Source organism: Mycobacterium attenuatum (assembly GCF_900566085.1).
In the GTDB taxonomy this organism is placed as follows: Bacteria; Actinomycetota; Actinomycetes; order Mycobacteriales; family Mycobacteriaceae; genus Mycobacterium; species Mycobacterium attenuatum.
On record NZ_UPHT01000046.1, the window covers coordinates 57672 to 115342 of the forward strand.

General features: G+C 65.0%; 46 protein-coding genes, 1 other RNA gene and 3 pseudogenes (2 of these 50 cut by a window edge). 32 read left to right on the plus strand and 18 right to left on the minus strand.

The features are described from left to right. The 4 genes from EET13_RS07550 to hisN all read right to left on the minus strand — a co-directional run. Positions 1–1179: the 5' portion of an acyl-CoA dehydrogenase family protein gene (locus EET13_RS07550; RefSeq protein ID WP_122441692.1), read on the minus strand. It extends 30 nt beyond the left edge of the window; only the first 1179 of its 1209 coding nucleotides appear in the window; its start codon is at positions 1177–1179; its stop codon lies off the left edge, out of view. A 32-nt stretch (positions 1180–1211) separates the two neighbouring features. After that, positions 1212–2633: an acyl-CoA dehydrogenase family protein gene (locus EET13_RS07555; RefSeq protein WP_122441693.1), complete on the minus strand. Its 1422-nt coding sequence runs from the start codon at positions 2631–2633 to the stop codon at positions 1212–1214. 79 nt (positions 2634–2712) lie between these two features. Further along, the gene (gene amrS / locus EET13_RS07560) at positions 2713–3813 is read right to left on the minus strand and encodes an AmmeMemoRadiSam system radical SAM enzyme (RefSeq protein WP_122441694.1); all 1101 of its coding nucleotides are present in this window, start codon (positions 3811–3813) and stop codon (positions 2713–2715) included. A 14-nt stretch (positions 3814–3827) separates the two neighbouring features. Next, entirely contained in the window at positions 3828–4610 is a 783-nt protein-coding gene (gene hisN / locus EET13_RS07565) for a histidinol-phosphatase (RefSeq protein WP_122441695.1), read from the minus strand. 23 nt (positions 4611–4633) lie between these two features. Here hisN and EET13_RS07570 point away from each other — a divergent pair, with 23 nt between their 5' ends. Then, entirely contained in the window at positions 4634–4963 is a 330-nt protein-coding gene (locus EET13_RS07570) for a hypothetical protein (RefSeq protein WP_122441696.1), read from the plus strand. Positions 4964–4980: 17 nt separating this feature from the next. Here the strand turns inward: EET13_RS07570 and EET13_RS07575 are convergent, their stop codons facing one another. From EET13_RS07575 to EET13_RS07590, 4 genes are all read right to left on the minus strand, one after another. Then, positions 4981–6114 carry a PPE family protein gene (locus EET13_RS07575; RefSeq protein WP_122441697.1) on the minus strand — a complete coding sequence of 378 codons (1134 nt, stop codon included), beginning with the start codon at positions 6112–6114 and terminating at the stop codon, positions 4981–4983. 595 nt (positions 6115–6709) lie between these two features. Continuing rightward, entirely contained in the window at positions 6710–7450 is a 741-nt protein-coding gene (locus EET13_RS07580; RefSeq protein WP_425293647.1) for a slipin family protein, read from the minus strand. A gap of 65 nt (positions 7451–7515) precedes the next feature. Further along, positions 7516–8142, minus strand: a complete 627-nt coding sequence (locus EET13_RS07585; protein ID WP_122441699.1) for a hypothetical protein — start codon at positions 8140–8142, stop codon at positions 7516–7518. A 3-nt stretch (positions 8143–8145) separates the two neighbouring features. Continuing rightward, a complete protein-coding gene (locus EET13_RS07590) occupies positions 8146–10488 on the minus strand; it encodes a nitric-oxide reductase large subunit (protein ID WP_122441700.1) in 2343 nt (780 codons plus the stop codon). A gap of 286 nt (positions 10489–10774) precedes the next feature. Between EET13_RS07590 and EET13_RS07595 the strand changes: the two genes are divergently transcribed. From EET13_RS07595 to EET13_RS07605, 3 genes are read left to right on the plus strand one after another with little or no spacing between them, the layout of a single operon-like run. Beyond that, positions 10775–11575, plus strand: a complete 801-nt coding sequence (locus EET13_RS07595; protein ID WP_122441701.1) for a universal stress protein — start codon at positions 10775–10777, stop codon at positions 11573–11575. Between the two features lie 35 nt (positions 11576–11610). Then, on the plus strand, positions 11611–12258 hold the full coding sequence (gene dosR / locus EET13_RS07600) for a hypoxia response regulator transcription factor DosR/DevR (RefSeq protein WP_122441702.1): 648 nt from the start codon (positions 11611–11613) through the stop codon (positions 12256–12258). Positions 12259–12267: 9 nt separating this feature from the next. After that, entirely contained in the window at positions 12268–14001 is a 1734-nt protein-coding gene (locus EET13_RS07605; protein ID WP_122441703.1) for a GAF domain-containing sensor histidine kinase, read from the plus strand. Here the strand turns inward: EET13_RS07605 and EET13_RS07610 are convergent. Further along, positions 13981–14979 (minus strand): Acg family FMN-binding oxidoreductase, encoded by a 999-nt coding sequence (locus tag EET13_RS07610; RefSeq protein ID WP_122441704.1) that lies wholly within the window; start codon positions 14977–14979, stop codon positions 13981–13983. The genes EET13_RS07605 and EET13_RS07610 overlap by 21 nt on opposite strands. A gap of 183 nt (positions 14980–15162) precedes the next feature. Between EET13_RS07610 and EET13_RS07615 the strand changes: the two genes are divergently transcribed. Next, entirely contained in the window at positions 15163–16554 is a 1392-nt protein-coding gene (locus EET13_RS07615) for a WS/DGAT/MGAT family O-acyltransferase (protein ID WP_122441705.1), read from the plus strand. 7 nt (positions 16555–16561) lie between these two features. Here EET13_RS07615 and EET13_RS07620 read toward each other — a convergent pair whose 3' ends face one another. The 3 genes from EET13_RS07620 to EET13_RS07630 all read right to left on the minus strand — a co-directional run bounded on the left by EET13_RS07620 (position 16562) and on the right by EET13_RS07630 (position 20442). Further along, positions 16562–16990 (minus strand): pyridoxamine 5'-phosphate oxidase family protein, encoded by a 429-nt coding sequence (locus EET13_RS07620; RefSeq protein WP_122441706.1) that lies wholly within the window; start codon positions 16988–16990, stop codon positions 16562–16564. A 4-nt stretch (positions 16991–16994) separates the two neighbouring features. Beyond that, positions 16995–17978 (minus strand): Acg family FMN-binding oxidoreductase, encoded by a 984-nt coding sequence (locus EET13_RS07625; RefSeq protein ID WP_122441749.1) that lies wholly within the window; start codon positions 17976–17978, stop codon positions 16995–16997. A gap of 196 nt (positions 17979–18174) precedes the next feature. Beyond that, positions 18175–20442: an MMPL family transporter gene (locus tag EET13_RS07630; protein ID WP_122441707.1), complete on the minus strand. Its 2268-nt coding sequence runs from the start codon at positions 20440–20442 to the stop codon at positions 18175–18177. A gap of 43 nt (positions 20443–20485) precedes the next feature. On the opposite strand from EET13_RS07630, the gene EET13_RS30240 reads away from it, so the two are divergent. The 10 genes from EET13_RS30240 (at position 20486) to EET13_RS07675 (ending at position 36385) form a co-directional block, all read left to right on the plus strand. Next, complete coding sequence (locus EET13_RS30240) at positions 20486–20650, plus strand: hypothetical protein (RefSeq protein ID WP_168990713.1); 165 nt, start codon at positions 20486–20488, stop codon at positions 20648–20650. Between the two features lie 12 nt (positions 20651–20662). Beyond that, positions 20663–22132, plus strand: coding sequence for a flavin-containing monooxygenase (locus EET13_RS07635; RefSeq protein WP_122441708.1), 1470 nt, complete (start codon positions 20663–20665; stop codon positions 22130–22132). Positions 22133–22821: 689 nt separating this feature from the next. Continuing rightward, positions 22822–29148 carry a type I polyketide synthase gene (locus tag EET13_RS07640; RefSeq protein WP_122441709.1) on the plus strand — a complete coding sequence of 2109 codons (6327 nt, stop codon included), beginning with the start codon at positions 22822–22824 and terminating at the stop codon, positions 29146–29148. Continuing rightward, positions 29145–30509: an aminotransferase class I/II-fold pyridoxal phosphate-dependent enzyme gene (locus EET13_RS07645; protein WP_122441710.1), complete on the plus strand. Its 1365-nt coding sequence runs from the start codon at positions 29145–29147 to the stop codon at positions 30507–30509. Before EET13_RS07640 ends, EET13_RS07645 begins: the two co-directional genes overlap by 4 nt. A gap of 63 nt (positions 30510–30572) precedes the next feature. Further along, positions 30573–31598: a zinc-binding dehydrogenase gene (locus tag EET13_RS07650; protein ID WP_122441711.1), complete on the plus strand. Its 1026-nt coding sequence runs from the start codon at positions 30573–30575 to the stop codon at positions 31596–31598. A gap of 731 nt (positions 31599–32329) precedes the next feature. Next, positions 32330–32773: a group II intron maturase-specific domain-containing protein gene (locus EET13_RS32720; protein WP_211189034.1), complete on the plus strand. Its 444-nt coding sequence runs from the start codon at positions 32330–32332 to the stop codon at positions 32771–32773. A 41-nt stretch (positions 32774–32814) separates the two neighbouring features. Then, on the plus strand, positions 32815–33018 hold the full coding sequence (locus EET13_RS30245; protein WP_023371965.1) for a hypothetical protein: 204 nt from the start codon (positions 32815–32817) through the stop codon (positions 33016–33018). A gap of 9 nt (positions 33019–33027) precedes the next feature. Further along, on the plus strand, positions 33028–34611 hold the full coding sequence (locus EET13_RS07665) for an FAD-binding oxidoreductase (protein ID WP_122441713.1): 1584 nt from the start codon (positions 33028–33030) through the stop codon (positions 34609–34611). A gap of 290 nt (positions 34612–34901) precedes the next feature. Then, positions 34902–35120: a hypothetical protein gene (locus EET13_RS07670; RefSeq protein ID WP_122441714.1), complete on the plus strand. Its 219-nt coding sequence runs from the start codon at positions 34902–34904 to the stop codon at positions 35118–35120. Beyond that, positions 35117–36385, plus strand: a complete 1269-nt coding sequence (locus EET13_RS07675) for a PPE family protein (protein WP_122441715.1) — start codon at positions 35117–35119, stop codon at positions 36383–36385. Before EET13_RS07670 ends, EET13_RS07675 begins: the two co-directional genes overlap by 4 nt. Before the next feature lie 173 nt (positions 36386–36558). Here the strand turns inward: EET13_RS07675 and EET13_RS07680 are convergent, their stop codons facing one another. Continuing rightward, entirely contained in the window at positions 36559–37932 is a 1374-nt protein-coding gene (locus EET13_RS07680) for an FAD-dependent oxidoreductase (RefSeq protein WP_122441716.1), read from the minus strand. A gap of 119 nt (positions 37933–38051) precedes the next feature. Between EET13_RS07680 and prfB the strand changes: the two genes are divergently transcribed. The 12 genes and pseudogenes from prfB to lipY (EET13_RS07735) all read left to right on the plus strand — a co-directional run bounded on the left by prfB (position 38052) and on the right by lipY (EET13_RS07735) (position 48056). Further along, on the plus strand, positions 38052–39182 hold the full coding sequence (gene prfB / locus EET13_RS07685; protein ID WP_122441717.1) for a peptide chain release factor 2: 1131 nt from the start codon (positions 38052–38054) through the stop codon (positions 39180–39182). Beyond that, on the plus strand, positions 39169–40155 hold the full coding sequence (locus tag EET13_RS07690; RefSeq protein WP_122441718.1) for a mechanosensitive ion channel family protein: 987 nt from the start codon (positions 39169–39171) through the stop codon (positions 40153–40155). The genes prfB and EET13_RS07690 overlap by 14 nt, the downstream gene beginning before the upstream one ends. 2 nt (positions 40156–40157) lie before the next feature. Next, on the plus strand, positions 40158–40613 hold the full coding sequence (locus EET13_RS30250; RefSeq protein WP_168990714.1) for an Rv3103c family proline-rich protein: 456 nt from the start codon (positions 40158–40160) through the stop codon (positions 40611–40613). A gap of 44 nt (positions 40614–40657) precedes the next feature. Continuing rightward, complete coding sequence (ftsE, locus tag EET13_RS07695; protein ID WP_036404372.1) at positions 40658–41347, plus strand: cell division ATP-binding protein FtsE; 690 nt, start codon at positions 40658–40660, stop codon at positions 41345–41347. Further along, the gene (ftsX, locus tag EET13_RS07700) at positions 41348–42241 is read left to right on the plus strand and encodes a permease-like cell division protein FtsX (protein ID WP_122441719.1); all 894 of its coding nucleotides are present in this window, start codon (positions 41348–41350) and stop codon (positions 42239–42241) included. It abuts the gene before it with no gap. 2 nt (positions 42242–42243) lie between these two features. Next, the gene (smpB, locus tag EET13_RS07705; RefSeq protein WP_122441720.1) at positions 42244–42750 is read left to right on the plus strand and encodes an SsrA-binding protein SmpB; all 507 of its coding nucleotides are present in this window, start codon (positions 42244–42246) and stop codon (positions 42748–42750) included. Positions 42751–42792: 42 nt separating this feature from the next. After that, on the plus strand, positions 42793–44022 hold the full coding sequence (locus EET13_RS07710; protein ID WP_168991247.1) for an ATP-binding protein: 1230 nt from the start codon (positions 42793–42795) through the stop codon (positions 44020–44022). Next, entirely contained in the window at positions 44022–45056 is a 1035-nt protein-coding gene (locus tag EET13_RS07715) for a tetratricopeptide repeat protein (protein ID WP_122441722.1), read from the plus strand. The genes EET13_RS07710 and EET13_RS07715 overlap by 1 nt, the downstream gene beginning before the upstream one ends. An 18-nt stretch (positions 45057–45074) precedes the next feature. Further along, a complete protein-coding gene (locus EET13_RS07720) occupies positions 45075–45920 on the plus strand; it encodes a maleylpyruvate isomerase family mycothiol-dependent enzyme (RefSeq protein WP_122441723.1) in 846 nt (281 codons plus the stop codon). Between the two features lie 86 nt (positions 45921–46006). Beyond that, positions 46007–46374: a transfer-messenger RNA gene (gene ssrA / locus EET13_RS07725) on the plus strand. Positions 46375–46450: 76 nt separating this feature from the next. Continuing rightward, positions 46451–46639 (plus strand): annotated as a pseudogene (locus tag EET13_RS31265) (hypothetical protein); the annotation flags it as partial. A gap of 262 nt (positions 46640–46901) precedes the next feature. Then, the gene (gene lipY / locus EET13_RS07735) at positions 46902–48056 is read left to right on the plus strand and encodes a triacylglycerol lipase LipY (protein WP_244603815.1); all 1155 of its coding nucleotides are present in this window, start codon (positions 46902–46904) and stop codon (positions 48054–48056) included. 140 nt (positions 48057–48196) lie between these two features. Here the strand turns inward: lipY (EET13_RS07735) and EET13_RS07740 are convergent, their stop codons facing one another. From EET13_RS07740 to EET13_RS07750, 3 genes are all read right to left on the minus strand, one after another. Beyond that, the gene (locus EET13_RS07740) at positions 48197–48421 is read right to left on the minus strand and encodes a hypothetical protein (protein WP_244603812.1); all 225 of its coding nucleotides are present in this window, start codon (positions 48419–48421) and stop codon (positions 48197–48199) included. A 206-nt stretch (positions 48422–48627) separates the two neighbouring features. After that, positions 48628–50403, minus strand: coding sequence for a serine/threonine-protein kinase (locus EET13_RS07745; protein WP_122441725.1), 1776 nt, complete (start codon positions 50401–50403; stop codon positions 48628–48630). Positions 50404–50505: 102 nt separating this feature from the next. Then, positions 50506–51267, minus strand: a complete 762-nt coding sequence (locus EET13_RS07750) for an alpha/beta fold hydrolase (RefSeq protein WP_122441726.1) — start codon at positions 51265–51267, stop codon at positions 50506–50508. A gap of 17 nt (positions 51268–51284) precedes the next feature. Here EET13_RS07750 and EET13_RS07755 point away from each other — a divergent pair, with 17 nt between their 5' ends. The 5 genes and pseudogenes from EET13_RS07755 to EET13_RS31270 form a co-directional block, all read left to right on the plus strand. After that, positions 51285–51470: a hypothetical protein gene (locus EET13_RS07755; protein ID WP_122441727.1), complete on the plus strand. Its 186-nt coding sequence runs from the start codon at positions 51285–51287 to the stop codon at positions 51468–51470. Positions 51471–52081: 611 nt separating this feature from the next. After that, positions 52082–52780 (plus strand): MspA family porin, encoded by a 699-nt coding sequence (locus EET13_RS07765; protein ID WP_122441729.1) that lies wholly within the window; start codon positions 52082–52084, stop codon positions 52778–52780. A 187-nt stretch (positions 52781–52967) separates the two neighbouring features. Beyond that, on the plus strand, positions 52968–54602 hold the full coding sequence (gene lipY, locus EET13_RS07770; protein ID WP_122441751.1) for a triacylglycerol lipase LipY: 1635 nt from the start codon (positions 52968–52970) through the stop codon (positions 54600–54602). A 119-nt stretch (positions 54603–54721) separates the two neighbouring features. Then, positions 54722–55308, plus strand: a pseudogene (locus tag EET13_RS07775) (spirocyclase AveC family protein). A 111-nt stretch (positions 55309–55419) separates the two neighbouring features. Further along, a pseudogene (locus EET13_RS31270) lies at positions 55420–56580 on the plus strand (cytochrome P450); the annotation flags it as partial. A gap of 51 nt (positions 56581–56631) precedes the next feature. Here the strand turns inward: EET13_RS31270 and EET13_RS31275 are convergent. After that, a complete protein-coding gene (locus EET13_RS31275) occupies positions 56632–57036 on the minus strand; it encodes a hypothetical protein (RefSeq protein ID WP_244603816.1) in 405 nt (134 codons plus the stop codon). A 115-nt stretch (positions 57037–57151) separates the two neighbouring features. Continuing rightward, positions 57152–57671: the 3' portion of a glycoside hydrolase 5 family protein gene (locus EET13_RS07785; RefSeq protein WP_122441752.1), read on the minus strand. The gene runs 617 nt beyond the window's last position; the window shows 520 of its 1137 coding nt (coding positions 618–1137); the start codon falls outside the window, past its right edge — the gene reads right to left on this strand; it ends in the stop codon at positions 57152–57154.

The window sequence follows — 57671 nt, forward strand, 5'->3', positions numbered from 1 at the left end:
CAGCCGACGGGCAACCACCAGCTGCTGGATCTGCTGGGTGCCCTCGAAAATGTCCAGGATCTTGGAGTCGCGAGCCCACTTCTCCAGCAGCGTCTGTTCGGAATAGCCGGTGGTGCCGGCCAATTCGACACTCTTCAGCGTCACGTCGCTGGCCATCCGGCCGGCCTTGGCCTTGCTCATCGACGCTTCTTTGGAGTTGGGAATGTTGTTGTCGGCCTGCCAGGCCGCCCGCAACGCCAACAGATAGCTGGCCTCCCACTCGGCCTCCATCCGCAGGAACTCGGCCGCGGCGGCACTCTGGACATACGCGGGTCGGTCGTAGTCGATCTGGACTCCGGCGTTGGTGAGGATCTTGCGGATCTCCTCCAGCGCCGCGCGGCCGACCCCGATGGCCATGGCAGCAACGATGGGGCGGGTGTTGTCGAAGGTCTCCATCACCCCCGAAAAACCTTTGCCCTCTTGGATTTCGGGGTTGCCCAGCAGGTTGTCCTTAGGAATGCGCGCGTTGTCAAAGCGGATCACGGCGGTGTCGGACGCCTTGATGCCGAGCTTGTGCTCGAGCCGTTCGACCGTGACACCGGGGTGCTCGCGCGGCACGATGAACGACTTGATTGCCGCGCGGCCCTTGGACTTGTCCAGGCTGGCCCACACCACGATATGGGTGGCACGCGATCCGGCGGTGACAAAGATCTTTTCGCCGTTGATCACATACTCGTCGCCGTCGAGGGTGGCCGTCGTCGACACCGCTGCCGAGTCCGATCCGAATCCCGGCTCGGTGATGGCCATCGCCGCCCACACCTTGCCCAGCCGCTCGAGTTGCTCATCGGTGGCGACCGCGGAAATGGCCGCGTTGCCCAGCCCCTGGTATGGGACGGTCAACATCAGCGCGACGTCACCCCAGCAGGCCTCCAGCGTCTGCAGCAGCGCGGCCATGTTGGCGCCGTTGTGGTTGTCGGTGGTGGACTCGGTGTCGCCGAGCGCGTCCGCCCCGGCGAAGGCGACCGATTTGGCGTCCGCGACACCCTCGAACAGACTCATCATGGTGTCGAGTTCGACCGGGTAGGTGTGCTCTTTCAGATCGTATTTGCGCGAGACCGGCCGCATGATTTCGGCGGCGCCCTGATGCGTCATGGTCATCACGGCTTGCAGTTTGCGTGGTAGTTCCAGATTGATTGCCATCACTAGACTTTCGACTCGGATCAGATAACGACTCAGATAATGACGACACCCTCGGCGACGCCGATCGCCCGCAGGTCGCGGTACCAGCGTTCGACCGGGTGCTCCTTGGTGAAGCCGTGGCCGCCCAACAGCTGGACGCCGTCCAGGCCGATTTGCATCCCCTTGTCGGCGCCGAGCCGCTTGGCCAGCGCGGCCTCGCGGGCGAAGGACAGGCCCTGCTCGGCGCGCGCCGCGCCGCGCCAGGTGATCAGCCGCAGTCCGTCCAGCTCGATGGCGATGTTGGCGCACATGAACGCTACGGCCTGCCGGTGCGCGATCGGCTCGCCGAAGGCCTGGCGCTCTTTGACGTAGGGGACGACGTAGTCGAGAACCGCATGTGAGGTGCCGACCGCTAGCGCGGCCCAGCCCAGCCGGGCCAGCGCGATCGCTTCGGAGTAGTCGCCGTCGCTCGCCTCATCCTCACCCAGGCGCGCGCTCAGCGGGACGGTGACTCCGTTCAGCTCGACCTGACCCAGGGCGGCGGCGCGGACGCCCATACCCGGGTCCGGCTTGACACTCAGGCCCGTAGCCGACGACTCGACGATGAACAAAGCCGGTTTGCCGCCCAACTGAGCGCCGATGATGAACAGTTCGGCGGCGGCAGCGGCCGGGACCAACGACTTGACGCCGTCGAGCCGGTACCCGGACGGGGTGCGGGTGGCCGTGGTCTTGAGCCGGGTGGGGTCGAACAGCGGCTGTGGTTCGGCGATGGCCACACACGCCTGCGGAACGTTCTCGCCGGCGAACTCCGTGAGGTAGGTGGCCTGCTGGTCGGCGCTGCCCCAGTGGGTCAGCGCGGCCGCCACACCGCCGGGGGCCAGAATCGGCAACGCCAGCCCCATGTCGCCATACGCCAGTGCCTCGGCCACCAGCACATTGGTCACGCTGGAGCGGTGTTCGGCGATGCCGTCGAAGTCCTCGGGGATGTTGATCGCGGTGATGCCCAGCTCGGCGGCCTTGGCGATGAGGTCGGGCGGGTAGGTCGCCGCGTCGTCGGCGTCGTGCGCGGCGGGTCGCAGGATTTCTGCGGCGAATTCGTCCACGGTCTCGACGATCATCGTCTGGTCGTCGTCGGGGGTGAGGTCGAAGTAGTCCTTGCCGCTGGCCTTGAGCCGGGTCGCGCCGCCACGGAGGCTCTGCACCCGCCGGAACTGCCGGGTCGCGGCGCCGGAGGTGGAGAAGATGGTCTTGGCTCCGTAGCGCAACGTTCGGTTCAGCGGGTCGCGCAGGTGGTATTTGTCCAGAAATTCCTGGCCGACCAGGGGTGTCAGGAGGGCCAGCGCCACGTCGATTCCGCTTCGTTTGTGCGGCTGCGTCCCGATTGCGGTCTGGCGGCCGTGTCGGGACAGGCGGTTGCGGGTGCGCTGACCCTGCGGGCTGGAAGCAGTTTTGGCAGCGGGAAGTGTGTTGGTCATGTCAGCTTGCCTCTGTCGTTGGGGCGGTGCGATGACCATATCTTACTCTCGAGTAAGATAACTAGGGGCGTTAGCTACTTCACACCGTTGACAGGCTGGCGGGCAGCGGAAGCCGACGCCGACCCCAACCGCCCGGGGGGCCGTCGTACACACCGGCCAACTCACAGCCGCAGCCACGGCAGCGTCCGTCGTCGGTCAGGGCGTAATGCCGCATCGCATACCAGTCGCGAACCACCACCGCGGCCCCGCATCCCGGGCAGCATGTGGTGCCGCCCTCGGAGTCGTCGACGTTTCCGGTGTAGACGAACCGCAAGCCTTCGTCGATGCCGATCCGCCGGGCCCGCCGCAGCGTGGCCGGCGGTGTCGGCGGCGTGTCGGTCATCTTGTAGTCGGGATGGAATGCGGTGAAATGCACCGGCACGTCGACGCCCAGGTTTTCGCGGATCCATGCGCATTCGGCGGCAAGCTCTGCGTCGCTGTCGTTGCGGCCCGGGATCAGCAGGGTGGTGATTTCCAGCCATATGTTGGCCTCGTGCCGTAGGTAGACGAGGGTGTCGAGAACATCGTGCAGGTGCCCGACGCAGACCTTGCGGTAGAAGTCCTCGGTGAACGCCTTCACGTCGACGTTGGCGGCGTCGATATGCCGGTAGAACTCCGCGCGCGGGGCCGGGCACATGTACCCGGCCGTCACTGCGATCGCTTTGACGCCCCGCCGGTGGCAGGCGTCGGCGACATCGGCGGCGTATTCCCAGAATATCGTCGGATCGTTATACGTAAACGCCACACTGCGACAACCCAATTCGTCGGCAGCACGAGCGATGTCGCCGGGACCGGCGCGGCTGGCGAGGGTGTCGGTTTCCCGCGACTTGGAGATGTCCCAGTTCTGACAGAACTTGCACGCCAGGTTGCATCCCGCGGTGCCGAACGACAGCACGGCCGACCCGGGCAAGAAATGGTTGAGCGGCTTCTTCTCGATCGGGTCGACGCAGAACCCGCTGGAGCGTCCGTAGCTGGTCAGCACGATCTGGTCGGCGCGCCGGCCGCGAACGAAGCACAGCCCACGCTGACCCTCGTGGAGCTTGCAGGCACGCGGACAGACGTCGGACTGGAGCCGGCCGTCGTCGAGGCGGTGCCAGTGTGTGGTCGAGACGGTGAACGGGTCGTCTGCTGCTGAGCTCATTCTCGGACGCCAGGCTACTCCCCGCCGAGCCTGGCCAGAACCTCGTTGTGCAGCAGGGCGTTGGTCGCCACGGCGCTGCCGCCGTGCGGCCCGGGCGCGCCGTCCAAGCTGGTGAGCCGCCCCCCCGCCTCGCGTACCAGGATGTCCAGTGCGGCCAGATCCCACACCGATACCTCTGGTTCGGCGGCGATGTCGACGGCTCCCTCTGCCACCAGACAGTACGACAGGAAATCCCCGTAGGCGCGCACCCGCCACACCGCGTCGGTCAGCTCGATGAACCGGTTTCGCAAGCCGAGCTGTGCCCAGCCCGACAGACTCGAGAACGACAAACTCGCCGAATCCAGTTCTGCCACAGAGGAAACCGACAGCCGGCAGGGCCGCGCACCGTCAACTGAGGCAAACGCACCCTGGCCGTGCGCGGCCCACCACCGCCGCTGCAACGCGGGTGCGCTCACCACGCCCACCGCGGGAACGCCGTCCTCGAGCAAGGCGATCAAACTGGCCCACACCGGCACTCCGCGCACGAAGTTCTTGGTTCCGTCGATCGGGTCGACGATCCACTGCCGCCCGCTCAAGATGGGGGTTCCGCCGAATTCTTCACCCAGGATGTTGTCGTCGGGACGCTCCCGGCCAAGCGCGGCCCGGATCTCGGTTTCGACCGCGCGATCGGCGTCGGTTACCGGGGTCAGGTCGGGCTTGGTGTCGACGTGCAGGTCGAGCGCGCCGAACCGGGCGCGCGTCACCGCGTCCGCACCGTCGGCGAGCGCTAGCGCAAGGAGTAGATCCTGCTGACTCACGCCAGCAGTCCTACCATGGCGGCATGGGATGGGAATTGGGCGTGTTGCTCATTTTGGTCGCGGTACTGGTGGTGTTCCTTGCGCCGCGGTTCTTTCCGCCCGGCCCGCGCGGTGCCCTGGCGGGCGGCACACTGCTGGTGACCGGCGTCAGTCCCCGGCCTGACGAGACGGGCGAACAGTTTGTCACCATCTCCGGCGTCCTCAACGGCCCAACCATCAACGAGCACAGCGTGTATCGGCGAATGGTGGTCGAAGTCAGCCAGTGGCCGGCCATCGGGCAGGTACTTCCGGTCGTGTATTCGCCGAAGAACCCAGACAATTGGAACTTCGCACCGGCCGAGCCGCCACCCTAGCCGCCCGACTAACCGAGTCACCCGGCCGCCGGTGGGTGCGCCATGACCGTGAGCCGCACCCCGTAGCGGGGCAACACGCCGGAGGCTCGCGATTGCGCCGGCACGGCCATACCCGGAACACCAGGCGCACCTGCGCCCGTCTCCTCGGTGCCCGGGATCGTCGTCAAGCCCGCGGGCGACAATGCCGCGACCGTCCGGGTGGCCGGAGCGGCCCAGCTCGCCGGAACGGACAGTTGCCCGATCGAACCCGCCTTGCCCACGTTCGCAAGCACCGCGTTCGTAGCTGTTCCCAATCCGGCACCGGTTGGCTGTTGCGCCGCCGCAAGCACCGAACCGGCTTCAGCCGGAATCGCCTCTGCCACGCTGGCCAGCGCCGGCGCCAAGGCGGCCTCGTCTCCGATAACGCCGTTGACGACCGACTCGACGTTGGACATCGCGCTGAACACCGCGAACACCGCGAATATCCCGTCGAGGATGACGAAGTCTTCGGGAACAAGGGTGGCCTGCAACGCCTGAAGTTCTCCCAGTGATTGGGACACCGCGGCGACCAGCTGCGAAATCGGGTCGGTGGCGGCGCTGGCGTTGGCCTGGGCGACGGCGGCGCTTTGGGCACTGAGCCCCGCCGGATCGGTGGTCTGCGCCGGCGCAGCGAACGGCATCAGTCGCGCCGCCGCCGTCGAGCTGGTGGCGTAGCCGTACATCGCCGCCGCGTCCTGTGCCCACATCTCGGTGTACTGCGCCTCGGTGGCCGCGATCGCTGCGGTGTTCTGGCCGAAGAAGTTGGTGGCGATCAACGCCATCAGCTGGATGCGGTTGGCGGCGATCGCCGGCGGTGGCACGGTCATCGCAAACGCTTGGTCGAAGGCCGCCGCCGCGGCCCGGGCTTGCATGGCCGTCTGCTTTGTCTGGGTGGCCGTCGCATAGAGCCAACCCACATAAGGGGCGACCTTGGCGGCCATCGACTCCGCTGCGGGGCCATACCAATCCAACGTGGTCAGGCCCGAAACCACCGATTCGTAGGTCTGGGCAGTGGTATCCAGCTCGGCAGCCAGTGCGTCCCAGCTGCCCGCCGCCGCGAGCAGCGAGCCGGGACCCGGGCCCGTGTAGATCCGGGCTGAGTTGACTTCGGGCGGCAATAACGCGAAATCCATTGTTTCACAGCTCCTTAGGTTCCTTGCGTCGTCTTTCACCGGTTCGGCTCGATGCCGTGATCGCTCGGTGCCTTCTCGGCGTGTCGTGAAATGTGGGACTTTTCGGGCCTGTGTCGGCGAGCCGAAGCCAAAAGCGCACTGGGTCACTGAGTTTGTGAAGCTGGCTGGTTGCGGCTGCTTTCACACAGCGGGGGTTAGGTCGCTGGCGGGCCATTCGCACAGGGCATTTTGGGTGACCTTCGATTCGGAGTGCCCGCAAACTGGCAAGCCGCAGCCGACCGCGTGCGCCGGTTGGTGTGATACTAGGCGACCGTCGAGCCGGTCCGCAGCGAATTTCGGCGATAGATAGCAAAGTCTGCCGACGCTGCTCCGGGGTGTCGACCCGCCATGTCCGGGCGGTGTTCGGCTGACGACACCGCAGCCGTGCGCACGTCACTGACGGAGTGCGCCCGTGGTCCGCCAGGCAACGCTGGGCGTGAGGTCAGCGCCGGCGGCCGGATGCCAACGTTGGCGGTCGATTGGGTCGCGCCCCTGCGCATCCCGGGCAGAACGGCAAGCCGTGATTCGGCTATAGCAGTGGTTGCTGAGCGTTCGCCTAGCTACGGTGGTTGAAATCTTCTTTCCCGAACCCGGAAATGCCTTGCAACAAGTCCGGTTGCCGCAAAAAAGGCGTGATGATGTCGACCGGTAGCGGGAACACAACCGTCGAATTCTGGTCCGCGCCCAACTCCAAAAGTGTTTGCAAATAGCGCAATTGCAATGAGGCGGGGCTCTTCGACAAAGTCTCGGCGGCTTCCCGCAATTCCTCTGATGCCTGCAGCTCACCGCGGGCATTGATGACCTTCGCGCGGCGCTCCCGCTCGGCTTCGGCTTCGCGGGCCATCGCCCTTTGCATCGACTCGGGGATCTCGACGTCCTTGATCTCCACCACCCGCACCTGCACACCCCACGGCTCGGTCATCTTTTCGATGATGGTGCGCAGATCGCTGTTGAGGTCCTCGCGGTGTGCGAGCAGGGTGTCCAGGTCCGCGCGGCCCAGCAGGGAACGCAGCGTCGTCTGCGCTATCTGTGACGTCGCCACCGCGTAGTTCTCCACCGCCAGAATCGCTTTCATGGGTTCGGTCACCTGGAACATGACCACGGCATTGACGCGGGCCGGCACGTTGTCGCGGGTGATCACCTCCTGCGGCGGAATGGTCAGCGTGACGAGCCGCTGGTCGACCCGGATCATTTTGTCCGCCAATGGAATCAGAAACCGAAGTCCCGGTTGGTAGAGCGGGCGTGCATGTCCCATCCGGAAAACCACCCCGCGCTCGTACTCGCGCAGCACCGCCATCGACAGCACGGCGAGCGCAACCAGCACGACGATGCCGATAAAGATGACGCCGATCAGCACACCGGTCACGATGTCCGGTCCTCCTTGCCTTGCCAGCCGCCCCAGCGAGTCGAATAGCGGTCGATCGCGGCAGCCACCTGGTCCTCGATCGCGGTGCGATGCGGCAGATGGTCCGGCGCGTTGGACGGCGTGGTCCACAGGTGGCGGGCGAGCGGCATGCCCAGCAGCACCACGACCAGGATGGTGCCGGCCAGCACCACCACGTCGGCCGGCGAGTGGTTGGCAATCATCGTCGCCAGCGGCAGCACGATGCCCAAAGCGGCTACGCAGCAAGCGATCCCGCGGTGGAAGCGTCCGGCGTCCGAGTGCGGCCACGGGTCCACCTCGCGGCTGATCTCGCGGCCGTGTTCCGACGTCGTGCAGCTGCCTTTGACCGGACAGCTGTTGCACACCACCGGCAGCGCCCGATACCGCATGACCCGGTGCCGGGGATCGAACGAACTCGGCCACAGCCACTGGTCCTGTGGACACACCCAGGCGTCGTGGTCAGGGTGATAGGTGAACTGACCGGTGCGCCAGCGCGCCGCACGCGCTGACGCCCGTCGCGCCATCGAGTCGAAACTCCATCCGATGGCCAGCAACGCCAGCGAATACCCGGCGATCAGCGCGACCGAGGCAGCCGGCGGCGCCACCGCTCAGTCCTTCATTGCCGCTGCGGAGCCGGACGTCGGCTCGGCGGCGATCTCGGTGTAGAGCGGATGCTCGGGCAATTCGTCGACCGTCGAACCGGAGCGGAAATTGCGCAACGCGGTCCAGGCGATCCAGACGAACGGCAGGACACCGCCGACGATGAGGATCAGATCACCGGGCATGCGCAGCCATTCGATCACCGCGTTGCCGGGCTTGGTGATGTAGCCCAGCGAGCGCGCCTCGAAGTAGCCGTCGTTGACCGAGTGGTACAGCTGCAGAATGCCCAGTGGCAGCAGCGTGGCGAACACCATCCATGCCAGGCCGATGTTCATGCCCCAGAACGAGATTCGCGCCAGCTTCTCCGGCCACTTGTCGGCCGGGATCACGTATCGGAAGGCGAACATCGCCAAGCCGACGGCCAGCATGCCATAAACCCCCATCATGGCCGCGTGCCCGTGGTTTGCCGTCAGCGCGGTGCCGATCTCGAAGTAGGACACCACCGGCAGGTTGATCAGGAAGCCGAAGATGCCCGCTCCCACGAAGTTCCAGAACCCGACCGCCACGAGGAACATCACCGCCCAGCGGTGCGGGAACGGGTTGGCGTCCCCGGACTGCTGACGCGCGCCCAGTTGCAGGAAAGCCCACGCCTCGACCGTCAGGAACGTCAGCGGAATGACTTCGGCAGCCGAGAAGAACGCGCCCAAGGCCATGTGTTCCACCGGCGTTCCGGAGAAGTACAGGTGGTGCATGGTGCCGATGACGCCGCCGGCCGAGTACAGGATGACGTCGAGGAAGATCACTCCCAGCGCGATGCGTTCGCGCACCACACCCAGCAGCACGAACATGTAGGCCACCATCACCGTGGTGAACAGCTCGAGGAAGTCCTCGACCCACAGGTGCACCACCCAGAAACGCCAAAAGTCAGCGACGGTGTAGTGGGTGCCGCTGCTGGCCAGCAGCCCGACGGTGTAGAAGGTGGGGATCGCCAGGCCGGAGAAGAAGAACAACCACGGCATGTTCATCTTCGACTCGCCCTTGAGCCGGGCGCGCATGCCCCGCCAGATGATCGCGATCCACACGAACATGCCGACGATCAGCAGGATCTGCCACAGCCGCGGCAGGTCGAGGTACTCCCACTGCTGCGAAAGCAGGCCGCCCTGCGGGATCACGCCGTAGATGGACAGCGCTTCACAGATCAGCGAGCCGAACACCACCACGGCAACAGCGCCCAGCAGCACGTAGGCCAGTAGCCCCTGGCGCTTGGGCTCCCGTCGGCTGATGAACGGCACCAGGAAGATGCCGCCCGCCAGAAACGCTGCCGCGGTCCAGAACAGTGCGAGCTGCAGATGCCAGGTGCGGGCCAGGTTGTACGGCAACACCCGGGCCAGGTCTAGGCCGAAGAAGTTCGACAGGTCGGCGCGGTAGTGCTCGGCGGCGGCACCCAGCAGTGTTTGCGCCAGGAACAGCACCGACACGGTGGCGAAGAACCAGATGGTGGCCCGCTGTGCTGGTGTCAGGCTCACCTCGCCGGGCTGTCGGAAGGAAAGGGTGGACGCCTCGGCGCTGTGCCAGCCGACCTTCTGGCTCCAGCGTCCGTAGATCGCGAACATGATGCCGATGCCGCCCAGCAACGCGATCAGCGACAGCGCCGACCACAGGATCACCGCCGCGGTCGGGCCGTTGTCGACGCGCGACTCGGCGGGCCAGTTGTTGGTGTAGCTGTATTTGTGGCCGGGCCGCTCGGCCGCGGCTGCCCATGCCGTCCACGCGAAGAACGCGGTCAGGTCACGGATTTGGGCCTTGTCGGTGATCAGCCGCGGCAGCAGCCCGTACTTGGTCGAGTTCTCACCGAAGTAGGCCGCGTAGTGGCTTTGGATGTGTTCGAACGCCGCGGCTTGGCGGTCGGTGAACACCAGCGTCTTGGTGCCGGGGTTGTAGCGGTTGGTCCGAAACTCGGTGACCACCCGATCGCGCGGGTCCGCCGCGCCCTGTGCACGTAGCTGATCGGCGACGTCGTCGGTGGCCATGCGCAGGTAGTCGGCGGTGTAGTCGGGGCCCAGGTAGGCGCCGTGGCCCAGCACCGAACCGTATTGCATGAGGCCACGCGCCTGGTACAGCTCTTGGCCGCGGGTGATGTCGTCGCCGGTGAACAACACCTGGCCGGACTCGGTGACAACCTTCTCCGGTAGCGGCATCGCTGCGGTATAGGTGCGGTAGACCAGGATTCCCATCACCAGGAAGCCGAAGATCATCACCAGGGCCACACCCTGAATCCAGCCCTTGCCGATCAGCGGACGCGCCGATTGCCGGCTGGGGATTGGCGATGACGATGTCTGTTGAGCAGCCATTCCGAGATCTCCTGTTCCGGTGGAGGGCTGTATCGCCGCGGGTCCGACTCGTGTTCACATGCAACGACGGCTCGTAAACATCCAATTCGTCTATCGCCGCCGTGGCAATAGCGGGTTTGTGAGAGCCGGCTTGTGAGGGCTGGTTTGCGAGGGCTGCTTCGGTTGGCCGTTTTGGCTGGCGGCTCGAAGGACCAATGGCACTGATATCGGGACCAACGCCTCTGGGTGAGCCGGGTCCGGCATCGATAACGTGCGATTAGCCAACGGCTCAGCAGAGGAGAGCACGATGAGCAACCCGTCAGCCCCGGCGGTGGTCGTCGGTATCGACGGATCGAAGGCGGCAGCCCAGGCGGCGCTGTGGGCAATCGACGAGGCGGTCAGCCGGGACATACCGCTGCGCCTGGTGTACGTGATCGATCCGCTGGAACCTTCGGGCGGCGGCGGTCGTGATGGTCGGCAAGGCACGGCGCACGCGGCGCTGTTCGACGTATGCCGGGCCGTCGAGGCGACCGGACCTCCGGTCAAGGTGGAAACCGAGATCCTGTGGGGCAGGCCCCTCACCAAGCTGATGGAGGAGTCCAGGTCGGCGGTGATGGTCTGTGTCGGGTCGATCGGACTCAACCATGCGCGCCGAGGCGAGGGCTCGGTCGCGGCGACCCTGGCCGGGTCGGCGCTGTGCCCCGTGGCGGTGATTCAGGTACCGCCCGGCGGAGCGCCGGCACCCAAGGTCGCCACGGTGGTGGTGGAGGTGAACAACGGTTCGGTGCTGCGACATGCGTTCGAGGAGGCAAGGTTGCGGGGAGTTGCGCTGCGGGCTCTGTCGGCACGCGTGGCCGAACTCTCGGGCGACGCCGGTGACGGAAACCGTTTGGCACAAGCACAATTGAGCCGCAGGCTGGCCCGGTGGACGCGGCTGTACCCCGACGTCCAGATCGAGTCGACCATCATCCGCGGACATGCCTGCCGTTACGTCACCGCCAACGCCAAGGCGGACCAGCTGTATGTCACCGACTCGCACGCCGCGCAGGCGTGCAACGTCTACAGTGCGGGATGCTCGGTGCTGACCGTGCGCAGCGGCAACCTGTAACACTCGGATCCCACGACTACTTCAGGAGTTCTGCCTTGGTAACAGTCTTCTTAGTCGATGACCACGAGGTGGTGCGGCGTGGCCTGATCGATCTGCTCGACGCGGACCCGCATCTCGAGGTGGTCGGCGAGGCGGGTTCGGTGAGCGAAGCGATGGCCAGAATCCCCGCGGCCCACCCCGACGTGGCGGTGCTCGACGTCCGGTTGCCCGACGGCAACGGCATCGAACTGTGTCGTGATCTGTTGTCGCGCATGCCGGAGCTGCGCTGCCTGATCCTGACGTCCTACACCTCCGACGAGGCGATGCTGGATGCGATCCTGGCCGGTGCCAGTGGATATGTCGTCAAGGACATCAAGGGAATGGAATTGGCTCGTGCCGTCAAAGAGGTGGGCGCGGGACGGTCGCTGCTCGACAACCGGGCCGCGGCCGCGTTGATGTCCAGGCTGCGCGGCGCCGCCGAGAAGCCGGACCCGTTGTCCGGCCTGACCGACCAGGAGCGGACACTGCTCGGTCTGTTGAGCGAGGGTCTTACCAACAAGCAGATCGCCGACCGGATGTTCTTGGCCGAAAAGACGGTGAAGAACTACGTGTCGCGACTGTTGGCCAAATTGGGAATGGAACGCCGAACCCAGGCCGCGGTATTCGCGATGCAGTTGCAGCGCGCGCGCCCGGGTGCCGGGTGATTCGCGCCCATGGTTGACAACAAGCCTCCCGTCGACGGCGGCACCACCCTCGACGCCGGTCTGCGTCCGCTGCGCCAAACGCTTTCGCAACTGCGGCTGCGGGAGCTGCTGGTCGAGGTGCAGGAGCGGGTCGAACAGATCGTGGAGGGCCGCGACCGCCTCGACGGGCTGGTGGAGGCGATGCTGGTCGTCACGTCGGGCCTGGACCTGGACACCACTTTGCGCACGATCGTGCACTCGGCGACCAATCTTGTCGATGCCCGCTACGGTGCCCTCGAGGTGCACGATCGCGACAAGCGGGTGCTGCAGTTCGTTCACGAGGGCTTCGACGAAGCGACGGTCCGGCGCATCGGCCACCTGCCCCAAGGTCTCGGCATCATCGGTCTGCTCATCGACGAGCCCAAACCGCTACGGCTGGACGACCTTTCACTGCATCCGGCGTCAGTGGGCTTTCCGGCCAACCACCCGCCCATGCGCACCTTCCTCGGGGTACCGGTTCGGGTGCGCGACATGTCGCTGGGCACTTTGTATCTGACCGACAAGACCAACGGTCAGCCGTTCAGCGACGACGACGAGTTGCTGGTCCAGGCGCTGGCCGCGGCCGCGGGTATCGCCATTGCGAACGCGAGACTGTACCAACAGGCCACGGCGCGCCAGTCGTGGATCGAGGCCACCCGCGACATTGCCACCGAGCTGCTCTCCGGCGCCGAGCCCGCGACGGTGTTCCGGCTTGTCGCCGAGGAGGCACTGAAGTTGACGGCCGCCGACGCGGCTTTGGTGGCGATACCGCTCGACGAGAATATGCCGGCCGCCGAGGTAACCGAGGTGCTGGTGATCGAGACGGTCGGTAGCACCGTGGCTTCCGTTATGGGGCAAGTCATTTCGTTGGCAGACACCGTGCTCGCGGACGTATGCGCCGACGCCTGCCCCAAACAGGTCGAGAAGTTTGCGTTGGACGGTGTCGACGTCGCGGGTCCGGCGCTGCTGTTGCCGTTGCGGGCCACCGATACCTGCGCCGGCGTCGTCGTGCTGCTGCGCCACAGCAATTCGGGACCAGTCACCGAGGAACAACTCGAGATGATGGCCGCCTTCTCCGACCAGGCCGCGCTGGCATTGCAGCTGGCCGGTTCGCAGCGCCGGATGCGGGAGCTCGACGTTGTGACCGAACGCGACCGCATCGCACGCGACCTGCACGACCACGTGATCCAGCGGCTGTTTGCCGTCGGTCTGGCGCTGCAGGCTGCCGTACCGCGGGCTCGGGTACCCGAAGTGCAGCAACGGCTTTCCGAAGCCGTCGACGACCTGCAAGGGGTCATCCAGGAGATCCGCACCACCATCTTCGATCTGCACGGCGCCTCGGCGGGCATCACCCGTCTTCGGCAGCGAATCGATGCCGCTGTCGGCCAATTCGCCGGCTCCGGATTGCGCACCTCAGTGCAATTCGTCGGGCCGCTGTCGGTGGTCGACAACGTGCTGGCCGATCACGCCGAGGCGGTGGTCCGCGAGGCGGTGAGCAACGCCGTGCGCCACGCGCGGGCCACGACCTTGATGGTCCGGGTCAAAGTCGCCGACGACCTGTGCATCGAGGTGAGCGACAACGGATGCGGCATGCCCGAGCACTTCACCGGGAGCGGCCTGACGAATCTGCGCCGTCGTGCTGAAGAGGCCGGTGGTGAAATGGCCATCGAAAGCACACCCGATGGCGGAACCTCGGTGCAATGGTCAGCCCCGCTCCTCCAGTAGCTCCCGAGGCCAGTCGACGACCTGGGCAAGGCTACGCCGCGGCGTGGCCGGTAAGGGATCGGCGTTGATCGGCGCCCAGCCGACGCGCAGCAGCATTTGCGGGTAGCCGCTGTCGCCGAACACGTCCGTGCGAACGGCGTCACGCGTGCTCTGGATCTCCAATGGTTCGGTGATCGGGCAGGATGCCAATCCCATGGCGGTTGCGGTCAACAGGACGGCGCTGGTGGCCTCCCCGGCCCGCAGCCGGGACACCCGGTCGTCGTTGTCGGTGCCCAGGGCCAGAATCACTCCGCCGTCGTCGGCGGGTGCGACCCCGGCGGGCTGGGCCAATGCGGGCGCGGCGAACAGCCGGCCGGGGATCGGGGCGCTGCGATCCGACGGCGGCGTGTTGCGGGCCGGAACCCCGGCCATGCCGCCGTACCGCCCGCTCCAGGTGGTGAGCTCGCGGATGTATCCGTCGTCGCTCGCGTGGGTCCACACGGCTTGGGTGACAATTGATCTCATTTTGTCCAGGGCATCGACCTGGCGCAGCATGACCCCGCAGCGAGCCGCCCGTGCGGCCATCTGGGCCACGTCACCTCCGGGCACCGGCCAGGAGCTGTAGACGCGACGGTCGGTTCGTCGTCGCGGGATGGCCGCGGCAAGCGCGATGTCGGCCTGGTCGGGAACCTGCGTCTGGACCTTGATGGTCGCCAGGTGGCGAGCGTCGTCCGGAGCGGGAAAGCGACTTACCCTGGCGTGCCAGCCCATCGACGCCAGGGCGACGGCGCAGTGATGCAACACGACACCGCAGCTGATGATCAGATCCCGGCCATCCGGGTCGGTGCTGTGCAGCTGCCTGTCGGGCGCGGAGAACAGGTCCACGCTCGCCGTGCCCACCCGCCAGCGCCACGGTTGAGTGTTGTGGACCGACGGCGCCCGGGTGGCCAGCGTGAGGACCGCTCGCAGGGTGCTCGCATCCGGAAATTGGGCGTCCATGGCTGCCTTTCGGTCAGACCAGCCGTCCCGCTGCTGTCATGCATCAAGGATCGGCGCGGGATATCCGATCCTGGCAGAGCACGAAGCCCTCGGCAAGCAGGGACCTTTGGCCCTGCCACAATGCCCCGACGCACGGCATAGTGTTACTGAGAGTTGCAGACAAACCGGGAAACGACGCCGATAATGAATCACTTGACCACGCTGGACGCAGGGTTTCTCAAGGCCGAAGATGTCGATCCACGGGTGAGCCTGGCCATCGGTGGCCTCGCGGTTGTCGAAGGGCCCGCCCCCGACCAGGGTGTGCTGGTGGCGACATTTGCCGAACGCATCCGCGCCTGCCCGCGATTCGGGCAGCGGTTGCGGCTGCACCCATTGGGCCTCGGCGCACCAGAATGGGTGGCGGACCCGGATTTTGACATCGACCGGCATGTGCGGCGGGTTGCGGTGCCGTACCCGGGAGACGACCGTGAGTTGTACCGCGTGGTCGCCGACGCGATGGCGCGGCGTTTGGACCGTGATCGCCCGTTGTGGGAGCTCTGGATCATCGAGGGCCTCACCGGCGACAGGTGGGCAATGCTGACCAAGGTCCACCATTGCATGGCAGACGGAATCGCGGCGTCGCACATTCTTGCCGGGTTGTGTGATCCCAGCGGCCATGTCGCCCGGGACAGTTTCGCCCACCAGATTCACGGCGCGCAGAAACCAGAGCTGGGCGCATTGAATCCGGTGAGCCTGCTGAGCGGCCTGCTGACTGCCCCGGGCGCGATGGCCTCGGGTATCGTCCGCGTCTTCCAGGGCGCCGGCGAACTGCTGGCCGGCCTGTTGACCCCCGCCGAGTCGACGCTGAACGGGCCGCTCAGCGACCTGCGCCGGTTCGGCGGGGCGCGGGTCTCGCTGGCCGACCTCGACCTGGTATGTCAGACGTTCGGTGTCACCATCAACGACGTTGCGCTGGCAGCGATTACCGAGAGCTACCGCAACGTCCTAGTTGCGCGGGGGCAGCGCTCCCGGCCGGGTTCGTTGCGCACGTTGGTGCCCGTTTCGGTCCGTACTACGGGCGCCTTCGGCGAGATCGACAACCGCGTATCGGCGATGCTTCCGAATCTGCCTGTGGAGGAGGAAGATCCGGTTCAGCGGCTGCGCAGGGTGCATGACCGGTTGACCCGCGCCAAGTCCAGCGGGCAATCCCAGGCCGGAAACATGCTCATGTCCGTTGCCAATCGCATCCCGTTCGCGATCACGGCGCGAACGGTCGGCCTGCTGATGCGGTTGCCTCAGCATGGGATCGTGACGGTGGCGACGAATGTTCCCGGACCGCGTCACCCGCTGAAGGTCCTGGGCAAACGAGTGGTGGCGCTATTTCCCGTTCCGTCGCTGGCGATGCACCTGCGAACCGGCGTCGCGATGCTCAGCTACGCCGACGACCTGAGCTTCGGAATTCTCGCCGACTATGACGCGGTGGCCGACGTCGATCAACTGGCGCGGGGAATCGAAGCCGCGGTAGCCCGTCTGGTGGCAATCAGCAAGCGGCGCAAGGCCCGTCGCGCCAAGGGGCCGTTATCCCTCGTTGTGTGAACCGCCGTCACGCGAACGTCTCGGCGCGGTCCGGCTCCGGTCCGAACATGAAGTGGCGGCCGGTGATCTCGGTCGGGATGATCCGCACGTAGTGCAGCTTCAACGTCGCGATCCAGGGTCGCAGGCCGGCCTGTTCGGCCTTCTGGACGTCGGCGTCGGTTCGCAGGACCTGGGCGCGGCCTTTGACGATCACACTCCAGCCTTCCGCGGCGTCGTGGTCGTCGGCCTCGAACGCAACCGGGCTGTTCGTCACGGCGAGAAACAGTTTCGTGCCCTCGGCCGTGCGGAACAGCACGGTGCGATCCTGCACGACGTAGTTGACCGGGAAGATTTCGGGCTCGCCGGCAATGCAGGTCACCAGCCGGCCCAGCGCCACGCCGCTCAGCAGCTTCCAGCTTTCGTCGTCGGACAGGAAGGTAACCGGGTCGTCGGACATCGACTCAACCTTTCTCGGGCTCATGGCGAATTTCAAGGACGTTGTCCAGGGGCCGCCGCGGTGTCGGCGGGGGAAGATCGTCGATCGGCGGGGTGATTCCCACCCGGACCAGGACTTGCGGCTCGCCGCGATGGCCGATCAGTTCGCGGACGATGTCGCGGCTTTCGGGCGATTCGATGAGGTGGGATAACGTGCACGTCGCCATGCCGACCATGGTGCATTCGAGGAGGACCGCCGACAGCATTTCTCCGCATCTCAAGACATCGATTCGGCTGTCGTTAGGTGTCGACAGCACAAGGATTTTCGACCAGTCGGCGTCGATGTGCGCACGGCGCTCCTGGTGGCTGCGGATCGGAAATTCGCGGCCGACATCAACCCGCAGGCGTTCGGTATCGGAGGCCAGCGCACTCGGTGGCACACCCTCAGCCAGAGCGAACGGAGAAGTCCACCAGTCAAGTTCGGCGTGATAAGACGAATCGTCGCGTCGCAGCGCTTCACTGAGCTGCGACGCTTGCACCAGCCGTGGGCGTTGATCGTCGGTGAGCACATCCAGCAGCGCTACGTTGTCGTCGACGGTGTTGCGTAGTGTCGGCTCGAAAAGGTCCCAGTAACTGGGACGGTCGAACGGGAGGCGGTCGGTTCGGCGCTGCAGAATCGCCTCGGCGCGCTGTCGCTGGTCGGTTGTGACGTGTTCGGCGCGGCTGAATTCTATTGTGGCCAAGTGGTCGGAGCGGTTCGGGTCGGGGAAACGAGTGGTGCTGGCCTGCCAGTGCGCGGCCGACATGGCGACCCGCAGGTGATCGAGTGCCGCGCCGCAGCTGATCAGTGCTTCCCGTCCGGAATGATCGGTGGCGCGCACGGTTCGGTGGCGATCGACGAACAAGTGGACCCGGCCGGTGTTGCTGCCTGCTTCGGCAACCCACCGCCACGGTTGGCTGTTGTGCACTGACGGTGCTCGGCAGGCCAGCAGGACCGCGTTCGCGAGCACGTCGATGTCCACGACGTCGACGCTACGGGCCATCGGCCGCGGCTTGCTAGGGTCATTCGTCATTTCGGCAAATGCCGAGTGTCACCGTGGTTTCACGGTAATCGGTGCATGTTCGGTAACGCTGGCATCCGGGTGTCCGCTGGTGTCCACGAGAATGGTGACTTGGGGGTGCGCAGGCTTCGGAGCTGATCGAAGATCAAGGCAGGCTTGCGGATTCGTCGATGCCGATGCGCTGGTGCAGGCGCGCCAACGGAGCCGGCGCCCACCAATTCCACTGGCCCATGAGGTACATGAACGCCGGAACCAGGATCATCCGCACCACGGTCGCGTCGACCAGCACCGCTATCGTGAGCCCGAGACCGAACATCCGCATGAACGAGACGTCGGCAGAAGTCAGCGCCGCGAAGCTGATCGCCATGATCAACGCCGCGGCGGTGATCACCCGGCCGGTGTGGGCCAGGCCGCGGGTGATGCTGTCGTCATTGGCGGCCCGTTGTGCGGCGAGCGGGGTCATGGCGGACGCATCCTGCATCAGCACGCTCCAATACTCGCGGATTCGGGCGATCAGGAATACCTCGTAGTCCATCGACAAACCGAAGGCGATGCAGAACAGCAACACGGCCAGGTTGGCGACCAATGTTCCGGTGGAGGTGGTACCCAGGCCAGCGAGGTTGCCGTCTTGGAAGACCCAGACCAGCGCGCCGAAGACGGCCGTCAGCGACATCAAGTTGAGGATCACTGCCTTGGCCGGTAGCACGACGCTGCCGGTCAGCAAGAACAACAGGGTCAAGGTCACCGCGGCAATGAATCCCAGCACCCACGGTATTCGGGCTCGGATGGCATCCACACTGTCGCGGTTGGTCTGGGCCAAACCGCCGAATTCGACCGCGCGCGCCTCGGGCGGCGGGACCGCGTGCAACGCGTCGAGCTGGACATCTGAAATGTGAGAGTACAAGGGAGCTTTACTGTTCACGGTGAGAAAGGCGCTGCCACCGGCAACGCCCGTGGGCGCGTCTGGAGGCCCGACGGCTCTGCCGTCGGTATAGGTGCCCTGCGGCGCCGAGACGTCCAGGACACCATCGACTTTCGACAGCGCGGCGGCGTATTGGCGGAGTTGGTCGGCACTCAGGCCGGCGGCCTCGGGGATGACGACCTGAATGGATTTCGCGTTGTCGTCGGTGAAGTCGCTGCGCAACATGTCGCCGACCTGGCGTGAGGACGCCGACGGTGGCAGCACGCGGTCGTCCGGGTAACCCCAGCGGGCGTGCAGGAAGGGCGCGCCGAGAAGCAGCAGCAGCGCCACGGCGGCCAGTCCGATGGGTATGCGGTAACGCAAGACGATCTTGCTCGACCGGTACCAGAACAACTGCTCGAGCGGGCGCTGTTCGGGCTTGGGCCGCCGCAACACTCGGTGCAGGAAGCGGCGAAAATCCAGCGCATCCAAGCGGTCGCCGAGCAGGGCAATCGTCGCAGGTGCAACGATGATCGCGCTTGCCGCCGCGAACGCCACCGTGGCGATCCCAGCGTAGGCGAACGACCTCAGGTAATACATGGGAAACAGCGCCAGCGCCGCCATTGACAGGGCGACCGTCATCGACGAGAACAGCACCGTGCGGCCCGCTGTCGACACGGTGCACACAATCGCCTCGTCCCTGGCGATGCCTGCGGTGACTTCCTCGCGGTAGCGGCTGATGATCAGCAGTGTGTAGTCGATGGCCAACGCCAAGCCCATGGCCATGGTCAGGTTGAGCGCGTAGATGGACACGTCGGCGGCGTAGGTGATCAACCGCAGCACCGACAGTGAACCCAGGATCGCCATTACACCGACGGTGACCGGAAGCAGCGCCGCCAGCAACCCGCCGAAAGCCCAGACCAGTACGACAAAGCTGAGCGGTATCGCGATCAGCTCCATCCGCAACAGATCACGTACCGTCTGGTCGTTGACTTGGGCGTAAATCATGGCCCCGCCGCCGACGCGAACCACCACCCCGCTGTGGCGGGCGGTCACTCCATCGCTGAGTTCGTCGGCGTATTTCTGGGCGTATTTCTGGGCGGTGTCCTCCCCGCCCGCGAGGTTGGCGACGATCAGACCGGTCTTGCCGTCTTTGCTCACCAGTCCCGATGCCGCGGTCGCCGGCTCGGTCCACATCGAGGTGACGCTGAGGACATCCGGTGACGCGCGCAGCTTTGCGACGATGCGCAGTGCTGCCGTGCGGGCCGAAGAGCTGGTGGCCCCCTGCGCCGTCGTCACGGTGACAAGCAGTTGCTGGTCGCTTTGGTGGAATGTGTCGGCCAGCAGTTCACTGGCTCGCGCCGACTCCGAATTCGGGTCTTCGAATCCGCCGGCGGATAGATGGCCGATGACCGGGAGGCCGAACACGGCCGCGCCGATCATCACCAGGGTGGCGGTCGCGAGAATGCGCCGCGGCGCGGCGGTGGTCAGCATCACGAGTCGGTGCAGCATCAAAGGTCTTCCCGTCAGGTTCAGCGGAGGAACTACGCCACAAATGCTTCGCCGGGCAATTGCGGCGGTCAAAGGTGAAGAGGATTTAAGTATTTTGCCGGTCAGTTTGACACCAAATTACGTCACACGACAAACGCTGCTTGCGGTCGAGGGATTTGCACAGGAATTATTCAGCTCTTTGGAAGCTGTCAGCCGCTGTCATGATTGATAGCATGCGGCCATGACCGAGCACCTCGACGTAATAGTGGTGGGTGCCGGCATTTCGGGTGTCAGCGCGGCGTGGCACTTACAAAACAGTTGCCCCGGGAAGAGCTACGCCATCCTGGAGAAGCGCGCCCGGATGGGCGGCACGTGGGATCTTTTTCGATATCCGGGTATTCGCGCCGACACCGATATGTACACGCTGGGCTTTCGCTTCCGGCCATGGACCGGGCAGGCCATCGCCAACGGCAAGTCCATCCTCGACTATCTCGAGAGCACGGCGGCGATGTGCGGCATCGACGAGCACATCCGCTACAACCACAAGGTCATCAAGGCGGACTGGAAAAGCGCGGAGAACCGCTGGATCGTGCGCGTCGAGCAGGTCAACGCGGGCAGCCCCATCGCGTCCTCGGTCACGATCTCCTGCTCGTTCCTGCTGCTGTGTAGCGGCTATTACTACTATGAGCAGGGCTACTCGCCTTACTTCGCGGGCTCGGAAACCTTTACCGGGCCGATCATCCACCCGCAGTACTGGCCCGAGGGTCTCGACTACGCCGGCAAGCAGGTGGTCGTGATCGGCAGCGGCTCCACCGCTGTCACATTGGTTCCGGCCCTGGCTGATTCGGGCGCAAAGCAGGTCACCATGCTGCAACGCTCACCGACCTACGTCGTGGCCGAACCGGACCGGGACGCCATGGCCGACAGGCTGAATCGCTGGCTGCCCGAAGACAAGGCCTACGCCGCGGTGCGCTGGAAAAACATCCTGCAGAAGACGGCCTTCTACTGGACTTGCCGGAGATGGCCGCAGCGCATGCGAGCCCGGCTGATCGAGCTGGCCCGACGTCAGCTTCCCGAGGGTTACGACGTGAACAAACACTTTGGCCCCCAATACAATCCATGGGAACAGCGGTTGTGCATAGTCCCCAACGGCGATCTGTTTCGCACCATCCGTCAGGGGCGGACCGAGGTGGTCACCGACACCATCAAACGGTTGACCGCAACCGGCGTCTTGCTCGAATCGGGTCGTGAGCTGCCCGCGGACATCATTGTGACCGCAACGGGATTGAACCTCCAGCTCTTCGGCGGTGCCTCGGTGAGCATCGACGGCCGGCCCGTGGACCTCGCCCGAACCATGACCTACAAAGGAATGATGCTCTCCGGTGTGCCCAATATGGCCTTCACGTTCGGATACACCAACGCATCGTGGACATTGAAGGCCGACTTGGTTTCTGAGTTCGCCTGCCGGCTGCTGAAATACATGGACGCCAACGGCTTTGGAATGGTAGTGGCCGAACGCCCGGGCTCAGGGGTCGCGGAGCGACCGTTCGTCGAGGACTTCACGCCAGGCTATGTGCTGCGCGTGCTGGAGTGGATGCCCAGGCAAGGTTCGCGTAATCCGTGGCGGGTCAACCACAACTACCTGCGCGACCTCTGGCTGATCCGGCATCGCAAGATCACCGACGAGGGTCTACGGTTCGCGACGAACTAACTCGTTCTTTCGGTACCGGCGCGTCCAACCTTGGGATCTGAGTCAAGGGGTTTTGGCGACAACGGCTTTCGTTGGTGCCAGGACCAGCCGCCGGCGGTTGCGACATCGGCAGATCTGGCAGCGCGGCCGCTTGTTCCCGTGCGCTCGTCGACGCGCGGCGCCCCGGCCGGCACGCTGCCTGGGCGCCGCCAATCCGATACTGTCAATCGGGGTTGACAGGGCGTTGACGCTGAGCTAACTTGACATCGAGGACAGTTGCAAAAGGCAAGGTTTGGTCCTGGTCACGACTCGTGCGCGAGGCTCGTCAGTAGCTGAGATCGGCGCCCGTGGCCTGGGCACGCCGGTATGGGGTGCTGCGGTACGCACAGCTCGTTATTCCCACGTTTATGACATATCTGCAAAGGAAGATCTGTATGGAGGAGGAGACGCACCATAATAGCTCTGCGGCCCCGACCCGCCTCCCTGCCGGGTAATCCCTCTGCGGGATTCCCGGTTGCATCCTCTGGTTGCCCAGATCGGTTCACTCTGATTGCTGGACTGCCATATATGGCATAAGCGAGCCGTCGTTGTCTCATGTCTTAATGAGCAACCACACGGTTTGCTTAACCATTTTACCGGCGATGCGCCACCTGGCGAAGATGTATCGCCTTATCGGAATTTCGTCACCTTTTCAGCATAGGAGTTACGCGGTGAGCCCAATTGCGATCGTCGGAATCGGATGCCGGTATGCCGGTGGTATCGACTCTCCGCAGTCTTTCTGGGACTTTGTGGTCAACAAGAACGACGGCGCCATTGGCGACATACCCGCCGATCGCTGGGACTACCGGCGCTTCTACGACCCGGACAAGGGCGCTGCCGGAAAGATGTACACCAAGCGGGGCGCTTTTCTGCACTGCGATCCGTGGCAGTTCGACCCGGAGTTTTTCGGTATATCGCCGCGCGAGGCCACGAGCATGGATCCCCAGCAGCGCCTGATCATGGAGGTCGCCTGGGAGGCGGCCGACGATGCCGGTGTGGCCGGTCGGCTCTCGGGCAGCGCGGTAGGCGTCTATGTCGGCGCCTTCAATGTCGACTTCTCGGTCACCACCATGGCGGCATCGGCGGTGGCCCACATCGACATGAACACGTCGACGGCGGCCTCGTTCACGATGCTGTCCAACCGGCTGGCCTATGCGCTGAACCTGATGGGGCCCGCCCTGACCGTCGATACGGCATGTTCTTCGTCGCTGGTCGCCTTCCATCTGGCCTGCCAAGGCATCGCCAACGGTGACTGCGATATGGCTCTGGCGGGTGGCGTCAACCTCATGTTGCAGCCGGAGACATTCGTGTCGATGTGCAAGGGCGGCTTCCTGGCGGCAGACGGGCGCAGCAAGCCGTTTTCCGCCCGCGCCGACGGCTATGGCCGCGGGGAGGGGGCCGGGATGGTGGTGCTGCGCAGGCTCGAGGACGCCCTGCGCGACGGAGATCGCATCTACGCGGTCGTGGAGGCAACCGGGACCAACCAGGATGGCCGTACCAGCGCCATCACCGTCCCAAATGGCAACGCGCAGGAGGCGCTGGCGCGTTCGGTGTGCGCACGTTCCGGCATCGCCGCGCACCAGGTGACCTATGTCGAGGCGCACGGCACCGGAACTCCGGTCGGTGATCCGATCGAGCTGGGTGCGCTCGGTCGCGCGTATGGATGTGTTGAGGGCCGCACCAAGTCGCTTTCGGTTGGCTCATTGAAAGCGACGCTGGGACACACCGAAGCGGCTTCGGGCATCGCGAGCGTGATCAAGGGCGCTTTGGCGATCTATCACCGGACCCTGCCGCCGCAAGGCTGGTTTGACGATCCCAGTCCCGACATTGCCTTCGACGACCTGCGGTTGTCGATCCAGCTCGAACCGGAGGCTGTTGACGCCGCCGTCGATCGGATGTCCGTGGCCATCAACGGTTTCGGTTACGGCGGCACCAACGCGCACGCGATCCTCGCCGAACCAGTGGCACCCGTGGCGCCGACGACGCCCGCGGCTCCCTCGACTTGCCGCACTGCCGGGGTATTTCCGCTGTCGGCCCGCAGCGAGGCCGCGACGCGGGAACTGGCGGGCACATACGCCGATCTGGTGAAAGCCGGTACCGGCCTCGGCGAGTTGGTCGAGGCGGCCTGGAGTCGCCGTGCGCACCACCGCTATCGAGCCGGGGTGGCGTTCACCGATTCGACGGACCTCACCGAGCGCCTGCAGCAGATCTCATCTGGCACCGCCCCGGTTGGTTCGGTGGTGGACAATTCCGCGGGCTTGGTCTTGGTGTTCTCCGGGATGGGAACGCAATGGTGGGCGATGGGCCGCGACCTGCTCAACGCCGGAGGCGTTTTCGCCGCCGAAGCCGCCCGGATCGACGCCGCATTCCAGGAAATTGCCGACTGGTCCATCGTGGCCGAGCTGTTGCGCTCGCAGGAGGATTCCCGAGTTACGTCGACGGCTATCGCGCAGCCCGCTACTTTCCTTCTCCAAGTGGCGCTTACCCGCGAGCTGGCTCAGTTCGGGATCGCGCCAAGCGCTTTCGTCGGGCATAGCATGGGCGAAGTGCCGGCTGCCTACCTGGCGGGGGCGCTGTCACTGCAGGATGCGCTGCTGGTCACCTACCATCGGGCGCGACTGCAGGCGACTACGGCCGGAACCGGCGGCATGCTCGCCGTCGGGTTGCCCTTCAGCGAGCTGGAACCGCTGCTCGGAGACGACATGCGCATCGATGTCGCGGCTATCAACGGTCCGTCGGCGGTGACGGTAGCCGGCGTCGTGAGCGAATTGGAAACTTTGGCTCAAACCCTCACCGACCAAGGCGTTTTCAATCGCCTGCTGCGCGTGGAAGTGCCCTACCACAGTCACCGGATGGATCCGATACTCGGCGAATTGCGCTCCGAGCTAGCCGCTCTCGCGCCGCAACAGCCTAAGGTCCCGCTCTATTCCACGGTTACCGCCGACGCGGTGACGGGTGCCCTGGACGCCGATTACTGGTGCGCCAACGTGCGGCAGCCGGTGCGCTTCGCCGACGCCATCAAGGCGCTCCTGAGCGCGGGTCACCGCGCCTTCTTGGAAATAGGCCCGCACCCGGCACTCTCGGCCAACATCCGCGAGCTGCTGCTGAAAAGCCATGAACCGGGAGCGGCAATTCCCACCCTGCACCGCAGCCAACCCGATGCCGAGAGTATCCGCACGACGATCGCCGATTTGTACACCGCCGGTGCGCTTGACGCCAGTGATCTGTGCACCAGGGTCACTCCGTATTTCGAGCTTCCCCGCTATCCCTGGCAGCGCCAGCGACTGCGCGACGAACTACCCGAATTCGTGCAGATGAAGTACGGGACCCGCGACAGCTACTCGATGCTGGGTGACCCCGACCTGGACCACCCGTCCGCGTGGGAACTCCACGTCAGCGGGCAGGCGCTCCCTTGGCTCGCCGATCATGTGGTCGACGACGCGTGTCTGCTCCCTGGCATGGCGTACGTGGATGCCGCGTTGAGCGTGGCAGCCGAACGCAGCGGGCTCACTTCGGCCATAGCCGAAGACATCCGTTTTGCCGCGCCGCTGTTTTTCAATCCCGCCGACGGCGCCATAGTGCGCACCGAGTTCGATGCGGCAAGTCGCCGCTTCACCATCCGATCGCGCAGTGCCACCGGCAGGACATGGACAACCCACGCGACCGGCCGGCTAGTTGACGCAAAGTGTTTACCCACCAAACATCACGTCCCCGACGCCAGCGGCATGGCCGAGATAGACCCCGCCGACTTGTATGCGGCCCTGGCCAGCAACGGCATGACCTACGGTCCCGGCTTCCGGCGGGTCACATCGCTACGGGCGAACCCCAGACAGGCGGTGGCCAGCGTGGACGCACGATCACTCGATGACACAAGGCATTTCGTGCATCCTGGCGTCATCGACGCCGCGCTGCATACGATCTCGCCGCTGATCGAACAGTCCGTTGGCCGTGCGCTGGGAACCATCGTCCCCATCGGGGTCGACGCGGTGCGCGTGTTCGCACCCCTGCCCGAACGGGTCGAGGTGCTCACCACCGTGCACCCCACGGATCCGCTGCGCGCCGACATCGTGATACTCGACCCGCGACACCTGGTCTGCGTGCAGCTTTCGGGCGTGCGATTCGGTTCCATCACACCCGGGCAGGAGCCGATCGACCGTCTCGATCCACTGTTCTACGAAGAGGTATGGGAGCTGTGCGACGATCTGGACGTCACGGCGCTGCCATCGGCCGAGCAGACGGCGACCTTGGTGCTGATGTTGGGTGATCGTCTCGAGCCACGTGCCCAACAACTTTCCGACGCTCTGCCACACACCACCTTGTATCACTGCACCAACGCGGCCGACCTCGACGCCGAGCTCACGCGCATGCTTCGCGAGGCGTCGGAGAAGTTCGCACGGCTGCATGTGTGTACCGTTGCCGGACGTTGCGCCGACGACAGCGCCGCACTATGGCTGTTGAAGCAGATCGCCGTCACCACCGAACGGTTCGTCCGGGAGACGAGGGGCGACCAACCCGAAGAACTCGAGGCGCTCGGCGATGATTCGTTTTGCGTCAGCATCATCACCGAACAGGCCTTTGCCCACCCAAGCGACGTTGGCGCACCCGACGTGAGCCACGCCGGGCTGGCCGGGGCCCGGCGCTCCCTGGTCGCCGAGCAGCCGCGGTTGCGGTGGCGGCTGATCGACGTGGGGCCCGATACCGAACTCTCCCAGCTCTTCTCGGAGCTGGCGGTTCCGGGTGCGTTCTCCCCTGATCACACCGACGAAGTCATCCTGCGCAACGGTTCCCGGTGGGCACTTGTCGTCGGGAGGACGCTGCCGCAGCGCCTGGAAACGATGGCCCAGGCACACCAGCTCACCGACCCGGAAGCCAACTTCACCATCGACATCCCCAAGTCGCGAATCCTCTCGGATCTTGGCTGGCGCCGTTGCCTCCGAAGGGAACCGGGAGCCGGCGAAGTCGAGCTGCGCATGCAGGTCGTCGGCCTGAACTACAAGGACGCCATCAAAGTAGTCGGGCTGCTCGGCAACAAGGAGCTCGAGGCAACCCATTTCGGCACCGAGCTGGGTATGGAGGGCGTCGGAATAGTTACCCGAATCGGCCCGGGGGTGGATGGCTTTCACATCGGTGACGTGGTCACCACCGCGACCCAGGGCATGCTCGTTCGCTACCAGATCGCCGATGCGGCGTTGTGCATCAAAGTGCCTTCGTCCTCTGACAGCCGCTTCCGCCCCGAATTCTGCACCAGCATGACCGCTTTCATCACCGCCGAATACGCCCTGCTGGAGTTGGCCCGTGTGAAGCCGGGTGAGACAGTGCTGATTCACGGCGCGGCCGGGGGTGTCGGCCAGGCTGCCATCCAGATCGCAAAGTTGTGCGGGGCAGAGGTGATCGGCACGGCCAGCACGAACGAGCGGCGTTCGTTCGCGCTGGCCTGCGGCGCTGACTACATGATCGACTCACGCTCCCTGAATTTCGTCGACGACGTTCGGGAACTTACCCACGGCCGCGGTGTGGACGTGATCATCAGCAGCGCGCCGGGGGAGATCTTGCGGCACAACTTCGAAGCCGTTGTCGAGTTCGGCCGCATTGTCGAAGTCGGCAAAGCCGACATCTACGGAAATAGCACCCTGGATATGGCGGTGCTGGACAAGAACCTCAGCTACTTCCAGATCGACATGGATCGATTCATGGCCTGGGACCCGGACGCCTGCCTGAGGTTGGAAGCTGAGATCTACCACAAGTTCGCCGGCGGCATCTACCAGCCGTTGCCCGTCAAGGTTTTCGATGCAGCCGACATCGGCCCGGCCCTCGAAGAAGTGTTCCGCTCCAGCCGTACCAGCCGCGTAGCGCTTCGTCTCGTTGACAACCCGCCACCGGTGAAGCCCGGTTGGCGCGACGTCATCACCGATCCCCAAGCCGCCTATCTGATCACCGGCGGCCACGGAGGCTTCGGCCTGGCAACCGGACGGTGGCTGGTCAGACGCGGCGCCCGGCATCTGGTGCTGGCCAGCAGGAGCGGTGCGGCAACAGAATTGGCGCGAAAGCAGATTGCGCGGTGGCGCACCGCCGGAGTCGAAGTGACCGAGGAGTCGGTCGACATGACGGACGCCGCCGCGGTGGCGGCCCTGGTCCGTCGCTGCGATGGCGGCGACCACCCGCTGCGCGCAATCTTCCATGCCGCCGGAGCCATCGCCGATCAGCGCATCGCCGACATGGACCTCACCGACCTCAAGCGGGTATACGAAGTCAAGGTCAACGGCGGGCGCGCGCTGTGCTCGGCTGTCAGCTCCGCCGGAATCAGCCTCGACCAATTCGTGTTCTATTCCTCATCCGGCGCGATGTTGGGCCTGCTCGGGCAATTCAGTTACGCCGCGGCCAACTTCGCCGTTCAGGCGCTCACCGAGTCGATTGCGCGGCAAGGTCAACCCGCAATCTGCATCGGCTGGGGCCACATGTCTGGAACGGGCGGCGGCATGGCCACCGACGAAATCCTGGCCCGGCACATGATCGCCTGCGGCGTAGACCCCATCGAAATGGACGACGGTCCACTGTATCTGGAAGAAGCGCTCCGGCTGGGCGTCCGGCAGGCGTCGATCATCTCCATCAATTGGGCTCAGCTGGACACGGTTTTCGGCCACTTCCGGCATCTGCTACGCACCTCAGCGGTGATCTCCACGGCCGCCGAGTCGAATTCCGCCCAAGACCGGTTGCGCGCCAACCTGCTTGCCCTCGACGAAGCCGAGCGCGGCGCGGTGGTCGGTTACATGCTCGCCGAGCAGCTCGCCACCGTGATGGGTGTGTCGACCGAGTCCATCGACATCGACATACCCGTCATGGAGCTCGGGCTGAACTCCCTGATGGCTGTCGAATTCAGCGCCCGCACCGGCGAGACGATCGGCGTGTCGCTGAACACACTGATGCTGGGACCCAGCTACAACCTGCGCAAGGCCGGCGCCGCGCTCGCCGAGACGATCGTGGCAGGAGCCAAGAAATGATTGACGCCGAGCATGGCGAAGCCGCGATGCGCGACATGGCCAGCCGCTTGCTCGCCCAGCGCGATTCGGGTGACGTGCGGCCCGCCGTTGGACGCGCGGTTGCACCGCCCGTCTCGCAGCGGGGTCAACGACACAAGTTCGCCGACCATCCCCTGGTGGCCGCGGCCTGCGAACTGAACGCGCGCAGGCGCGCAATCTGGGAGCTGACCGGAATGCCGAGTCCGCTGTTTCTCGAGCGCAAGGGCTATAACAGCGCCGTCCTGCAAGCGCAGGGCCAGGAGCTGACCAACTTCGCCGGCTACAACTATCTGGGTCTGGCGCATCACCCGAAAGTGGTTCGCGCCGTTCAGGACGCGGTGGCCCAATTCGGTGCCTCGGCGTCGAACAGCCGCATCACCTCAGGCGAGATCGAGCTTTATCCGCGCCTCGAACAGCGGCTGGCCCGAATCTATGACGTCGAGGCGGCCATCATCGCAACCAGCGGATTCCTTACCAATGCCGGAGTCCTTGGATACCTGTTGGGCGAGGGTGATGCCGCCATCTGCGACTCGCTCATTCATGCCAGCGTCGTTGCCGGTGCCCGGTGGGCCGGCGCGCGTGTCATGACCTTCCGCCACAACGACCCGGAGTCCCTCCGCGGCATCCTGCGAGCGTCCCGGGACCGCTTCTACCGGGTACTCGTTGTCATCGAAGGCCTCTACAGCATGGACGGAGACATCGGCCTGCTGCCCGAAATCGCAGCAGTGGCACGGGAATTCGATTGTGGGGTAATGGTCGACGAGGCACACTCGATCGGTGTGCTCGGTGCCCACGGGCACGGCGTGCGCGAGCACTTCGGGTTGCCGGGCGATGCCGTGGATATCTGGATGGGCAGCCTGTCGAAGGCGCTCGGCAGCTGCGGCGGGTTCATTGCGGGTAACGCGAATCTAATCGAAGCACTCAACACCGCTCCCGCAATGCTTCTCACCGTAGGGTTTCCACCGACCGCCGCGGCCGCTGCGCTGACCGCTCTGGAAGTGCTGGAGAGCGAGCCCGAGCGGGTTCGGCGGCTGTGGCAGAACACAGAGCTGTTCACCTCGGCGCTGCGGGACCGCGATCTTGACCTCGGAATGTCCCAGAACACGCCGATCTGCCCGGTGTTGATTCCCAGTGTGGCCAGAGTCGTATTCGCCTCTTCGCTGCTTCTGCAGCGCGGCGTCTACGTCGGACCAGTGACCGCTCCGGCGGTTGCGCCGGGGCAGGAACGGCTGCGGTTCTTCATCACCAGCGAACACTCCGAAGGCCAGTTGACAGCCGCAGCCGAGCTGGTGGCCGAGGTGGTCGAGATCGCCAGCAAGCTCGACCCCACCATCCCGGTGTGAACTGCGATAGCGACATCCTGCACACGTAATACGTTATGGAACAAGGAAAGGGAGCACACCAGGGTGCGAACGGTAGTCATCGACGGGCCACGCAGCGTTCGGCTCGAGACTCGTCCCGATCCGGCTTTGCCCGGACCCGACGGAGCGATCGTCGCGGTGACCGCTGCGGGTATTTGCGGATCCGATCTGCACTTCTACGAAGGCGAAATCCCGATGCCCGGGCCGGTGGCCCTCGGCCATGAAGCGGTCGGCACCGTCGTCGACGCCGGACCGCACGTACGCACCGTCCAGGTTGGCGAACAGGTCATGGTGTCTTCGGTGGCCGGCTGCGGTGCCTGCCCGGGCTGTGCCACCCGCGACCCGGTCACCTGCTCGGCCGGACTGCAGATCTTCGGCTCCGGCGTGCTCGGCGGCGCGCAAGCCGATCTGCTCGCCGTGCCCGCCGCCGACTTCCAACTCCTCAAGATCCCCGACCAAATATCCACCGAGCAGGCCCTGCTCCTCACCGACAACCTCGCTACGGGGTGGGCTGCGGCTCGGCGAGCCGACATTCCATTCGGCGGCACGGTCGCGGTGATAGGCCTGGGAGCCGTCGGATTGTGCGCGTTGCGCAGCGCGTTGGCCCAAGGCGCGGCAACGGTTTTCGCTGTCGACCGGGTCGGGGGGCGGTTGGAGCGTGCGGCCGCGTGGGGCGCGACGCCGGTCATGGCGCCGGCAGCCGAGGCCATCATCGCCGCGACGGGCGGTCGCGGCGCGGATTCGGTGATCGACGCCGTCGGCACGGACGCATCGCTGATTGACGCGATCAACGCGGTGCGGCCCGTCGGTACCGTCTCCGTTGTTGGACTACATGATCTGCAGCCGTTTCCGCTGCCGGTCCTGCCCTGCCTGTTGCGCAGCATCACACTGCGGATGACCACTGCGCCGGTGCAGCGCACCTGGGCGGAATTGATTCCGTTGCTGGCATCGGGTCGGTTCGACGTTGACGGCATCTTCACCGCCAGAATGCCGTTGGCCGAAGCGGTCACGGGCTATGCGATTGCCGGGGCGCGGTCCGGTGAGCAGGTAAAGGTCTTGCTCACGCCGTGACGGCGATGCGCGCGGCGCGGTGACAGCCGGTAGGACGCGCAGACCAGACGCAGATGACGGAACTGCCAAGCGTGTCGTGCGTCCAATTCCTCTGTCCGGCTGTGGCGATACCGGCTGGGCCACCCGCAAAAATGCCACGGGGAGACACCGAATGGGTCCCTCCGAGTGTGCCACGAACGAGGAACGGAGGTCTCAATGTAGGTCTCACTGTAGGTAGGTGAGACTCTGGAAATCGATGCTCTGCAGGAGATGAAGGTTCGGCCTTCGGAGTCGCCGGTCGGGCGGAGACTTCAAACCGCCACATGTTGGGTTGGCTGAAGACCGTCGTGGTGAGCGATGTGAAGAAGGCACCCGCGAGTTGTCGGGTGGGGACCAGGAAGACCTCGAACCGCCGTTGACGTGTCGTCAGATCTAAGAGTGACATCGAAACCGGGCCCGGTGGGTGGGTCGCGGGAGCAGGGCCTAGCGGATGTCCCGATTCCTGGCTAGGCGGTGTCAGGCGTGCATTGTTCAACCGAGCAGCAAGCTCGCCAGGTGCGGGCAGCGATCGCAGACAGGATGGAATCTGTTGGGCTGCAGTTGCATCCCGACAAGACCCGGATCGTGTACTGCCAAGACGCCAATCGGCGTGGCTCTGCTGAGCATACGTCGTTGACGTTCCTGGGCTACACGATTCGCGCACGCGGAGCGCGAAACAAGAACGGGACGTCACGTGGTGGGCCGGGTGGCGATTGCATCGGTGTGTCACTGTCACCTTTGCCGACCTCGCCCGGAGGATCAACCCGGTCGTTCGGGGCTGGATGAACTACTGCAGGGCCTATTACCCGACAGCGTTCATCAGCTTCCCCAAACGCATCAATACCTACCTGGCGCGGTGGATCCGCAGGAATACAACGATTCAGTGGCATCCGGCAAGGGCTACGAGCATGGAAACGCGCCGTCGCATGCTACCCGGGTCTCTTCACTCACTGGCTATGACCACCCATGCGCTGTCGATCAAGATGGCAAGAGCCGGTGACGGGAGACTGTCACGCCCGGTTCTGAGGGAGCCCGGAGGTGCGATCCCTCCGGGGCACCCGACCCCGCCTAGACTCGTCTGGTTCAACGGGCCAACCCCGCACCAACACGTTCCACCGCGCGGAAAAACTCCTACGCGACGCAGACGGGGAAGGTGAAGAAGGGGTTGGCCGGGCCGGGGTCATGGCATGCTGAACGCATGGCAGGCAAGGAAATCGATCGGGTCCGGGCGACCAGCGCGCTCGCAGTGATCAAACAGCACCCCGGGATGGTGCTGTTCGCGTTGTCACCGGTGCTGGCATTGCTGGCCGTCATCTGGTGGCTGGCGGGCACCGGCTGGGCGATCGTGACGGCGCTGGTGTTGCTGGTCGTCGGCGGAGCTCTCGTCGTCGTCAAGCGCTGACCACTCCGCATGCGTTCCTGGTGGGGCTGGGGCGACGTCGAGGAGGCTCTGTCAGGCGACGAAGCGCAGGCACTGGCGGCACGCGTCGCCACGCTGCTGCCCGGCCATGACCTGACCGACCATCAACCGCCCGACCCGGGCGCACTCGGGCTGGCGCTCCCTCGGATCACCGCGCCGACGTCGTTGGCCGGACTGTGCTCGGCGGACGCGATCGATCGCGCCGGACATGCGCGCGGCAAGGCGTTTCGCGATGTCACGCGCAACCTGCAGGGCCGCCTCGACCATGTCCCCGACCTGATCGTGCGGCCGCGCACGGAGCAGGATGTGGTCGATGTGCTGGATTGGTGTACGCGCGAGCGCATCGCCGTCATCCCGTACGGTGGCGGCAGTTCGGTGGTCGGGGGAGTGGAGCCGCGCTTCGACGAGCCGGCGGTCACGCTGGATCTCGGCGCTCTGGACGCCGTGCTCGACATCGACCGGGTCAGCCGCGCGGCGCGCATCCAGGCCGGTGCGCTGGGTCCGTCGATCGAAAATCGGCTGCGCCCACACGATCTGACGCTGCGCCATTTCCCGCAGTCCTTCGGCTACTCGACCCTGGGCGGCTGGCTGGCCACCCGCTCTGGCGGACACTTCGCCACGCTGTACACCCACATCGACGACTTGACCGAGTCGATGCGCGTCGTCACCGCCGCCGGCATCAGCGAATCGCGGCGGCTGCCGGGATCGGGCGCCGGCCCGTCCCCGGACCGGCTGTTCCTTGGTTCGGAGGGCACGCTCGGCATCATCACCGAGGCGTGGATGCGGTTGCAGGACCGGCCGCGCTGGCAGCTCACCGCTTCGGTCGCTTTCGACGACTGGGCCGCCGCGGTGGCGGCAACCCGGACGATCGCCCAGGCCGGGCTCTACCCGGCGAACTGCCGGCTACTGGATCCCGCCGAGGCGTTCCTGAACGCCGGTACCACGGTCGGCGGCGGGCTGCTGGTGCTGGCTTTCGAATCGGCAGACCACCCGGTCGACGCGTGGCTGCGGCGGGCCGTTCAGATCGCCGCCGACCACGGCGGCAGCGTCACCGCGCGGCGCGGCCGCGAAACAACCACAGGTACAACGGAAAACGATGCCTCGCAAAACTGGCGTTCGGCGTTCCTGCGGATGCCCTACCAACGAGATGCGTTGGCCCGCCGCGGCGTTATCGCCGAGACGTTCGAAACCGCATGTACCTGGGCCGGATTCGACGCGCTGCACGCTGCGGTGACCGGCGCGGCCCGCAGCGCGATCGAAAGCGTCTGCGGCACCGGCGTGGTGACGTGTCGCTTCACCCATGTCTACCCCGACGGCCCGGCCCCGTACTACGGCGTCTACGCGGGCGGACGCTGGGGCTCGCTCGACGCCCAGTGGGACGACATCAAAGCCGCCGTGTCAGAGGCGATCAGTACGGCCGGCGGCACCATCACCCACCACCACGCCGTCGGCCGCGACCACCGTCGGTGGTACGACCGGCAGCGCCCCGACCCGTTCGCGGCGGCCCTGCACGCGGCGAAGTCCGTGCTCGATCCGGCCGGAATCCTCAACCCCGGCGTGCTCGTCGATCCCTGAAGCAGGAGGCACCGCCGCCATCCCAGCGCATGGGCGCAGCCAGCGCGTTTGACCGCGACGAGCCGTTCGACCGCATGGTTGAAACCCGTTGGACGCGAACGCCGTCGCGGCCGCTACCAAGGTGGCTTTCAGGCGGATGCCAAAGAGGCCGGCAAGGGGGGCGCAGACGGCAAATGCTTGACGTATGAAACTATATTCTATACGAATGGATTACCGGTAATGCATATGTAGAGACCGGCTCGGTGCTGACGGATGAACCAGTTCTTTGAAATCGGACAGGAGGCCTGACCGTGACGTTATGGGTGGTACCCGAAGGTTTGGCGGGTGCGGCTGCAGCGGTGGTGGCGCCGGCGGCCGATCCGCTGTCGTTGGGAACTGCGCTGGGGCTCAGCGCAAGTGGGACGCAGCAAGAGTTGGCGCGTTCTGGAGTGAGCGTCGGCGCGGCCGGGGCCAGCTATGCCGTCGGTGATGTCGCAGCGGCACTAACGTATGCCGGTGGTTTGGGATGAGCGCGCCGATCTGGATGGCGTGCCCACCGGAGGTGCACTCAGCGTTGCTTAGCGCAGGCCCGGGGCCTGCCGCGCTGGCTGCGGCCGCGGCTGAATGGTCGTCGCTAAGCGCCCAATATGCCGCGGCGGCCGAGCAGCTGACCACGGTGGTGGCTGGAATGTCTGGGGCCTGGCAGGGTGTGAGCGCGCAGCTGTGCGCTGCGGCCTATCTGCCGTATGTTGCGTGGCTGACCCAGGCCAGTGCCGATAGCGCGGCCACGGCGGTGGCTCATGAGAGCGCCGCATCTGCCTATGTCGGGGCGGTGGCGGCGATGCCGACGTTGGGTGAGCTGAGCGCCAACCATGTCGTCCATGCGGTGTTGGCGGCTACGAACTTTTTCGGTATCAACACCATTCCTATCGCAGTTAACGAAGCCGACTATGTGCGCATGTGGGTCCAGGCGGCTACCACGATGGGTGTCTATGAGGCAGTCACTGCAGCCGCGCTGGTCTCGGCGCCTCGTACCATCCCGGCGCCGGTCATCGTCAAACCCGGCAGCACCATCGCCGCCACGGCCGCCCAAACGGCTACCCTGACGCCCTTCCCGTGGGAAGAAATCGCGCAGCTTCTTCAATATGTCGGCCACCTGATGGCCGAAATCCTCCCCGGATTGTTATCCGAAATCATTCCAATGGGATTCGCGCTGCTCTGGTTAGCATTAGATGTGTTAACTCTGAACCTCATCGGCGTCATCATTGTATTTGCCGAAAACATTCCAATATTCATAGATTTTGCGATTAATTGTTTATGGCTCACTTATTTTTTCTGGTACGGCTTTTTTGGCGTCGTGAAGATCGTACTCGATTGGGTGTTTGGCAATTTGTTTGCTTTCTCGCCCTTGTTAGCTGGATTGGGCGGCGGTCTTAGTTCCGAGCTGGCTGGTGCGGCGGGTACGTCGTTAGTCGGACTGGCTCACGTGGCGGCCCCGGTGATGGCCGTGGCAGCGCCGGTAGCGGCGACGCAAGTAGCTGCCGTGGAACAGGTCGGGGGCGCTTCGGCGACGGTGGCGCCTGCCCAGCTGGTGTCGGTGTCTGCCCATGGTGTTGGCTCACTGGGTTTTGCTGGCACGGTTCAGCAGGGAGTTGGTGTGCAGGCCGGTGGGTTGGCCACCGTGCGAGGTGGCGAGGCTGGCTATGGCGCGCTGGTGCCGATGTTGCCGACCAATTGGCATACGGACTTGGCTGGTTCGGCAATCGGTAAGGAGCTAGTAGGCGTAATGGTGTGACGTGGTGTGATACGGCGTGGGCGGGAGAATCCGGGGCGGCGGGCAACTTAACTCTAGAACGGATAGGCGAGCCATAAACTGCTCGGGCACATGCCGCGGATATGCCGGAATTTGCGGCGCGTTGTTTACCCGTTTATGTACCCGGTTGTCCCCGCTGGCGTAAGCGGATGTAATCAGCTGCGCCCGACGCGAAGCAGTTCAGCCACATTCGGCAGCTTGACACGGGGACGCCCATCGGGTTGGCCGGCCGTACGCTCGAAGTGGTCGATGATGCGCCACTGGGCGGTCGTGATCAATTCCGGCTGACGCGACGCCAGCCAGCCGGCCAGCTGCCCGGCATGGTCGGCCGGGAACTCCGCCAGCTCCGCCGTCGCGGCCAAGTCGGCGATCAAGGTGTCGACGGTGTCTTGTGAGTCCTTCTTGTTGGTGCCGATCACGCCGGTCGGCCCGCGCTTGATCCACCCCACCACATATTCGTTGCGGCTGCCGTCGACCCGGCCACCGGTGTTGGGAATGGTCCCGCGTTTCTCGTCGAACGGCAGCCCGGGTGTCGGCACCCCGCGGTAGCCGACGGAGCGCACCACCAGCTGCGCCGGCAACTCTTCACGCTCGCCGGTGTCCCTGGCCGAAACCCACCCACTGTCGTCGGCGACCAGTTCGTTGCGTCCGAGCACGATCTGATTCACCCTGCCGTCGCCCTTGATCTCGATCGGGGAAGTCATGAACCGGAACACAATCCGACGGTGGCCTTCACGCGGCGGGCGCTGGGCGTAGTCGCGCAGCACCTTGATGTTCTGCTTGGCCGTCTTGCCGGCCGCTGCCGCGTCCTCGTCGCTGATGCCCGCCAACTCGGCCGGATCGACCACCACGTCGACCCCTTCCAGCTCGCCCAGTTCCCGCAATTCAAGTGTGGTGAACGCCGCCTGCAGCGGCCCGCGCCGGCCGACGAGCACCACTTCCCGAACGCCGCAGGGGCGCAGTGACTCCAGCGCGTGGTCGGCGATATCGGTGCGAGCCAGCACCTCCGGGTCGGTGACCAGGATGCGGGCTACGTCGATCGCGACATTGCCGTTGCCGACCACGACGGCCCGGGCACCCGACAGATCGGGCGTGGCATGTTCGAAGTTGGGATGGGCGTTGTACCAGCCCACGAAATCGACGGCGGCGATGCTGCCCGGCAAGTCCTCTCCGGGAATGTTCAGCGGCTTGTCGGACTGGGCGCCGACGGCGTACACCACCGCGTCGTAGTGTTCGGCGAGCTCGGCGGGCAGCACGTGTTCGCCCACCAGGATGTTGCCGAAGAAGCGGAAGCGCGGGTCTTCGGCCGTCTTCTCGAAGGTCTTGCTGATCGACTTGATCTTCGGATGGTCGGGGGCCACACCGGAGCGAACCAGTCCCCACGGCGTCGGCAACATCTCCAGCATGTCGACGGCAACGTCGATCTGCTCGGAGGCGTCGGCGGCCTTCAGCAGCGAGGCCGCTGCGAAGAACCCCGACGGCCCGGAGCCGACGATGGCGACGTAGTACGGGCGGTGGTGTGGCCGCATGCTCGAGCTTTCTGTTCGTGCCCGGAAAGGCCCGGAACTGGTTGTGTCGCAGTCGCGCGGTGCACTGGTCCCATGATGCTAGACGCTGACCACGGTAACTCCCGGTAACGTGGTCGGCTGTGGAACCCGACCGCCAAGCCGACCGACGAGCTGAGATAGCCGCCCTGGACTCCACCCTGACCACGGTGGAGCGGGTGCTCGACGTCGACGGTCTGCGGGCCAGGATCGACAAGCTCGAGCATGAGGCGTCCGACCCGAAGCTGTGGGATGACCAGGCCCGCGCGCAGCGCGTGACCAGCGAGTTATCGCACGCGCTGGGTGAGCTGCGCCGCGTCGAGCAGCTGCGTAGCCGCCTCGACGATTTGCCGGTGCTCTACGAGCTCGCGGGCGAGGAGGAAGGACAGGCCGCCGCCGAAGCCCTGGCCGAAGCCGACGCCGAACTCAAGGCGCTGCGCGCCGACATCGAGGCCACCGAGGTACGCACCCTGCTCTCCGGCGAATACGACGAGCGGGAGGCGCTGCTCACCATCCGTTCCGGTGCGGGCGGGGTGGATGCGGCCGACTGGGCCGAAATGCTGATGCGGATGTATATCCGGTGGGCCGAGCAACACAAATATCCCGTCGAGGTCTTCGACACCTCCTACGCCGAAGAAGCGGGCATCAAAAGCGCCACCTTCGCCGTGCACGCGCCGTTCGCCTATGGCACCTTGTCGGTCGAACAGGGCACCCACCGGCTGGTGCGCATCAGTCCATTCGACAACCAGAGCCGACGGCAAACGTCTTTCGCTGAGGTCGAGGTGCTGCCGGTGGTGGAAACCACCGACCACATCGACATCCCGGAGGGCGATGTGCGGGTCGACGTCTACCGCTCCAGCGGTCCCGGGGGCCAGTCGGTGAACACCACAGATTCCGCGGTGCGTTTAACCCACATCCCAACGGGTATTGTCGTGACTTGTCAGAACGAGAAGTCGCAGCTGCAGAACAAGGTGGCGGCGATGCGGGTTCTTCAGGCAAAGTTGTTGGAACGCAAGCGTTTAGAAGAACGTGCTGAGCTAGATGCGTTGAAGGGCGACGGCGGCAGTTCCTGGGGTAACCAGATGCGGTCCTATGTCCTGCACCCCTACCAGATGGTCAAGGACCTACGGACCGAGTACGAGGTAGGCAATCCGGCGGCCGTCCTGGACGGCGACATCGACGGGTTCCTGGAAGCGGGGATCCGGTGGCGCAACCGAAAAGATGACAGCAACTAACACCACAGTTCTTGCCCTATCGGTGGCTCAGCGCTGGCACGACTTTTGGCGCGGTCACATCGGCGAATGGATCATCACCCGGGGTCTGCGTATCGTGATGCTGCTAATCGCGGCGGTGCTGGCGGCTCGCTTCGTCAGCTGGGTGGCCCAACGGGTTACCCAGCAGCTTGACCTCGGCTTTGCCGAAAGCGACGCGCTGGTGCGCTCCGAGGCGACCAAGCACCGGCAGGCAGTGGCGTCGGTGATCTCGTGGGTGTCGATCGTGATCATCGGCATCGTCGTGGTCATGCAGATCGCCAATGTGCTGCAGTTTTCGGTGGGCGGCCTGGTCGCGCCGGCCACGGTACTGGGCGCGGCACTGGGCTTTGGCGCCCAACAGCTGGTCAAGGACCTGCTTGCCGGTTTCTTCATCATCGTCGAGCGGCAATACGGCTTCGGTGACCTGGTCAAACTCACCATTGTCGGGTCTGCGACCGATGCCACCGGCACCGTGGAAAACGTGACATTGCGCGTCACCAGGTTGCGCAGCGCAGACGGCGAAGTGTTCACCGTGCCCAACGGGCAGATCGTCAAGTCGGTCAACCTGTCCAAGGACTGGGCCCGCGCGGTGGTCGACATCCCGGTCTCGACCAGCGCCGATTTGAACCGGGTGAACGAGGTGTTGCACCAGGAGTGCGAGCACGCGCGCGACGACGCGGTCCTGGGGGAGTTGCTGCTGGATTCACCCACCGTGATGGGCGTGGAAAGCATCGAGTTGGACACGGTCACGCTGCGGCTGGTGGCCCGTACCCTGCCGGGCAAGCAATTCGAAGCCGGCCGGCAACTGCGGGTGCTAGTCATCCGAGCACTTGCTCGTGCCGGAATCGTGACCGCCGCCGACGCCACAATCGGCCTGGTCGAGGACCCCGCGGTTCCTGCCGCCGAAGCCGCCGAGGCGGCCGCGGCCGGCGAAGTCAAGGGTGCGGTGCGGTAGCGATGAACTTCTGGCCCAACGTGCTGGGGAAGCGCGACGGAGACGGCGCCCGGCGCACCCCGAGCCACCTGTTCGGTGGTCGGGTGCGCACCTCGACGGTGGTGTTGATCATCGCGTTCCTGGCCGTGTGGTGGACCTATGACACCTACCGCCCGCAGCCGCCCGGAAAACCGCAACCCGCCCAGGTGGTGCCGCCCCAGGTGGTGCCGCCGGGATATGTGCCGGATCCGGACTACACCTGGGTGCCGCGTGACAGAGTCCAACCACCTGCCACCACCGCCGTGCGCCCGACACCTACCACCACGCCGCCGCCGACGACCACGACCACGACGCCCTGGTCACCCCCGTGTTTGCTGCCGCCGCCCTTCTGCCCGGCGACCACGACGCCGACCACACCCGAGCCGTCACCCCAACCCGGGCCGGGTCCGTCGCCCAGTGCGACGGCCCCGGCCAGGTGAATTTCGCTTCGCAGCGAAACTCACCGCTACACTGGCGTGCCGTGATGATCACCCTGGACCATGTCACCAAGCAGTACAAATCGTCGGCGCGTCCGGCGTTGGATGACGTCAACGTCAAGATCGACAAGGGTGAATTCGTCTTCCTGATCGGCCCGTCGGGTTCAGGCAAGTCGACGTTCATGCGGCTGTTACTGGCCGCCGAGACACCGACATCCGGAGACGTGCGGGTGTCGAAGTTCCACGTCAACAAGCTGCGTGGTCGAAACGTCCCGAAGCTGCGTCAGGTGATCGGCTGTGTCTTCCAGGATTTTCGGCTGCTGCAGCAAAAGACCGTGTACGAAAACGTCGCCTTTGCCCTGGAGGTGATCGGCAAACGCACCGACGCGATCAACCGGGTGGTCCCCGAGGTGCTCGAGACGGTGGGATTGTCGGGCAAAGCCAACCGCCTGCCGCACGAGCTTTCGGGCGGCGAACAACAGCGGGTCGCGATCGCCCGCGCCTTTGTGAACCGGCCGCTGGTACTGCTGGCCGACGAGCCCACCGGCAACCTCGACCCAGACACCAGTAAGGACATCATGGATTTGTTGGAGCGGATCAACCGAACCGGGACGACGGTGGTAATGGCCACTCACGACCATCACATTGTCGATTCAATGCGGCAGCGGGTCGTCGAGTTGTCGCTGGGCCGGCTGGTTCGTGACGAACAGCGCGGCGTCTATGGGATGGATCGCTAAGTGCGCTTCGGCTTCCTGCTCAACGAGGTCCTGACTGGCCTTCGTCGCAACGTCACCATGACGATCGCGATGATCCTGACCACCGCCATCTCGATCGGCCTGTTCGGCGGCGGCCTGCTGGTGGTCCGGCTGGCCGACAACTCCCGAGCCATCTACCTCGACCGCGTCGAAACCCAGGTCTTTTTGACCGACGACGTCTCGGCCAACGACCCCGCCTGCGACAGCGACCCGTGCAAGGCGCTGCGCGAGAAGATCGAGAAGCGATCCGACGTCAAGGCAGTGCGCTTCCTCAACCGTCAGCAGGCCTACGACGACGCCATCCGGAAATTCCCGCAGTACAAGGATGTGGCCGGAAAGGACTCCTTCCCAGCGTCGTTCATCGTCAAACTGGAAAACCCCGAGCAGCACAAGGACTTCGACGCCGCGATGCAGGGCCAGCCCGGGGTACTGTCGGTGCTCAACCAGAAGGACCTGATCGACCGGCTGTTCGCCGTGCTCGACGGGCTGAGCAATGCCGCGTTTGCCGTCGCGCTCGTCCAGGCCATCGGCGCGGTCTTGTTGATCGCCAACATGGTCCAGGTCGCCGCCTACACACGGCGCACCGAGATCGGCATCATGCGATTGGTCGGGGCCAGTCGCTGGTACACCCAGCTGCCGTTCCTGGTTGAGGCGATGTTGGCCGCAACCGTCGGCGTGCTAATCGCCATCGGCGGTTTGATGCTGGTGCGCGCGATGTTCTTGGAGAATGCGCTCAACCAGTTCTACCAAGCCAATCTGATAGCGCGCGTCGACTACGCCGACATCCTGTACATCGCGCCGTGGCTGGTGCTGTTGGGAGTGGCGATGTCTGGGCTGACGGCGTACGCGACGTTGCGCATCTACGTGCGGCGGTAACAATGGCCGGGCAGTCCAAACAGGCCAAGGCGACGGGCAAGAAGGTCGGTCGAAAGATCATTGCCACCAATCGCAAGGCCCGGCACAACTATTCGATCATCGAGGTCTTCGAGGCCGGCATGGCGCTGCTGGGGACCGAGGTGAAGAGCCTGCGCGAGGGGCACGCGTCGTTGGTCGATGCATTCGCGACCATCGACGACGGCGAAATCTGGTTGCGCAACCTACACATTCCGGAGTACCAGCACGGCAGCTGGACCAACCACGAACCGCGACGCAACCGCAAGCTGTTGTTGCACCGGCGTCAGATCGACACCCTGATCGGAAAGCTGCGTGAAGGCAACTTCGCGCTGGTGCCCTTGTCGCTGTATTTCACCGACGGCAAGGTCAAGGTCGAGCTCGCGCTGGCCCGCGGCAAACACGCCCACGACAAACGTCAGGACATGGCTCGCCGCGATGCCCAGCGCGAGGTGGTCCGGGAGCTGGGCCGCCGCGCCAAGGGCATGGGCTGACTGGCGTGCAGCTGCAACCTGCGGTACTTACGGGGGATGGCCGTGACTGAAGACCCATTGATCCGGGAATTGTCCGCGGCGGTGGAGCGTAGCTCCGAAGTCGTCGAGCTACGTCTACATCTGGCTACCTTGTTAGCGGACAGGGGCCGCTACGCCGAAGCCTTGGGACACTGCAGCGCGGCGTTGAGCCAAGACCCCGGCAACGCGGGCGCGCTGAGCTTGGTGCAGCGGTGCAGTGCCGCGCTGGCAGCACCGGTGCAGCCGCTCCCTGCTGAGCAGCAAGCGCCGGCCGATGCCGAATTCGACTGGTCCATCGCTGAAAAAGAAGTCGCCGATATCATCGAGCCCGCGTTCGTTGATGCGTGCCTCGATACTCTCGACGAGAGCGATTTCGACGTACTGCAGTGCAGCCAGGTGCGGCTGGCCGACGTCGCGGGCATGACCGACGTCAAACAGCAACTGGAACTTTCGCTACTGGGACCGCTGCGCAATCCCGATCTGATGAAGGCATACCAGGTGTCCGCCCGCGGCGGGCTGTTGCTGTACGGGCCCCCCGGATGCGGGAAAACCTATATCGCCAAGGCGGTTTCGGGCGAACTGGGCGCCAGTTTCTATCAAATAGGAATCGCCGACGTGCTGCACCGCTATCTGGGGGATAGCGAGCGGAGTATCCGCTCGATGTTCGACAATGCCCGGCGCAACGCGCCTTGCGTGCTGTTTTTCGACGAAGTGGATGCGCTGGGGCACCGTCGTTCCGCGCTGAGCGGCGGCTCGGGCATGCGGACCGTCGTCAATTCCCTTCTGGAAGAACTCGACTCGGCCACGTCCACCAACGAGGGTGTCTATGTGCTCGGCGCCACCAATGCGCCCTGGGATGTCGACACGGCGTTGCGCCGGCCCGGGCGTTTCGACCGGATGATTTTCGTGGGGTTACCTGATGCTGAGGCCAGGGCGGGGATAGTCCGGTTTCACTTGAAAGATCGGCCGATCGCCGGGATCGACCCCGCCGCGATTGCAGGACGCACCGAAGGGTTTTCGGGTGCTGATCTGGCGCATGTTTGCGACAGCGCCACGCAATTGGCGATGGCCGACTCCATGCGCAGTGGGCAGGTTCGTCCGGTGATGATGGCCGATGTGCACGCGGCCATGGCGCAGATCCGGCCCAGCGCCGGACCTTGGTTCGAAACCGCGCGTAACGTCGTCGAATTCGCCAACAATGACGGCACCTACGATGAGCTGGCAAAGTACTTGCGGCGCAGGAAGATTCGGTGATGTCTGACATGGACACCGACCACGTGGCCGAAGCTGTCCATATCGCCAGCGTCTACGCTGACACGCGAAATTATGAGCGGGCTCGGGATGTCCTGCGACGTGCGCTGGCAACAGATCCACATGATTCAAGGCTGCTGGTGCGCCACGCGCAAGCCGAACATGCGCTGGGCAACTATGCGGGCGCGGCGTGGAGTGCCTATGGCGCTCTGGCCGTTGCGCCAGAGAACGAATTCGCCATGCGGCTCTATGCGTCATCGCTGGATGCGCTTGGCCGCAGCTGGGACGCTTTATGCGTGGCGTGGCGGGCCGTGCTCACGCATCCCAATGAACCACTGGTTCACCTGGCTTACGCGCGGCTGCTGCAGCAGTCGTGGCAATTGCCCAACGCCCTGTATGCGGCAGACCAGGCGGTGCGGCTTGCTCCCCATGATGCCGACGCTCACGTGCTGCGCGGCTCCATCCTGCACGACTTGCGCCGCATCCCCGAATCCACCGAGTCGTATCGGGCTGCGTTGGCGCTGGACCCTGGCAATTGCGAAGCCCTGAACAACCTGGCCGTCAACGGAGTTCATCGTCGAAGGTTTGGGCACGCTCTGCGGGGATTCCTGGCTGCCGCGGGCGGCAACCCGGAGATGGGAAACCTAGCCCGCCGGAATATTGCCGCGGTGCTGGAGAGGGTGTTCCAAGTGGTGACGGTCGCCGCCGGAGTCCTCGGATTCGTCGCTGCCTTCGTGGTAGGGATGCATAGTGAAGGCAAGTCGACGGCGCCGCTGCGCCTGCTTGCCGGGTTGCTCACTGCGGCGCTGATCGTCGTGTTTGTCTGGGTTCTCCGGTCTGTCCCGCGTCAGGTATTGAGTTCGGTATTGCGACAGCACCGCCTCGTGTCCCTCCGCGTTCTTCATGCACTACTGGCAGTACTTGTCGGGGCGTGGGCCACCATCTTTGCCTGGCCGGTGGGGATCGTCCCGGTTTGCGGCTTGCTGGTGTTCAGCGGTCTCATCTTGTTTCGGGTCGGCCTCCGCTTGTTCAGCTGACCGGCCTACGATCCGTCCATGGCCGATCGCCCTCTCACCCAACTCGACAAGTCCGACGTCCTGGCGGGATTGTTCGCCGTATGGGACTCCCTCGATGCGCTGCTGGGCGGACTGAGCGACGCGGAATGGCAGGCGGCGAGCCCGCTACCCGGTTGGGACGTCAAGGCGGTGGTGTCGCACATCATCGGTACCGAGTCCTTCCTTCTCGGCATCGGCGCACCGGAGGCCGACATCGACGTCTCCACACTCGAGCACGTTCGCAATCCCATCGGAGTGATGAACGAGAGCTGGGTGATTTATCTCCGCGGAGAGTCGGGCACCAGTCTGCTCGAGCGGTTCCGCGAGGTGACCGCCAAACGCCGCAAGGCATTGGAGAGCATGCCGGAGGCCGACTGGAACGCGGCGACCACGACGCCGGCAGGTCCCGACACCTACGGGCGTTTCATGCGGATCCGCACCTTCGACTGCTGGATGCACGAACAGGACATCCGCCAGGTCCTGCAGCGGCCGTCCTCCGACGACGAGCTGGGTGGTCAGGCTGGCGAACTGTCTCTCGACGAAATGTCCACCAGCATGGGATTCGTCGTAGGCAAGCTGGCCAAAGCCCCTGATGGTTCTCGGGTGTTGTTCGAGCTGACCGGCCCCCTCGCCCGCACCATCCGGGTCAGCGTCGATGGCCGGGCGCAAGTGGTCGAGGACTTCGGCGGACACCAACCGACCGCGACCATCCGGCTGGATGGACTGCAGTTCACCAGGCTCGCCGGCGGTCGTCCGATGAGCTCTGCCCGCAGCCAGGATGTGGGACTCGGTGGCGACGAGGATCTCGCCGGGCAGATCGTGAAGCGTCTGAATTTCGTGATCTGATCGGGAAGATAATCCCGTTGCCGGTTGTTGGTAGACGCGTACCATTGATTGTCTTGCCGGATGCCGGCAAGGGTGCTCGAAGACATGGGGCTGAACGGTTTCGACTTCGCGCATCGAATCAAGGGAAGCGTGCCGGTGCAGGCAAGAGACCACCGTAAGCGTCGTTGCAACCAAATAAGCGCCGATTCACATCAGCGCGACTACGCTCTCGCTGCCTAAGCGACGGCTAGTCTGTCAGACCGGGACCGCCCTCGACCCGGACCCTGGCATCAGCTAGAGGGATCAACCGATGAGTTCGGTCGCGGGACTCGTCGGGACACCAACAGCGACTGGGATCGTCATCCTGGCTAGTTCGCGTGACCAGGAGATCCGAGCAGAGGCATAGCGAACTGCGCACGGAGAAGCCTTGAGGGAATGCCGTAGGACCCGGGTTCGATTCCCGGCAGCTCCACCGCTTGATGGGCCGGGGGGGCGGCCCATTATCGGGCTACAGCCATTACAGAGACGTCCGTCACACAGTTACGACATGGACGTCCTCGTCTCGAAGCCGCTCAGCGTCGGTGCGAGCCTGCTTGATCCACACTTCCCGTTCGAGCAGCTGCAGTGCCCGCCGGATGACGTCGCTCTTGCGTTCGCCGCTGCGCATTGCGGCCTTGATGATCTCTTCACCTTTTTCAGTGGGCCGGAAGCCGATGGTCGCCGTCATTCGACGCGCGATCGGCACCCCGAGGGCCGTGCTCGTCATCTCCGTGACCCGTTTGAAGCGAACAGCCCGGCGATCGCTACCAGACATCCCACCGCTTCGGGGGTTCTTCCTAGGCGACGTCCACCTGGAAGCCGGTTTCCGGCAAACCGCTACGTGATGACCCGGCCTCGGCATAAGCTCCGGCTACTCGGTGATCGGTATCGGCTGGGCAACTCGACGGGTTGCTCGAAGGGTGGAGCGGCACGGTGTCGTATGTTTTTGCGTTTCCCGAGCTGATGTCCGGAGCGGCCACAGATGTGGCTTCGATTGGTTCGATGGTCGCGACCGCGAACCAGGGCATGGCCGCTGCCACCACTGCGGTAGTGGCCGCAGCCGAGGATGAGGTGTCGGAGGCGATCGCGGCCTTCTTCTCCGCCCACGGCCGGGACTATTTGGCCCTCAGCGCACAGGCGGCGGCTTTCCATGAGCGGTTCGTGCAGGCATTGACCGGCGCTGCCGGGGCGTATGCCACCGCCGAAGCGGCCGGCGCTGCGCCTCTTGCGACCTTTGAGCAGGCGGCGCTCGGCATCCAGCTGGAAATCCAGCAGATTTCGACGACGATTGCCTCCGGATTCAACTCCGGGCTCGCATCTTTGACTTCAATCCCAGGTAATCCACTCCTGATGCTGCTTGCCAGCGACATTCCGCCGCTGTCGTGGGTGTTGGGCAACTCCCCGCCGCCACTGTTGAATTTGCTGCTGGGGCAATCGGTGCAGTACACCACGTATCAGGGGATGAGCGTCGTGCAGATCACGCCGGCCGCTCCAACCGGCGAATACGTGGTTGCCCTGCACGGTGGCGCGTACATTCTCCCGGCCTCGTTGTTCCACTGGATCAACTACTCGGTGACTGCCTACCAGACCGGCGCGACCTTCGAAGTGCCGATTTACCCGTTGCTCCAGCAAGGTGGCACCGCTGCCACGGTCGTACCCCAAACAGCCGGGTTCATCTCGTCGCAGATCGCGCAACACGGAGCCCAGAATGTCAGCGTGGTCGGTGACTCCGCGGGCGGCAACCTCGCATTGGGGGCCGTCCAATACTTGGTCAGCCAATCCAAACCGGTACCTTCGTCGATGGTGTTGTTGTCTCCGTGGCTGGATGTGGGGACTGGGGGACTCGGCGCGGCGTGGGCAGGCAATCTACCTGCGCACAACTATCTGGTGAGCCCGTTGTATGGGTCACTTGACGGTCTTCCGCCGACGTATGTCTACTCCGGCTCGCTGGATCCACTTGCACAACAAGCGGCCGTCCTTCAGCAAGCAGCGTTAGCCCAAGGTGCCCCGATGAGCTTCTCCTTGGAACCCGGCGGAATTCACGACTGGATTCTGCTGACTCCGGGCGGGTTGTTGTACTGGCCGCAGATCAACCAGCAACTCGGGATCGTGGCCTGAGCGCAGGGTGCTGAACCGGCCGCCGTGGACACGCCGTCAGGACTGACGCGCGACGATCGCGGGGAGAGGCCGATAGCGGTTCTCCCCATCTGAATTGAGCGACGAATTGTGCGCTACGGCCGGTCCGGTGCGCTGGTGCGCTAGCCATCGCTCGCGCGGGCTGTGATCGCGTCCTGACAGATGTAAACGTCGAATGCACCGGGCGCGGCGATGACAGCGTTGCCGTACGCAGCGCGGACCAACGGCTTGGTCCACCACTTTTCGCCGCGCATGTCGTCGAAAAAGTCACCGTCGCCGCCGTTGAGCATGATCTGGTGCGGTGTCGGCGACACCTCGTCGAGGCGTTGGCCGAACAGGCGAGTCACCTGTAACCGGAATCGCAGTCGGCGTCGCCGCGGCGGCGACTCCGCCGAACTCGAATACACAGTCCGGTGTCGCACCGACCACCGCCGACAGCAACATCACCACGGCGGCAACGGCCACGCCTGCCAGTACAACTGCAGCACCCCGAACGGGTGAGGGTTTGTCATAACACCAGTTCTGCCCGCTCGGGTCTTACGGGGGAAAAACTCTACCCAGCCGCCCGCAGGGTGATCTCGGAAATTGACGTCCGGCTCTCGCCATTGGTGGTGCCCAAGGTGGAGATCCACACCAGCACATTGGAAGTCTTGGCCCGGTCATGCACCGGGATAACGTTGTGCCCCGGTTGCAGCGGCGTGTTCGGGGTCAGCGCGGTGGTGTCGGCCAATTTGGTGGGGGTCTGGCTGGGCGACGAGCGGATCTGCACCTGGGTTCCCGTGCTGGACACGTCGATCGTCACGGCGCTCAGCGCGGTCGGCTGGGACAGGTGCAGCAACAGCCCCATTCCCTCGATGAACTTCGGAAAGGGGACCGCGTCCCGATAGGTGACGGTGGACCACGCCGTGTTCGGGTTGCCGTCGATGGCCAAGTCGGCCTGCCGCGGATTGTCGGGGGCGCCGTCGGGTGAAAAAACGGTTGCGCTGACCGGCTTGACTATTGGTCCAGGTCGGGTCTGGCCGCCGAAATCGTCTCTGAAGTACACAACCGCCGCCGCGGCCAGCACGATGACACCGACGACGGCGACGAGCGCAGCGATCCACAGTTTCCTGCGTTTCGGCGGTTTGTCTCGCGGCGGTTTGGCCGGCATCTCTGGCCGGCGTCGTCTCGGACGAGCTCCTGCAGACAAGTTGACGATCTTGTCGGCGTCGAGGGTCTGGCCGTCCCACAGACCGGTGATCTCGACCTCGTCCCCATCCGCGAGCTGACCCGCTACGAGGTCGGTTTGTATCTCGACGGGAAGCGGATCCCGCCCGTTGCCCAGCGGCTCATACGGGACTACGTGAAACGACAAGATCCCGACCTGAGATTGAGCTCCGGCCGCGCTTTGCGTGACGGCGCGTGCGGTGCCATGAACAACCAGACGCTCGAGGCGCTGGGTGGCCGGGCGTGCGCCCGAACGGAGGTCCTCGGCGGAAGCAGCGTCGGGGCGGGGGCCTTGCTGGGTGAGGGCCAGGGCGAACTCGGTACACGTGGGGTATCGCTCGTTGGGGTCTTTGGCCAGTGCCCTCGCGAGCACGGCGTCGAGGTGCGCGAGCTCGGGTCGGCGCGCCGAGATCCGCGGTGGCGGCGTATTCAGATGGTTGCTGACGACGACGGCGCGATTCGAGTCCTGAAAAGGTGGGGCTCCGGTTAGCAGATAGAACGTCGTCGCGGCCAGCGCGTATTGATCCGCCCGGCCATCAAGCGGTTTGCCCAGCAGCTGCTCGGGGGCCACATAGCTGATGGTTCCGATGGCGACGTTAACGTCGGTGAGGTTGCTGACGTCGTCGATTCTGCGAGCGATGCCGAAATCGGTCAGCAGCACCCTGCGCCGGTGGCCATCGGGCGCGGTCACCAGGATGTTCTCCGGCTTGACGTCGCGATGGAGCAGCCGGCGATCATGACCGAAGTCCAGCGCGTCGGCCACCGCCGTCACGATTTCGGCGACGTCTTGCTCCGGCATGCCGTCGGGGTAGCGCTCCCGGATCAGCCGGCCCGCGTCGGTGCCATCTACGTACTCCATCGAGATCCACAGCCGGCCGTTGAACTCGCCACGATCGAGAACGCCGACGATATGGGGGTGCCAGAGCGTCGCGGCCAATTCGGCTTCGCGCTTGAATCGCGCCTGAAACTCCTGGTCTGCCGTGGCGACCAAGGACAACACCTTCAGCGCGTCGTAACGCGGCAGACGGGGATGCTGGGCGAGGTAGACCTCACCCATCCCACCGGTGCCGAGCAGACGCTGAATCACGTAGCCAGCGAATACCTCGCCGTTGTCGAACGGCATGCCCGAAAGCCTACAAACCGGCGCGGCCGGGTCGCGAATCCCGCCGATGAGGTGCAGGGTTGGGCCACCTGGCCGCCGCGTCGACGGTGACCTCCGAAGCGGTCACAGCTCATCCAGAAATTCGCGCACCGCGACGTTGAACGCTTCGGGCTGGTCCATGTTCGCCGCGTGCCGCGCGTTCTCGATGACAACTTTGCGGGCCGTGGGGATCTTGCGCGCCATGTAGTCGGCCCCGGCCAGGTAATCGGTGTCCTGGGCGCCGACGATCACCAGGGTGGGCACCAGGATGCTGTCGAGCGACGTGATCACGCGGGCGTCCTTTTGCGCCATCACGCCTCGGGCGGCGCGCGGCAGACCCTCGGGATGCTCATGTACCGCCTGTGTGAGTTCCGGCGAGACGCCGGCGGGCGCGTCGCCCCGCTCGAGTTGCTGCGCGCGTCGTTCCACCCACGCGTTCCACTTGGCTCGGGCCTCGCCGCTGCGGTAGCCCGGCCCGGTATCGACCAGCACCAGCGCGGCCACCCGCTGCGGATGGACGAGGTGGAAGGCCAGGGACAGGTAGCCGCCCAACGACATCCCGGCGAGCACGGCCCGGTCAGCCCCCGCCGCGTCGAGGATGGCCGCCATGTCGGCGACGCTGAGCTGCTCGCTGTAGGCATCCATGTCGTCGGGTGCGTCGCTGCTGCCGTGGCCCCGCTGGTCCCAGACGATCACCGGCCGGTCAACGCTCAAGGCGTCGACGTTGGGAGCCCACATGCCCGCGGTAGCGCCGAAACCGTGCGTGAGCAAAACCGGCACGCCCCGCGCCAGCGGATTGTGCACTCGGAAAGCCAGCGTGACCCCGTCGCGCCGCAGGCGGTTCACGGCGCCGCCTCGGACCGGTGCTGCTGATCGTGGCGGGCACCGAGTCGACAGGTCAGCTGCTGCAATGGGTACTCCTTCGTCATACCGGCAGCGTCGCAAGCGTTTTCCAAGCCGAGGTGGTCGAGTTCTGCGGCCTCGGCCGCGCCGATCCCGCCACGGCGGCTTGCTGCTGGATGGTGACCAATTGGGCTTACACGGCCTGAAAAATGAGGCGTAAACAGATTATTCAGGTTCGCGGCTGCAGCGCGGCCACATCGCGTGAGAGCGCGCCCAATCAGCGAAAGATCCGGGCTAAAAGCCGTTCTTCTGGCACTTGACATTTCGATTCTGGCAGATCATTCCGATACGACCCCAGTCATCTGTGGGGGCAGTGCTGCTGGGGCGCAACAGGCGCGGATCCTGCGCGAATATCGGCGTGAAGAGCAAATCGTCGATTATCTGAGGCGTCGTATCGTCGTCCGGGTCTGCGCGAGCAACGCCACTGCCGCCTACCAGGCTCGCCAACCCTAGCCCGCCGCTGGCCACAACGATGGCCAACGTGGCACGAGCGAACCTTTGCAGGGTCATTGATCGCCCCTTCTACCATCCGCCACGAATTGCTGGCTATCTATCAAGCGTACTCGCCCTAGCGCCCTTATGAGCTTTCGACGACAATGCAATACCGGGCATGCTCGGCCATGAGCATTGAACTGCAACGGTCTTCCCAGACTGTCCTGTCTGTATCGCAAACCGGCTACAAAGGCGCAACGACTCTGACTTTCGTCAATCAGCAAAGCCGTAAAATAACCGGGCGGTGCCTAGCGTATCGGCTGTGATGCCGATTTCCGCGGTAGTTCGCCGTGCTGCGGTTCTGGCTTTGTGCCTCGTCGTATCAGCGACCGCGCCATCGGCGGGTGCCCAACCCGACGCCGAACCTCCTCCTGGTGCAGCCCCGCCGTCCGACGGGTCGGTACCCCCCGGCACGCCGGTGAGGGTGAACACCCCTGACGGCTGGGTGCTAGCTCTCGGCGGCAAGGACGAGAAACATGTCCCGGTGGCGCCGCTGACCACCGCGCTGTCATCTCGTGAATACCTCTCCAGCGGAATATTCGGCGCGTCGCTGACCGGGCCGGAACCCCCTCGAGGCGTCTTCGAGGTCGGCTACGAGATCGGTTGCGGGATCGACCAGAGCACCTCCAACGGCTTTGTCATGGCAAATGGCAGCGGCATCTCTCCCTCGATCGCCGCCGAGTTGCCGCTGGGGCCTGGCCAGCCGCCGATCGTCATACCGCTGGCCAGCGGGCAGTACAACAACGTGGTCAGCGTGGGCCTCAAGCCCGGATTCGTCGTTATCGTGCCGGTGGTCAGGAAGGACTTCAAGGGGCCAAGTCCCTGGATCATGATCAGTGACTTTCATATCAAGATCGACGGGTGCGTCGGCCAGTCGTTCATTCGCTCGTACGCGACCCTGACCCGCGTTACCGATGAATCCGACGTGGTGCTGTCCTACGTCGGCTCCACCAAGGCCGTTTGATCCTGCAGGATTTGGCGCCCTGGCGCTCCTGGCCTCCTAGCCCGCCGGCCATTTGCCGGTTTCCGGACTGACAAAGCGACTGCGACAGAAACTCTTCGGCCAAGACGGCAACGAGGTACGTTCCTGGAATAGGGCTGATCGAGTGGTAATGGAGGGGAGTAAAGGGGGACGGGGAATGAGTTTTTGGATGTGGCCTCCTGAAGTCAACTCGGTGCTGCTGCTGGAGGGACCGGGATCGGGGCCGATGCTCGAGGCGGCGGGGGCTTGGGATGGGATCGGCGCTGAATTGAGTTCGGCGGCCAATGCATTTGGCTCGATCACCTCCGATTTGGGCGGCCAGGCCTGGCAGGGCGCCGCGTCGGCATCGATGACGGCCGCAGCCTCCCGGTATGTGGACTGGCTGGGACGGATTGCGGCTCAAGCCGAACAGTCGGCCGCCCAAGCCCGCGAGGCGGCCATCGCCTATGAAGCCGCGCTGGCCGGCATCGTGCACCCCGAACTGATCAGTGCCAACCGCGGCCAGCTGGTTTCGCTGGTGGTCTCCAACCTGTTCGGCCAGAACGCACCGGCGATCGCGGCCGCCGAGGCTGCATACGAACAGATGTGGGCTCAGGACGTCGTCGCGATGGGCGGATATCACAGCAGCGCCTCGGCGACGGTCGCGCTGCTGGCCCCGTGGGAACAAGCGCTGCAGAATCTGCCTGGGCTACCGGGCGAACTCGCCAAAGCGATCGGGAACGGTTTCGCCTTGGTAGAGCAGGAAATTCAGCAGACTCCCACGGCGCTGGCCACCGCATTCACACGGGTATCTGACACCGTCATCACCGGCATCTTCGGGTCACCGGCTAATCCCCCCTTCCCGGCAACGCAGGCGGGAACTTTCACCGGCACACCATCGCTGGCGACGAGAATCGAAGAAGCCGCGCTGTGGCCGGTAAAGCCCCTGCTGAATTTATCCGGCCTGGAAACTCAGATTTCGGCGACCGGAAGCCCGCTCCTGGCATTGTTTGCCAGCGACATCCCGCCCCTTTCATGGTTTCTCGGGAACTCGCCGCCACCGTTCTTGAATTTGCTGCTGGGGGAGACGGTCCAGTACACGTCATACAACGGGATGAGCGTCGTCCAGATCACACCGGCGCATCCCACCGGCGAATACGTGGTCGCCATTCATGGGGGCGCATTTATCTTCCCTCCCTCGTTCTTGCACTGGATCAATTACTCGGTAATGGCCCAGCAAACCGGCGCCACCGTTCAAGTCCCCATCTACCCATTGCTGCAGCAAGGTGGTACGGCCGGCACGGTGGTACCCACGATGGCCGGTTTCATCTCCACGCAAATCGCTCAGCACCAGGCGTCCAACGTCAGCGTGATCGGCGACTCGGCGGGCGGCAACCTCGCCCTGGCGGCTACCCAGTACCTGGTGGACCACGGAAGTCCCGTGCCGTCGTCGATGGTTCTGGTGTCGCCATGGCTAGACGTAGGAATGACCAATCCGAATATTGCACTGATCCAGGATCCGTTGCTTCCTGTCGGGCCTGCGCAGCAGATCGGCAAGGTATGGGCAGGCAATCTCGACGTGAACGACCCGCTGGTGAGTCCGCTCAACGGCTCGCTGAGTGGTCTGCCGCCGACCTATGTGTACTCGGGCAACCTGGATATCCTGGCGGCCGACGTGTTAGGCCTGCAGCAGGCGGCGGCGAGCCAAGGCGCCCCGATCAGTTTCGTTCTGGCCAACGGCCAGATTCACGACTGGATTCTGCTTACTCCGGACGGTTTCCAATACTGGGCGCAGATCAACCGGCAACTCGGCATCGCGGCCTGACCAAGACGGGCAGTCCGGATGGGGCGTCGCGCCGTGTTTACAAGCGTTCAGGCGGGGAACTCAGTCAGCTGCTTCGGTTCACCGCGACGGGTGTGTACCTGAGCGTTCGCCGCCGTCGCGTGCACCCGTTGCTGCTGCTGTGCATCTCGGCGATCTCCTTCTCGTGGATCGAGGCGCCCTACGACTGGGCGATGTATGCGCAGTTTCCGCCCGCCCTGCCCCGGATGCCGTCGTGGTGGCCGCTGAACATGACCTGGGGCGGGCTGCCCTCCTCCGTGCCGGTCGGCTACATCGGCTACTTCGTGTTGCCCGCCGTGATCGGCGCGCCGCTCGGACGACGGTTGAGCGCGCGGTTCGGATGGCCCGCCGGGAGTAGAAGGCCGCTCACCCTGCTGATCGTCGGGCTCGTCGTCGGCTTCTGCTGGGCCTTCATCTTCAATGCGTTCGTGGGGCCCGGCTCGGCGTCTTCCATTACGGCTACGTGATCCCGGGGTTGGCGATCTTCGAGGGCACCAAGCATCAGTATCCGGTCTATGACGCTCTGGCATTGGGCGTGCAGATGACGGTCTTCACCTACCTGCTCGGCCGCACCGATGCCGAAGGACGAAACGTCATCGAGATGTGGGCCGACAAGCGCTCGGCGAGCCGGTTGCCCTCGGCCGCGCTGTCCGTCGCCGCGGTCGTGCTCATCGGAAACCTGCTCTAGGGGGCGGTTTTCGCGCCGCACCTGGCCACCAAGCTGGGAGGCTGGGTGACTTCGGGGCCGACGGAGCAGCAGTTCCCCGGTGTGGCCAACCAACCCCGGCAGGGCGGATGAGTGGCCACCCAACCGACTGCGGAGCTTTACCACGATCCGTTCGACTTCGACATCGACGACCATCCGTATCCGGTGTGGAAACGGATGCGGGTCTAGGCGGGCTAAGCCCCACTGTATTTCAACGACAAATCTATGCGCTGAGTCACTGCGACGACGTGGCGGCCGCACGACATGATTGGCAGACGTATCGGTCGGGACGGGGCACCACGGCTAACATCCCGTTCAGCGGTATCGAAGTTCCGCCAGGCATCCTGCTGTTCGAGGATCCACCGCTGCGCGATCTGCACCGGCGGCTGTTGTCGCGGGTTTTCACCCCTCGCCGAATGCTGGCCGTCGAAGGGTAGGTACGCGAATTCTGTTGTCGTGCAGTGGATCCGCTTCGTCTCAGCGGGGATCGACTTCGTCGCGGACCTGGGCGCCATCATGCCCATGCGCACGATTGGCTATATGTTGGGCATCCCCGAGGAGGCGCAACAGCTGATCCGTGACCGTAACGACCGCAACCTTGCGCTCGGACCACGACCACAGGGGGTCAGTCCGACGATCTTTGGGAATTCGATGGCGGTGTTCGCCGAGTACATCGAATGGCGGGCGACGCATCCCTTCGACGACTTGATGACCGACCTGCTCAACGCGCAGGTCGACGAACCGGACGGATCCCGACGCCGGCTGCAACGCAACGAAGTTCTGGCCTACACCGCGATGCTCGCCGGCGCCGGCAACGAAACCACCGCCCGGCTGATCGGTTTCATGGGCCAACTGCTCGGCGAACGTCCCGACCAACGTCGCGAACTCTTTTGCGATCCGTCCTTGATCGCCGCCGCGGTCGAGGAGACGTTGCGCCATGAGGCGACATCGCCGGTGCAGACGCGCTACGTGGCTCGCGACGTCAAGCTCTACGGGCATACCGTGACCGAGGGTTCCTCCATGCTGCTGCTCAGCGAGTCGGCGAATCCGGACGAGACGAGGTTCACCGAACCGGATCGCTACGACATCCACCGCAAAGCCGGCCATTTGAGCTTCGGCCAGGGGCTGCATTTCTGCCTCGGCTCAGCACTGGCCCGGGTCGCATTCGAAGAGGTCCTCAAGCGATGGACCGACTGGGAGGTCGACTACGCCAGCTCCCGCAGAGCGCGGACGTCCAGTGCGCGTGGTTGGGCGGCTGCCGGTCAAGGCCGGTTAGGGCCGGGCCCCGTGAGCGGGCTCTGCGGTTCAGCGGTGCCCGGGCGCGTTCGGATTGCAGTCGATGCGATCGGGGATGTAGCAGTCCGGAATGATCCAGTCGCTGAGCGGGTCGTTGGGATTGACCCGCACCGAACCTTTCGGCAGCTCAGGAGCTTTGCCGGGTTCGAGGGTGAAGGTGTTGGAGAAGATGGCCGGCTGATCGCGCGCCAACCGGAGCAGCAACCCGCCCTGACGGACACAGATAAGTCCAACGGCCGGTGGTGTTTTGGACGGGTCCGGCATGGCCTCCGAGCTCGGGTAGACCAGGTTGCACAGGTCCTGGGCGCTGAGGATGTGGTACGGGGGATCGTCGGCCTGGGCTGGCGGGGCGACCAGCAGCCCCGCGCCGAGAACACCAAGTCCGATTGTGGCTGCGGCGAATTCCCGGAACATGTCCACCACCTCGATGGTTATGTGCGACCCAGCGGGAATCATAGCGGCCGCCGGTGCGTGGCGGAATGCTTTCGATTTCTCTCCTGGTGCGCGTCGCTGTTATTGCGGCCCAGCGTTATTCCTGCTGGACGCCGGTCAAATTGCGAATCGTTTGCAGTTCGGCGTCCTGATAGGCGCGCCCGTCCGGCCGCAGGAGATCGCTGAACCACACCTTCGGGGGCGTTCGGTACGGGTGGTCCCAGGAGTCCCACGGCAGGTAGGTCTGGGTCTTTCCGGCCACCAAGCCCCAGTTGAACGCTCCTACGTTGTGCCGCTTGGCAATTGGCAGGACTCCCTCGACCGTGCTGCCCCGCGACCGGGCCAGGTACTCGGTGCAGACTATCGGGCGTCCCAGCGGCGAAAGCTCACCGATCCGCGCCTCGAAGTCGGCCGGTGCGGCGTAACTGTGGAACGTGATCACATCCGAGTTGTCCAGTTGGATGCTGGCGATTGCGCTGCGTTGCCCCGGATCTCCCCAGCTGCCCTGCCAGACGCCGCTGGTCAGCGGTTGGGCGGGATCGACTGCCCGCGCCCACCGGAACACCTGCGGAAGCAGGTCGGCCACCAGCTCCAGCTTGTCTTTGCGTTCTACTTTG

Bases quoted from the DNA above. Each gene is read 5' to 3' on its own strand.
- EET13_RS07615 (WP_122441705.1), top strand. From the start codon at position 15,163: ATGAATCACTTGACCACGCTGGACGCAGGGTTTCTCAAGGCCGAAGAT.
- EET13_RS07745 (WP_122441725.1), bottom strand. From the start codon at position 50,403: ATGCCGTTCGACAACGGCGAGGTATTCGCTGGCTACGTGATTCAGCGT.
- smpB (WP_122441720.1), top strand. From the start codon at position 42,244: ATGGCCGGGCAGTCCAAACAGGCCAAGGCGACGGGCAAGAAGGTCGGT.
- EET13_RS07680 (WP_122441716.1), bottom strand. From the start codon at position 37,932: ATGCGGCCACACCACCGCCCGTACTACGTCGCCATCGTCGGCTCCGGG.
- EET13_RS07575 (WP_122441697.1), bottom strand. From the start codon at position 6,114: ATGGATTTCGCGTTATTGCCGCCCGAAGTCAACTCAGCCCGGATCTAC.
- EET13_RS07720 (WP_122441723.1), top strand. From the start codon at position 45,075: ATGGCCGATCGCCCTCTCACCCAACTCGACAAGTCCGACGTCCTGGCG.
- EET13_RS31275 (WP_244603816.1), bottom strand. From the start codon at position 57,036: ATGTTCCGGGAATTCGCCGCAGCCACAATCGGACTTGGTGTTCTCGGC.
- EET13_RS30250 (WP_168990714.1), top strand. From the start codon at position 40,158: ATGAACTTCTGGCCCAACGTGCTGGGGAAGCGCGACGGAGACGGCGCC.
- EET13_RS07555 (WP_122441693.1), bottom strand. From the start codon at position 2,633: ATGACCAACACACTTCCCGCTGCCAAAACTGCTTCCAGCCCGCAGGGT.
- EET13_RS07665 (WP_122441713.1), top strand. From the start codon at position 33,028: ATGCGTTCCTGGTGGGGCTGGGGCGACGTCGAGGAGGCTCTGTCAGGC.
- lipY (WP_244603815.1), top strand. From the start codon at position 46,902: ATGTCCGGAGCGGCCACAGATGTGGCTTCGATTGGTTCGATGGTCGCG.
- lipY (WP_122441751.1), top strand. From the start codon at position 52,968: ATGTGGCCTCCTGAAGTCAACTCGGTGCTGCTGCTGGAGGGACCGGGA.
- EET13_RS07690 (WP_122441718.1), top strand. From the start codon at position 39,169: ATGACAGCAACTAACACCACAGTTCTTGCCCTATCGGTGGCTCAGCGC.
- EET13_RS30240 (WP_168990713.1), top strand. From the start codon at position 20,486: ATGCTTCGCCGGGCAATTGCGGCGGTCAAAGGTGAAGAGGATTTAAGT.
- EET13_RS07595 (WP_122441701.1), top strand. From the start codon at position 10,775: ATGAGCAACCCGTCAGCCCCGGCGGTGGTCGTCGGTATCGACGGATCG.
- EET13_RS07570 (WP_122441696.1), top strand. From the start codon at position 4,634: ATGGGATGGGAATTGGGCGTGTTGCTCATTTTGGTCGCGGTACTGGTG.
- ftsE (WP_036404372.1), top strand. From the start codon at position 40,658: ATGATCACCCTGGACCATGTCACCAAGCAGTACAAATCGTCGGCGCGT.
- amrS (WP_122441694.1), bottom strand. From the start codon at position 3,813: ATGAGCTCAGCAGCAGACGACCCGTTCACCGTCTCGACCACACACTGG.
- EET13_RS07635 (WP_122441708.1), top strand. From the start codon at position 20,663: ATGACCGAGCACCTCGACGTAATAGTGGTGGGTGCCGGCATTTCGGGT.
- EET13_RS07630 (WP_122441707.1), bottom strand. From the start codon at position 20,442: ATGCTGCACCGACTCGTGATGCTGACCACCGCCGCGCCGCGGCGCATT.
- EET13_RS07590 (WP_122441700.1), bottom strand. From the start codon at position 10,488: ATGGCTGCTCAACAGACATCGTCATCGCCAATCCCCAGCCGGCAATCG.
- EET13_RS07610 (WP_122441704.1), bottom strand. From the start codon at position 14,979: ATGGACGCCCAATTTCCGGATGCGAGCACCCTGCGAGCGGTCCTCACG.
- EET13_RS07645 (WP_122441710.1), top strand. From the start codon at position 29,145: ATGATTGACGCCGAGCATGGCGAAGCCGCGATGCGCGACATGGCCAGC.
- EET13_RS07620 (WP_122441706.1), bottom strand. From the start codon at position 16,990: ATGTCCGACGACCCGGTTACCTTCCTGTCCGACGACGAAAGCTGGAAG.
- EET13_RS07765 (WP_122441729.1), top strand. From the start codon at position 52,082: ATGCCGATTTCCGCGGTAGTTCGCCGTGCTGCGGTTCTGGCTTTGTGC.
- EET13_RS07675 (WP_122441715.1), top strand. From the start codon at position 35,117: ATGAGCGCGCCGATCTGGATGGCGTGCCCACCGGAGGTGCACTCAGCG.
- EET13_RS07580 (WP_425293647.1), bottom strand. From the start codon at position 7,450: ATGGCGGTGCTGCGCGAGTACGAGCGCGGGGTGGTTTTCCGGATGGGA.
- EET13_RS30245 (WP_023371965.1), top strand. From the start codon at position 32,815: ATGGCAGGCAAGGAAATCGATCGGGTCCGGGCGACCAGCGCGCTCGCA.
- EET13_RS07715 (WP_122441722.1), top strand. From the start codon at position 44,022: ATGTCTGACATGGACACCGACCACGTGGCCGAAGCTGTCCATATCGCC.
- EET13_RS07605 (WP_122441703.1), top strand. From the start codon at position 12,268: ATGGTTGACAACAAGCCTCCCGTCGACGGCGGCACCACCCTCGACGCC.